At 70.3% G+C, this 55,377-nt stretch carries 55 protein-coding genes (1 of these 55 only partly in view); 28 read left to right on the forward strand and 27 right to left on the reverse strand.

Annotated elements, in window-relative coordinates:
- Positions 1-34: 34 nt before the first annotated feature.
- The 3 genes from ACFVDI_RS08840 to ACFVDI_RS08850 form a co-directional block, all read right to left on the reverse strand.
- On the reverse strand, positions 35-895 hold the full coding sequence (locus ACFVDI_RS08840; protein WP_378903071.1) for a S1 family peptidase: 861 nt from the start codon (positions 893-895) through the stop codon (positions 35-37).
- 238 nt (positions 896-1,133) lie between these two features.
- The gene (locus tag ACFVDI_RS08845; RefSeq protein WP_378903074.1) at positions 1,134-1,931 is read right to left on the reverse strand and encodes a S1 family peptidase; all 798 of its coding nucleotides are present in this window, start codon (positions 1,929-1,931) and stop codon (positions 1,134-1,136) included.
- 269 nt (positions 1,932-2,200) lie between these two features.
- Positions 2,201-3,073, reverse strand: coding sequence for a S1 family peptidase (locus ACFVDI_RS08850; protein WP_378903077.1), 873 nt, complete (start codon positions 3,071-3,073; stop codon positions 2,201-2,203).
- A gap of 385 nt (positions 3,074-3,458) precedes the next feature.
- Between ACFVDI_RS08850 and ACFVDI_RS08855 the strand changes: the two genes are divergently transcribed.
- The gene (locus ACFVDI_RS08855) at positions 3,459-4,364 is read left to right on the forward strand and encodes a hypothetical protein (RefSeq protein WP_378903080.1); all 906 of its coding nucleotides are present in this window, start codon (positions 3,459-3,461) and stop codon (positions 4,362-4,364) included.
- A 7-nt stretch (positions 4,365-4,371) separates the two neighbouring features.
- On the opposite strand, the gene ACFVDI_RS08860 is transcribed toward ACFVDI_RS08855, so the two are convergent.
- The gene (locus ACFVDI_RS08860; protein WP_378903083.1) at positions 4,372-5,187 is read right to left on the reverse strand and encodes a hypothetical protein; all 816 of its coding nucleotides are present in this window, start codon (positions 5,185-5,187) and stop codon (positions 4,372-4,374) included.
- Between the two features lie 53 nt (positions 5,188-5,240).
- A complete protein-coding gene (locus tag ACFVDI_RS08865; RefSeq protein ID WP_378903086.1) occupies positions 5,241-6,014 on the reverse strand; it encodes an IclR family transcriptional regulator in 774 nt (257 codons plus the stop codon).
- 136 nt (positions 6,015-6,150) lie between these two features.
- Between ACFVDI_RS08865 and ACFVDI_RS08870 the strand changes: the two genes are divergently transcribed.
- Positions 6,151-6,981, forward strand: a complete 831-nt coding sequence (locus ACFVDI_RS08870) for a fumarylacetoacetate hydrolase family protein (RefSeq protein WP_378903089.1) — start codon at positions 6,151-6,153, stop codon at positions 6,979-6,981.
- Between the two features lie 5 nt (positions 6,982-6,986).
- Positions 6,987-7,670 carry a maleylpyruvate isomerase family mycothiol-dependent enzyme gene (locus ACFVDI_RS08875; RefSeq protein ID WP_378903092.1) on the forward strand — a complete coding sequence of 228 codons (684 nt, stop codon included), beginning with the start codon at positions 6,987-6,989 and terminating at the stop codon, positions 7,668-7,670.
- A gap of 144 nt (positions 7,671-7,814) precedes the next feature.
- On the opposite strand, the gene sigJ is transcribed toward ACFVDI_RS08875, so the two are convergent.
- Positions 7,815-8,696: an RNA polymerase sigma factor SigJ gene (gene sigJ / locus ACFVDI_RS08880; protein ID WP_378903095.1), complete on the reverse strand. Its 882-nt coding sequence runs from the start codon at positions 8,694-8,696 to the stop codon at positions 7,815-7,817.
- Between the two features lie 139 nt (positions 8,697-8,835).
- Here sigJ and ACFVDI_RS08885 point away from each other — a divergent pair, with 139 nt between their 5' ends.
- Positions 8,836-9,288, forward strand: coding sequence for a carboxymuconolactone decarboxylase family protein (locus ACFVDI_RS08885; RefSeq protein ID WP_357336044.1), 453 nt, complete (start codon positions 8,836-8,838; stop codon positions 9,286-9,288).
- A gap of 52 nt (positions 9,289-9,340) precedes the next feature.
- Here ACFVDI_RS08885 and ACFVDI_RS08890 read toward each other — a convergent pair whose 3' ends face one another.
- Positions 9,341-9,919 (reverse strand): TetR/AcrR family transcriptional regulator, encoded by a 579-nt coding sequence (locus ACFVDI_RS08890; protein WP_378903098.1) that lies wholly within the window; start codon positions 9,917-9,919, stop codon positions 9,341-9,343.
- A gap of 104 nt (positions 9,920-10,023) precedes the next feature.
- Here ACFVDI_RS08890 and ACFVDI_RS08895 point away from each other — a divergent pair, with 104 nt between their 5' ends.
- On the forward strand, positions 10,024-11,235 hold the full coding sequence (locus tag ACFVDI_RS08895; protein WP_378903101.1) for an MFS transporter: 1,212 nt from the start codon (positions 10,024-10,026) through the stop codon (positions 11,233-11,235).
- Positions 11,236-11,292: 57 nt separating this feature from the next.
- Complete coding sequence (locus tag ACFVDI_RS08900) at positions 11,293-11,712, forward strand: Ohr family peroxiredoxin (protein WP_378903104.1); 420 nt, start codon at positions 11,293-11,295, stop codon at positions 11,710-11,712.
- Between the two features lie 70 nt (positions 11,713-11,782).
- Here the strand turns inward: ACFVDI_RS08900 and ACFVDI_RS08905 are convergent, their stop codons facing one another.
- Positions 11,783-11,965, reverse strand: coding sequence for a hypothetical protein (locus ACFVDI_RS08905; RefSeq protein WP_328528289.1), 183 nt, complete (start codon positions 11,963-11,965; stop codon positions 11,783-11,785).
- A 201-nt stretch (positions 11,966-12,166) separates the two neighbouring features.
- Between ACFVDI_RS08905 and ACFVDI_RS08910 the strand changes: the two genes are divergently transcribed.
- Positions 12,167-12,952, forward strand: coding sequence for a hypothetical protein (locus ACFVDI_RS08910; protein ID WP_378903107.1), 786 nt, complete (start codon positions 12,167-12,169; stop codon positions 12,950-12,952).
- Positions 12,953-12,979: 27 nt separating this feature from the next.
- Here ACFVDI_RS08910 and ACFVDI_RS08915 read toward each other — a convergent pair whose 3' ends face one another.
- Complete coding sequence (locus tag ACFVDI_RS08915; RefSeq protein WP_378903110.1) at positions 12,980-14,644, reverse strand: calcium-binding protein; 1,665 nt, start codon at positions 14,642-14,644, stop codon at positions 12,980-12,982.
- Between the two features lie 198 nt (positions 14,645-14,842).
- Between ACFVDI_RS08915 and ACFVDI_RS08920 the strand changes: the two genes are divergently transcribed.
- Positions 14,843-15,745 carry an endonuclease/exonuclease/phosphatase family protein gene (locus ACFVDI_RS08920; RefSeq protein WP_378903113.1) on the forward strand — a complete coding sequence of 301 codons (903 nt, stop codon included), beginning with the start codon at positions 14,843-14,845 and terminating at the stop codon, positions 15,743-15,745.
- Positions 15,746-15,773: 28 nt separating this feature from the next.
- Here the strand turns inward: ACFVDI_RS08920 and ACFVDI_RS08925 are convergent, their stop codons facing one another.
- Positions 15,774-16,997 carry an alanine racemase gene (locus tag ACFVDI_RS08925; protein ID WP_378903116.1) on the reverse strand — a complete coding sequence of 408 codons (1,224 nt, stop codon included), beginning with the start codon at positions 16,995-16,997 and terminating at the stop codon, positions 15,774-15,776.
- A gap of 124 nt (positions 16,998-17,121) precedes the next feature.
- On the opposite strand from ACFVDI_RS08925, the gene ACFVDI_RS08930 reads away from it, so the two are divergent.
- Positions 17,122-17,700, forward strand: coding sequence for a TetR/AcrR family transcriptional regulator (locus ACFVDI_RS08930; RefSeq protein ID WP_378903348.1), 579 nt, complete (start codon positions 17,122-17,124; stop codon positions 17,698-17,700).
- Between the two features lie 9 nt (positions 17,701-17,709).
- Here ACFVDI_RS08930 and ACFVDI_RS08935 read toward each other — a convergent pair whose 3' ends face one another.
- From ACFVDI_RS08935 to ACFVDI_RS08950, 4 genes are all read right to left on the reverse strand, one after another.
- A complete protein-coding gene (locus ACFVDI_RS08935; protein ID WP_378903119.1) occupies positions 17,710-18,930 on the reverse strand; it encodes an amino acid deaminase/aldolase in 1,221 nt (406 codons plus the stop codon).
- Between the two features lie 88 nt (positions 18,931-19,018).
- Positions 19,019-19,606: a TetR/AcrR family transcriptional regulator gene (locus ACFVDI_RS08940; protein WP_378903122.1), complete on the reverse strand. Its 588-nt coding sequence runs from the start codon at positions 19,604-19,606 to the stop codon at positions 19,019-19,021.
- An 18-nt stretch (positions 19,607-19,624) separates the two neighbouring features.
- Complete coding sequence (locus ACFVDI_RS08945) at positions 19,625-20,305, reverse strand: ABC transporter ATP-binding protein (protein WP_378903125.1); 681 nt, start codon at positions 20,303-20,305, stop codon at positions 19,625-19,627.
- Positions 20,302-21,366 (reverse strand): ABC transporter permease, encoded by a 1,065-nt coding sequence (locus ACFVDI_RS08950; RefSeq protein ID WP_378903128.1) that lies wholly within the window; start codon positions 21,364-21,366, stop codon positions 20,302-20,304. The genes ACFVDI_RS08945 and ACFVDI_RS08950 overlap by 4 nt, the downstream gene beginning before the upstream one ends.
- A gap of 181 nt (positions 21,367-21,547) precedes the next feature.
- Here ACFVDI_RS08950 and ACFVDI_RS08955 point away from each other — a divergent pair, with 181 nt between their 5' ends.
- Both ACFVDI_RS08955 and ACFVDI_RS08960 read left to right on the forward strand, forming a co-directional pair.
- A complete protein-coding gene (locus tag ACFVDI_RS08955; RefSeq protein WP_378903131.1) occupies positions 21,548-22,855 on the forward strand; it encodes a D-arabinono-1,4-lactone oxidase in 1,308 nt (435 codons plus the stop codon).
- Between the two features lie 146 nt (positions 22,856-23,001).
- Positions 23,002-25,047, forward strand: a complete 2,046-nt coding sequence (locus ACFVDI_RS08960) for an acyltransferase family protein (RefSeq protein ID WP_378903134.1) — start codon at positions 23,002-23,004, stop codon at positions 25,045-25,047.
- Between the two features lie 10 nt (positions 25,048-25,057).
- On the opposite strand, the gene ACFVDI_RS08965 is transcribed toward ACFVDI_RS08960, so the two are convergent.
- The 3 genes from ACFVDI_RS08965 to ACFVDI_RS08975 all read right to left on the reverse strand — a co-directional run bounded on the left by ACFVDI_RS08965 (position 25,058) and on the right by ACFVDI_RS08975 (position 28,316).
- Positions 25,058-26,353, reverse strand: coding sequence for an MFS transporter (locus tag ACFVDI_RS08965; protein WP_378903137.1), 1,296 nt, complete (start codon positions 26,351-26,353; stop codon positions 25,058-25,060).
- Between the two features lie 173 nt (positions 26,354-26,526).
- A complete protein-coding gene (locus ACFVDI_RS08970; RefSeq protein ID WP_378903141.1) occupies positions 26,527-27,450 on the reverse strand; it encodes a serine hydrolase in 924 nt (307 codons plus the stop codon).
- The gene (locus tag ACFVDI_RS08975; protein WP_378903144.1) at positions 27,447-28,316 is read right to left on the reverse strand and encodes a LysR family transcriptional regulator; all 870 of its coding nucleotides are present in this window, start codon (positions 28,314-28,316) and stop codon (positions 27,447-27,449) included. Before ACFVDI_RS08975 ends, ACFVDI_RS08970 begins: the two co-directional genes overlap by 4 nt.
- Before the next feature lie 107 nt (positions 28,317-28,423).
- Here ACFVDI_RS08975 and bla point away from each other — a divergent pair, with 107 nt between their 5' ends.
- On the forward strand, positions 28,424-29,302 hold the full coding sequence (gene bla / locus ACFVDI_RS08980; protein WP_378903147.1) for a class A beta-lactamase: 879 nt from the start codon (positions 28,424-28,426) through the stop codon (positions 29,300-29,302).
- 115 nt (positions 29,303-29,417) lie between these two features.
- Here bla and ACFVDI_RS08985 read toward each other — a convergent pair whose 3' ends face one another.
- Positions 29,418-30,299: an SDR family oxidoreductase gene (locus ACFVDI_RS08985; RefSeq protein ID WP_378903150.1), complete on the reverse strand. Its 882-nt coding sequence runs from the start codon at positions 30,297-30,299 to the stop codon at positions 29,418-29,420.
- Between the two features lie 111 nt (positions 30,300-30,410).
- Here ACFVDI_RS08985 and ACFVDI_RS08990 point away from each other — a divergent pair, with 111 nt between their 5' ends.
- The 5 genes from ACFVDI_RS08990 to yidC are packed head-to-tail and all read left to right on the forward strand — an operon-like array spanning position 30,411 to position 33,999.
- On the forward strand, positions 30,411-31,154 hold the full coding sequence (locus ACFVDI_RS08990; protein WP_378903153.1) for an enoyl-CoA hydratase family protein: 744 nt from the start codon (positions 30,411-30,413) through the stop codon (positions 31,152-31,154).
- Complete coding sequence (locus ACFVDI_RS08995; protein ID WP_378903156.1) at positions 31,151-32,221, forward strand: NAD(P)H-dependent flavin oxidoreductase; 1,071 nt, start codon at positions 31,151-31,153, stop codon at positions 32,219-32,221. Before ACFVDI_RS08990 ends, ACFVDI_RS08995 begins: the two co-directional genes overlap by 4 nt.
- Before the next feature lie 16 nt (positions 32,222-32,237).
- On the forward strand, positions 32,238-32,807 hold the full coding sequence (locus ACFVDI_RS09000; protein WP_378903159.1) for a GNAT family N-acetyltransferase: 570 nt from the start codon (positions 32,238-32,240) through the stop codon (positions 32,805-32,807).
- A gap of 35 nt (positions 32,808-32,842) precedes the next feature.
- Positions 32,843-33,130, forward strand: coding sequence for a hypothetical protein (locus ACFVDI_RS09005; protein ID WP_378903162.1), 288 nt, complete (start codon positions 32,843-32,845; stop codon positions 33,128-33,130).
- Between the two features lie 56 nt (positions 33,131-33,186).
- Positions 33,187-33,999: a membrane protein insertase YidC gene (gene yidC / locus ACFVDI_RS09010; RefSeq protein WP_378903165.1), complete on the forward strand. Its 813-nt coding sequence runs from the start codon at positions 33,187-33,189 to the stop codon at positions 33,997-33,999.
- A gap of 22 nt (positions 34,000-34,021) precedes the next feature.
- On the opposite strand, the gene ACFVDI_RS09015 is transcribed toward yidC, so the two are convergent.
- The 3 genes from ACFVDI_RS09015 to ACFVDI_RS09025 are packed head-to-tail and all read right to left on the reverse strand — an operon-like array spanning position 34,022 to position 37,155.
- Positions 34,022-35,170, reverse strand: coding sequence for an acetyl-CoA C-acetyltransferase (locus ACFVDI_RS09015; protein WP_378903168.1), 1,149 nt, complete (start codon positions 35,168-35,170; stop codon positions 34,022-34,024).
- A 15-nt stretch (positions 35,171-35,185) separates the two neighbouring features.
- Positions 35,186-35,980: an SDR family oxidoreductase gene (locus ACFVDI_RS09020; protein ID WP_378903171.1), complete on the reverse strand. Its 795-nt coding sequence runs from the start codon at positions 35,978-35,980 to the stop codon at positions 35,186-35,188.
- Positions 35,977-37,155: an acyl-CoA dehydrogenase family protein gene (locus tag ACFVDI_RS09025; RefSeq protein WP_378903174.1), complete on the reverse strand. Its 1,179-nt coding sequence runs from the start codon at positions 37,153-37,155 to the stop codon at positions 35,977-35,979. The genes ACFVDI_RS09020 and ACFVDI_RS09025 overlap by 4 nt, the downstream gene beginning before the upstream one ends.
- 47 nt (positions 37,156-37,202) lie before the next feature.
- On the opposite strand from ACFVDI_RS09025, the gene ACFVDI_RS09030 reads away from it, so the two are divergent.
- The 6 genes from ACFVDI_RS09030 to ACFVDI_RS09055 are packed head-to-tail and all read left to right on the forward strand — an operon-like array spanning position 37,203 to position 42,786.
- Entirely contained in the window at positions 37,203-38,033 is an 831-nt protein-coding gene (locus tag ACFVDI_RS09030) for an enoyl-CoA hydratase (RefSeq protein WP_378903177.1), read from the forward strand.
- Entirely contained in the window at positions 38,030-39,220 is a 1,191-nt protein-coding gene (locus ACFVDI_RS09035; RefSeq protein ID WP_378903180.1) for an acyl-CoA dehydrogenase family protein, read from the forward strand. The genes ACFVDI_RS09030 and ACFVDI_RS09035 overlap by 4 nt, the downstream gene beginning before the upstream one ends.
- Positions 39,217-40,266: an acyl-CoA dehydrogenase family protein gene (locus ACFVDI_RS09040; RefSeq protein ID WP_378903183.1), complete on the forward strand. Its 1,050-nt coding sequence runs from the start codon at positions 39,217-39,219 to the stop codon at positions 40,264-40,266. The genes ACFVDI_RS09035 and ACFVDI_RS09040 overlap by 4 nt, the downstream gene beginning before the upstream one ends.
- Complete coding sequence (locus ACFVDI_RS09045; protein ID WP_378903186.1) at positions 40,263-41,219, forward strand: acyl-CoA dehydrogenase family protein; 957 nt, start codon at positions 40,263-40,265, stop codon at positions 41,217-41,219. Before ACFVDI_RS09040 ends, ACFVDI_RS09045 begins: the two co-directional genes overlap by 4 nt.
- On the forward strand, positions 41,216-42,040 hold the full coding sequence (locus ACFVDI_RS09050; RefSeq protein WP_378903189.1) for a CoA transferase subunit A: 825 nt from the start codon (positions 41,216-41,218) through the stop codon (positions 42,038-42,040). Before ACFVDI_RS09045 ends, ACFVDI_RS09050 begins: the two co-directional genes overlap by 4 nt.
- The gene (locus ACFVDI_RS09055; protein ID WP_378903192.1) at positions 42,037-42,786 is read left to right on the forward strand and encodes a CoA-transferase subunit beta; all 750 of its coding nucleotides are present in this window, start codon (positions 42,037-42,039) and stop codon (positions 42,784-42,786) included. The genes ACFVDI_RS09050 and ACFVDI_RS09055 overlap by 4 nt, the downstream gene beginning before the upstream one ends.
- Positions 42,787-42,851: 65 nt before the next feature.
- Here ACFVDI_RS09055 and ACFVDI_RS09060 read toward each other — a convergent pair whose 3' ends face one another.
- Entirely contained in the window at positions 42,852-43,469 is a 618-nt protein-coding gene (locus tag ACFVDI_RS09060; RefSeq protein ID WP_378903194.1) for a TetR/AcrR family transcriptional regulator, read from the reverse strand.
- Positions 43,470-43,515: 46 nt separating this feature from the next.
- Between ACFVDI_RS09060 and ACFVDI_RS09065 the strand changes: the two genes are divergently transcribed.
- Positions 43,516-45,051 carry an AMP-binding protein gene (locus ACFVDI_RS09065; RefSeq protein ID WP_378903196.1) on the forward strand — a complete coding sequence of 512 codons (1,536 nt, stop codon included), beginning with the start codon at positions 43,516-43,518 and terminating at the stop codon, positions 45,049-45,051.
- 70 nt (positions 45,052-45,121) lie between these two features.
- Positions 45,122-47,950, forward strand: coding sequence for an FG-GAP-like repeat-containing protein (locus ACFVDI_RS09070; protein WP_378903198.1), 2,829 nt, complete (start codon positions 45,122-45,124; stop codon positions 47,948-47,950).
- 52 nt (positions 47,951-48,002) lie between these two features.
- On the opposite strand, the gene ACFVDI_RS09075 is transcribed toward ACFVDI_RS09070, so the two are convergent.
- Entirely contained in the window at positions 48,003-49,595 is a 1,593-nt protein-coding gene (locus ACFVDI_RS09075) for a cation:proton antiporter (protein ID WP_378903200.1), read from the reverse strand.
- An 83-nt stretch (positions 49,596-49,678) separates the two neighbouring features.
- On the opposite strand from ACFVDI_RS09075, the gene ACFVDI_RS09080 reads away from it, so the two are divergent.
- A complete protein-coding gene (locus tag ACFVDI_RS09080) occupies positions 49,679-49,939 on the forward strand; it encodes a ribbon-helix-helix protein, CopG family (RefSeq protein ID WP_378903203.1) in 261 nt (86 codons plus the stop codon).
- A complete protein-coding gene (locus ACFVDI_RS09085; protein WP_378903206.1) occupies positions 49,936-50,187 on the forward strand; it encodes a type II toxin-antitoxin system RelE/ParE family toxin in 252 nt (83 codons plus the stop codon). The genes ACFVDI_RS09080 and ACFVDI_RS09085 overlap by 4 nt, the downstream gene beginning before the upstream one ends.
- A 63-nt stretch (positions 50,188-50,250) precedes the next feature.
- Here ACFVDI_RS09085 and ACFVDI_RS09090 read toward each other — a convergent pair whose 3' ends face one another.
- The 3 genes from ACFVDI_RS09090 to ACFVDI_RS09100 all read right to left on the reverse strand — a co-directional run bounded on the left by ACFVDI_RS09090 (position 50,251) and on the right by ACFVDI_RS09100 (position 53,212).
- A complete protein-coding gene (locus ACFVDI_RS09090; RefSeq protein WP_378903209.1) occupies positions 50,251-51,465 on the reverse strand; it encodes an acetyl-CoA C-acetyltransferase in 1,215 nt (404 codons plus the stop codon).
- Positions 51,466-51,474: 9 nt separating this feature from the next.
- Complete coding sequence (locus ACFVDI_RS09095) at positions 51,475-52,242, reverse strand: SDR family oxidoreductase (RefSeq protein WP_378903211.1); 768 nt, start codon at positions 52,240-52,242, stop codon at positions 51,475-51,477.
- Between the two features lie 82 nt (positions 52,243-52,324).
- The gene (locus tag ACFVDI_RS09100; RefSeq protein ID WP_378903214.1) at positions 52,325-53,212 is read right to left on the reverse strand and encodes a hypothetical protein; all 888 of its coding nucleotides are present in this window, start codon (positions 53,210-53,212) and stop codon (positions 52,325-52,327) included.
- Between the two features lie 217 nt (positions 53,213-53,429).
- On the opposite strand from ACFVDI_RS09100, the gene ACFVDI_RS09105 reads away from it, so the two are divergent.
- The gene (locus ACFVDI_RS09105; protein ID WP_378903217.1) at positions 53,430-54,122 is read left to right on the forward strand and encodes a nitroreductase; all 693 of its coding nucleotides are present in this window, start codon (positions 53,430-53,432) and stop codon (positions 54,120-54,122) included.
- Between the two features lie 111 nt (positions 54,123-54,233).
- Here ACFVDI_RS09105 and ACFVDI_RS09110 read toward each other — a convergent pair whose 3' ends face one another.
- On the reverse strand, positions 54,234-55,377 hold the 3' portion of the coding sequence (locus ACFVDI_RS09110) for a YhgE/Pip family protein (protein ID WP_378903220.1). It continues 950 nt past the right edge of the window; only the last 1,144 of its 2,094 coding nucleotides appear in the window; its start codon lies beyond the right edge, outside the window; it ends in the stop codon at positions 54,234-54,236.

Consider the following 55,377-nt stretch of genomic DNA (forward strand, 5'->3'; position numbering starts at 1 on the left):
GGCCCCGTGAGCGGGGCTCGACCAGCGGAGTGGATCAGTAGACGGTCACGCCGTAGGCGTTGACGGCCTCGCGAACGGGCTGGAAGAAGGTCGTTCCGCCGGTGGTGCAGTTGCCGGAACCGCCCGAGGTGATGCCGAGCGCCTTCGTGCCGTCGTAGAGCGCGCCGCCGGAGTCACCGGGCTCGGCGCACACGTTGGTCTGGATCATGCCGCGGACGGTGCCGGAGCCCTGGTAGCGGACGGTGACGTTGAGCGCCTGGACGACGCCGCTGTGTACGCCGGTGGTCGAGCCGTCCCGGGTCACCCTCTCCCCCACGTACGCATCCGCGACCGTGAAGCCACCGGGATGTGAGAGCGAGGGGTTGTCGTAGCGGACCAGCGCGTAGTCGTTGCCCGGGAAGCTCGAGGCGACCGTCGGGCCGATCAGGGTGGACTGACCCGAGTTGGCGTACCAGGTCGGAACCACGTCACCGCAGTGACCGGCGGTGATGAAGTAGTAGCTGCTGCCGCTCTGCACGTTGAACCCCAACGAGCAGCGGTAGCCCGAGCCGTAGATCGCGTCGCCGGCGGAGAGCAGCGTCGTGAACGTGCCCTCGGCGCGCTTGACCGTGAGCGCCTCGGCGTTGGCACCGGCGGCCTTGGTGACCTTGGCGAGCTCCCCCTTCGAGACGGTGGAGTCGGCCGTGACGACCACCTTGCCGGTGGCCTCGTCGGTGTACCAGGCGATGCCGGACACGCCTGACTTGTCGACGGCGGAGTTGAGGGAAGCCAGTGCCTTCGGGCCGAGCTTCTTGTCAGCTGGTGCGGCGGAAGCCGGCATGACGGCAGCGGTGGCTGCCAGGCCAAGGCCGGCCACGACTGCGGCCAGGCGGGTGCGGGACGTGGTGAAACTCATGTGTTCCTCCTACGAAACGACCAGGAACCCGCGTGGTTGCGGGCGCCAGGAGTGCCCGAACACCGCGATGCGCCCGAGCACGACCTCCTGGGAGTATGTCGGCGGCTCAACCGGTCGACCATGCGGAGAAAGAAAATTTCACCGGTCACCACGAAATCATTACCAAAAAGGGCGAAGTGGTCTGGACCACTTCGCCCTGTTCGGCCTCACGACACCCCCGTAGCGGGGGCATCGACCATCAGTAGATGTTGATGTCGTAGGCGCGGACGGCTTCGCGGACGGGCTGGTAGAAGGTGGTCCCGCCCGAGGAGCAGTCGCCGGTGCCACCCGAGGTGATCCCGAGGGCGGTCGAACCGGCGTAGAGCGGGCCACCGGAGTCTCCCGACTCCGCGCAGATGTCGGTCTGGATCATGCCGCGAACCGTGCCGGAGCCGCGGTAGCGGACCGAGACGTCGAGCGCCTCGACACGGCCGGAGTGGACCCCGGTGGACGAGCCGTCGCGGGTGACGCTCTGGCCGACCCGCGCGTCGCCGACGGTGTAGCCGCCCGCGTGGGTGAGCGAGGTGTTCGCGTAGCGCACCAGCGCGTAGTCGTTGCCCGGGAAGCTCGCCTTGACCGTCGGTCCGATCCGAGTCGTCTCGCCGGAGTTCGTGTACCACGTGTCGACATCGTCGGCACAGTGACCGGCGGTGAGGAAGTAGTGGTTGCCGCCGCTGCGCACGTTGAAGCCCACCGAGCACCGGTAGCCCGAGCCGTAGATCGCGTCGCCGGCGCCGACGAACGGCTTGAACTCACCCTTGGCACGCTTGAGGGTGATCGCGTCGGCATCGACCCCGACAGCATCGGTCAGCCTGCTCAACGCGGATGCGGGGACGGTGGAGTCGGCCGTGACGACCACCTTGCCGGTGGCCTCGTCGGTGTACCACGCGATGCCGGAGAGCGCCGATCGGTTGACGGCCGAGTCCACCGCGGAGTGGACGGCCGCGAGCGCCCTCGCGCTGAGCCTCTGCTCCGGTGGGGCGGCGCCTGCCGGCATGGCCGCGGCGCTAGCCGCCAGACCTAGACCGGCTGCTGCTGCCAGCAGGCGGTTACGTGACCTGGTGAACCTCATACATTCCTCCACCGCAGTGTGCCCGAACACGACCACAGTGAGTATGGCGTTGTAGATGCCTCATCGGCCAGTCGTTGGCAAAAAACTTTCGTTGTTCGACGAAATTTCGTACGCCGCGGGGCAAAGTGGACCAAACCACCCCACCCCGCGGCGTACCTGTTCTGGATCAGCCGTGCGGGATCAGCCGTGCCCGATCAGTAGATCGTGGCGCCGTACGCGCTGAGCGCCTCGGTCACCGGCTGGAAGAAGGTCGTGCCGCCGGTGGTGCAGTTGCCGGAGCCACCGGAGGTCAGACCCAGCGCGGTCGAACCGGAGTAGAGCGCGCCGCCGGAGTCGCCGGGCTCGGCGCACACGTTGGTCTGGATCAGACCGCTGACGGTGCCCTCGGCGTAACGGACGCTCGCGTTGACCGCCGTCACGGTGCCGGTGTGGACGCCGGTGGTCGAGCCGTCGCGGGTGACGCTCTGGCCGACCCGGGCGGTGCCCGCGGTGAAGCCGCCGGTCTTGGAGATGGACGTGGCGTGGCGGACGATGCCGTAGTCGTTGCCGGGGAAGCTCGAGCCCGCGGTCGGGCCGAGCAGCGTGGTGTTCGACGAGTTGGCGTACCAGGTCGAGACCGCGTTGGTGCAGTGACCCGCGGTCAGGAAGTAGTCGGCGCCGCCGACCTTGACGTTGAAGCCGAGCGAACAACGCGAGCCGCCGCCGTAGATGGCGTCACCGGGACCGATGAGCGGGGTGAACTCGCCCTTGGTGTGCTTGACGGTCACCGCCTCGTCGCCCTGGCTCGTCTTCTCCGCGGCTGCCTCCTTGACCTCGGCGATCTCAGCCGCGGAAACGGTCTCGTCGACGGTGACGACGATCTTGTTGGTGGCCGGGTCGGTGTACCACGACGAGCCGACCGGGGCGGACTCGGCGACGGCCGCCCTGACCGATGCGACCTCTGCCTTGCTGAACTCGGCGTCCGCGGCGGCTGCCGGGACGGCGACGGCAGCGGAGGCCGCGAGACCCACACCCGCGGCGAGCGCGGCGACGGTGCGGGGACGGAAAGTGGTGCGTTCGAACCTCATACGTCTCCTCCTGGGGGAAAGACCCGCTTGTCGCGGGCTTCCGCCCCCGGAACCACGGGTTTCGCGGCTTACCGGGAACGGGTAACTGAGTTTCGTGTTCTTTCCTTTCCCTCGCAGCACATTCGATTCCCCAAGAATCTGCATTGCAAAGACTGGTTCTTCGGATTCCTGCAATGCAGCAACACGCGATTCCCGAAGGGTTTTCGGCGCACAGCCTCCCGAAGAGGATGGGGCGAGCATGGCCAAGTTGTAGGTGCCCGGGTCCCGGGCCGCGTACGGTGGGTATCCATGTTCATCTCGCCGCTCGAACGGTGAATCGGGCCGGAATTCGTCCGTCTTCGAAACCTTCGGCGTGGCGACCGTCGATAGATGGTAGACAAACCCCATGCCGTATCCGCCGCCCCCAGGCTCCCCCGGTTCGGGCGCGCCTGACGAGGAGCCGCAGAATCAGCCTGCCCCGTTCGACTACAACGAGCGCCTGATCGGGCTCTCCGAGGATCTCGGCGGCGACCGGCCGGCGTTCAACGCCCGCAAGGAGCGCGCCGGACGCGGCGGCCCGCTGCGGCAGCTCCTGACCATCGCCGTCTCGCTCGGCCTCGTGGTCGTGTGCGGGGTGGTCGTCTACGCCCTCTTCACCCGCGGCGACGACGCGGCCACGACCGCCGGTGCGCCGACGGGGAGCGACACGCCTTCGGCAGGCAAGGCACCGACCGGCTCGGCGAGCGCTGGTGGCGGCAGGTCCGACGTCGGCGGCGAGTCCAGCCGCGGACCCGGCTGGCCCGGGACCGACTCCCCGGCCGAGCCCAGCGACGGCGCCGGCTCGCGGTCGACCATCGGCCCCGAGCGGCTCTCCAAGGCCGACGTGCCCCGCCCCTGGGAGTTCACCTACGGCGAGGTGACGCTGAAGGCCCGCTACCTGAGCGGCAAGGACTACTCCGGCTGCAAGGCGACGCTCAAGCGCGCGATCCGCGATCTCGGCTGCGACTACGCCGTCCGGGTCTCCTACAAGGCTCAGCAGGGCAACCTGCGGATGACCCACTTCATCTACGACTTCACCACCGTCGAGGCCGCGGGCAAGGCCGCCGCGCGGATCGAGCCGCGGCACGTGATCCCGCCCACCGAAGCCTCCCTGCCCGGCTACACCCAGGGCTGGTTCAAGGTCAAGGACTACGGCAAGTACGTCGTCTACACCATGGTCACGGCCAACGACGGCATCACCGTGGCCAGGGGCAAGGAGTACACCTCCTACGGCAACACCGACCTCGGCGCGGAGATCCTCTTCCGGATGTGACCCCGCCTCAGGGGGTCGTCTGGTCGGTTGCCTCCGAGGAGGCTCCTGCCGTGGGTGACGGCTCGCTCGAGGTACCGGCGCTCTCGCTCGGCTGCCCCGACGGCGTCGCGCTCGACCCGACCGAGGTGGACGGCTCGGCGCTCGGCTCCTCCGTCGCGGTCGACTCCGACTCCTGAGGCTCCTCCGACGGCTCGGGGGTGGTGCTCGCGGACTCCTCCGGAGTCACGGTGGCACTGCTCGACGGGTCCTTGCCCGGCGTTTCGTCGCGGGCGTCCGATCCGCCTCCGGTCACGCGCGAGATCGTCGTGCCACCGTCACCATTGCCCACGATCGAGCTGACACTGCGCCCGGCCAGGAGCTCGAAGACCGTGATCACGGCGACCACGACGACGAACATCGCCAGCGAGAGCAGCGCGATCCGCTTCCAGGGCAGGGCCTCGAGACGCTCCAGCCACGACGGCACCGGCTCGGCGTCGGTGACCTCGGCGGCCTCGGCGGCGGCGGTCCCGCCGTCCGTCCCGGCCGCGGGCTCCGAAGCAGCCTCGTTCCGTGCTCCGGCCAGCCCCGCCGACCGCCACCGGGCGATGGCCTGGACACTGGTCACCTTCTGGTGGGTCTTGGCGAGCCACTGCGAGTAGAGGTTGGAGCCGACGGTGGCCGCGACGCTACCGATCGCCGCTCCGATCAGGGTGCCCACGGCTCCGAGCGTGGAGAGCAGCAGCGCGGAGGTGACGGCGGCAAGGGCGCCCGCGGTGGTGGCCAGCCAGTCGATACCGGCCGGCTTCGATGCTTCGGTGTCGATGGAGGGGGGAGTATTGCTCATCGACCTCCAGGTTAACTCGCGAAACTACGCTACCGGGGCCAAGTTGACGCAGATCACCCTTGACTCAGGTCACGCTCCAGGGCCGCCGCGCCGGACTTCAGGGTCGCGACGATGCTCGGCAGCGCCTCCTTGTCGTAGCGGACGCTGGGCATGGAGATGGACATCCCGGCGACGACGTCGCCACCGGCGCCACGGACGGGCACCCCGACGGCGACCACACCCCGCTCGGAGCGGCCGTCGTTGAAGGCGAAGCCGTTGCGGCGTACGCGCTCCAGCTCGACGCGCAGGGCGTCGAGGTCCGGGCGATCGGCCAGGTGGTCGGCGTACCTCTCCCGGCTGTAGAGCGAGGCGAGCTCGTCCTCGGAGATCTGGGCCAGCAGCAGGAGGCCCGCGGTGGTGCGGTGGGCAGGGAAGACCATGCCCTCGCGGGAGCCGACCTTGAGTGACTGCGGCGACTCGACCGAGGCGATGAACCGGCAGGTGTCGCCCGCGCGCACGGCGACGTTGGCGGACTCGCCGAGCAGGTCGACCAGGCGCTGCAGGTGCGGCAACGCCACCTGGCGGAGCCGAGAGGCGGTCGAGCGCGAGTGGGCGGCCAGCTCCAGCACCGGTCCGGCCCGGTAGACCTTGTCCTCGTCCTGGACCGCGAAGTCGCGGTAGACCAGCATCGCGAGCAGGCGGTGGGCGGTGGAGCGAGCGACGTCGAGCCGAGCCGCTGCCTCCGAGACGGTCAAGCGGCCTTCGAGCTGGAGGATCGTCGCCAGCTTGAGCGCATGGTCGACGCTCGTGATCGCATACGGGGGCCGGGTCTTGAGCGGCTTGTCCATCCCACCTCTTCCTGATCACACCAAACCTGGCATCTATCGCTCGCCTCCGCAGGAGATTGCCCGACCTTGGGACGGCGCTGTGACAATGGCCACGTCCTCGAAGCCCTCCACCTCGACAAGTGAGGAACACCAGACGATGAAGCTCGCCACCATCCGTACGGCCACGGGAACCCGCGCGGTCAGGCTCGACGGGGACCAGCACGTGGACCTGGGCTACGCCTCCGTGGGCGACCTCCTCGCCGAGGAGGACTGGGACTCCCGGGCGGCCTCGACCGACTCGACGACCTATCCGGCCGAGGGCGCCGACTTCGCGCCGGTGGTGCCCCAGCCCAGCAAGGTCGTCTGCGTCGGGCTCAACTACCGCAGCCACATCGAGGAGATGGGCCGCGACCTGCCCGAGTACCCGGTCCTGTTCGCCAAGTTCGCCGACACCCTGACCGGCGCGAACGACGCGGTGACCAAGCCCGCAGAGACCGAGCAGCTCGACTGGGAGTGCGAGCTGACGATCGTGATCGGTTCCACCGTGCGGCACGCGGACGAGGAGCAGGCCGCCGCAGCGATCGCCGGCTTCACCGCCGCCAACGACTACTCGGTCCGCGACTGGCAGTTCCGCACCCGCGAGTGGCTGCAGGGCAAGATGTGGGAGGCCACCACACCGGTCGGCCCCTACGTCGTCACTCCTGACGAGCTGCCCGGCGGCGTACGTCCGCAGCTGGACACGAGGCTGACCGTCGACGGCGTCGAGAAGCAGCGCGCGAACACCTCCGACCTGGTCTTCGACCCGGTCGACCTGGTGCGCTACATCTCCACGATCACCACGCTGCGCCCTGGCGACCTGATCCTCACCGGCACCGACGGCGGGGTCGGGCACGCCCGCTCGCTGCAGGAGTTCCTGTGGGGCGGCGAGACCGTCGAGATCACCGTCGAGGGCATCGGCACCCTCACCAACACGATCGTGAAGGGCTGACCGCGATGAGCATCCTGATCGGCACCACCCCGACGCGTACGTTCGACGACTCCCGTCGCTGGGCCAGGGAGGGCACGGCCCTGCTGACCGGTGCCATCGACGGCCTTTCTGCCGCCGACCCTTCGACAAGCTCAGGACATCGCCTCGAGGCTGACTCGCAGCTTCCGGGCTGGACCCGCAAGCACCTCGTCGGCCACGTCGCCGCCAACGCCGATGCCCTCGGCAACCTGATCTCCTGGGCGGAGACCGGCGTGGAGAAGCGGATGTACGCCTCCACCGAGCAGCGCAACGCCGACATCGAGGCGGCGGCGACGCGTCCGGCCGAGGAGCTCCGGGAGTGGTATCTCCGCAGCGCCCGCGAGCTCGACGCGGCCATGGACCGGCTGACCGCCGAGCAGTGGGAGCACGAGGTGATCACCGCACAGCTCGTCACCCGCCCGGCCCGCGACGTGCCGTGGATGCGCGCCCGGGAGGTCTTCATCCACGCTGTCGACCTCGGCGTCGGGATCACCTTCGCCGACCTTCCCGACGACTTCCTGCTCGTCCTCGCCGGCGAGATCCGTACGAAGCGGGGGCTCTCCGACGATGACCTGCGCGGTGTCTCGGGCACGCTGCCCGAGGTCGCCGCCTGGCTCGCCGGGCGACCGCACGGCCTCGTCGACGCACCGGAGCTCGGGCCGTGGTTGTGATCTGCTGTGGGGGGGGTAGTCCAGGGAGTTTCTGTCTATTACTAGCGAGTGGACCGACGGAAACTCCCTGGACTACCACCTCATCCGCGTGTCGGCCGACCCCGAGGGACGCTGTCCGGCGGTGCGCGGGCTCGAGGTCAGCGTTCAGCCCCAGCGGGCCAGCTTGTCCGGGTTGAGGACGATCCAGACGTCGGTGACCCGGCCACCGGCGACCCGGAGGTTGGCCACGCCTCGGTGAGCGCCGTCCTCGATGAGCGTGAATCCGAGGCCGTCGGCGGTGGCCTCGGTGCGGATCCTCCAGGTCGGCCGCTTCGTGAGCACACCGAGCAGGAACCGGGCGACCTTCTCCGGCCCTTCGATCGGGTTGCGGGCCGCACTGACCCGGCCACCGCCGTCGGAGCGGAGCGTGACCGACGGGTCCAGCAGCGTCACCAGCCGGCCGAGGTCTCCGCCGGCGGTGGCCGAGACGAAGGCGCGGACGACGTCGTCGTGCTCAGGAAGCGGCGCGACGTCGTCGCGCTGCTGGGCGACCCGGCGTCGTGCCGAGGCGGCGAGCTGCCGCACCGCGGCCGGGGAGCGTCCGACCACCTCGGCGACGTCGCCGAACGGGACGGCGAAGATGTCGTGGAGCACGAATGCCACCCGCTCGGCGGGGGTCATCGCGTCGAGCACGACCAGCAGCGCGGTGCTCACCGTGTCGTCCAGGGTCGCGCGGTCGGCCGGATCCTCCGGCGAGGCGAGGAAGCCCGGCCGGACCGGCTCGGGCAGCCAGGGCCCGACGTACCTCTCCCGGCGGGCTCTTGCCGACTTGAGTACGTCGAGGCAGATCCGGCTGGTGACGCGGCTCAGCCAGCCTGAGGGGTTGTCGATAGCCGCCCGCTCGTCGTCGGAGAGGCGATACCAGCGCAGGTAGGTCTCCTGGACCGCGTCCTCGGCCTCCTCGAGCGTCCCGAGCAGTCGGTAGGCGAGCGCGATCAGGCGACGGCGCTCGATCATCACCTCGCCCAGGTCGTCCATGTCAGGCATCGTGGCATCTCCTCCGGGTTCACCCAGTGTGACGAGCCGAACAGTGCGAATGTGAGGCCGTGACCTCACATTCGTCTCGGACGCCTCGTCAAGCAGTGTGAATGCCCGCGCTGTGGCGGGCCAGACCCGAAGGACCCCGATGCTCGCCAACGTCAACGTGACCAAGCTGTTCCCGGCTGCGTACAAGGCCCAGATGGCGGTGGAGGAGGCGGTCGAGGAGGCCATCACCGTCGCCGGCGTCGACCGGCTCACCGTCGACCTCGTCAAGCTCCGTGCCTCGCAGATCAACGGCTGCGCGTTCTGCCTACGGATGCACACCCAGGACGCACTCAAGAACGGCGAGACCACCGACCGCCTCGCCCTCGTCGCCGCCTGGTGGGAGTCGCAGTACTTCACCCCTGAGGAGCAGGCCGCCCTCACCATCGCCGAGCAGATCACCCGCATCGGCGACCTGCACACCGCCGCCGCCCCCAAGGTGGATGTCGAGAGCATCCTCGACGCCAAGCAGATCGCCGCACTCACCTGGGTCGCGATCGCCATCAACGCCTGGAACCGCATCGCGATCTCCAGCCACTACCCCGTCGCCCCCTGACGAGCGACGAGATCGGGCCCGGACGCGGTGGCGTCCGGGCCCGATGTGTATCTCAGGCGTCACAGGTACGCGGGGACGACTCCAACACCGTCCGGGCGAGCTCCCTGGCCAGCCGGACGGCTTCCGGGTGTGAGTCGAGCTGGGCGTTGGCCACGGCTCCGTCATAGAGCAGCCGCAGCCGGTCGGCGACCGCGGCCGGGTCGTCGTAGCCGGCCTCGACCGCCAGCGAGAGCAGCATCTCCCGCAGCCAGCCGCGGAAGGCCTTCAGCGCGGCCAGCTCCGCGCTGCCTGCCGCTGCCTCGACGCTCGCGTTGGCGAACGGACAGCCCCGATAGGTCGGAAGATGCGCCACCTCGTCGAGAGCGTCGAAGGTCGCGAGGAGCTTCTCGACCGGATCGGACACGGCATCCTGATGGTGCTCCGTGCGCTCGCGTCGGCGCTGATGGCGCCCTTCGAGGTAGGCAGCGACCAGCGCGTCCTTGCCTGAGAAGTTGTAGAACAACGACCCCTTCGCGACGCCGGCCTCCTCGATGATCCTGTCGATGCCGACCGCGTGCACGCCCTCTGCGTAGAACAGACGGTCGGCCGTCTCCAGCAGACGCTGCCGTGCGGATGGCCTCTTCGTGCTCATGGAAGAAGAATATCAGACAAGTCTGTCTAAACGGCTTGACTTGCTTGGACAGATCTGTCTAAATGTATCCATGAAGTTAGACCGATCTGTCTAAGGAGCCTCTGATGTCACGCACCCTCAGCCCTACGGCGGCATTCGCCGGGCTCGCCGCGATCTTCGCGGCCTTCTTCTTCGCGGCCGGCGCCCCGACGCCGCTGCTGGCCGTGCGCCAGCAGGAGTGGGGGTTCTCGGCCGGCACCCTGACCTTCGCCTTCTCGGTCTACGCCCTCGGCCTGCTCGTTGCGCTCCTGGTCGGTGGCTCCCTGTCCGACCATCTCGGCCGCCAGCCGGTCCTCATCACGGCCCTGGCCGGGGAGCTGATCTCGATGGTCGCCTTCCTCGCCGCCCCCGACATCGGCTGGGTCATCGTCGCCCGTGCGATCCAGGGTCTGGCGACCGGCCTCGCCACGAGCGCTTTCAGCGCAGCGATCGTCGAGCACGCGCCCGCCCAGATGAAGATGCTCGCCGGCGGGCTCGCAGCGGCCTCGGTCGCCGGCGGTCTCGCCCTCGGCGCGCTCGCGACCGGTGCCGCGGTGCAGCTCGTCCCCGAGGCCAACACCCTGGTGTTCGGCACGCTCTCCGTGGTGATGGTGCTGGCGATGGTCTTCGTCGTGCTCACCAGCGAGACCTCCGACCCGCGACCGGGCGCCTGGCAGTCGTTGACACCCCGGATCAGCGTGCCCGGCAACATCCGGACCGAGTTCTTGGCCGGGATTCCCGTCCACGTCGCAGCCTGGATGACCCCGGCTTTCTTCCTCGGACTCTCACCGTCGGTGCTGCGTCTCCAGTTCGGACTGGATGGCGGTCTGGTGACCGGGTTCACCGCCTTCCTCGGACCGTTCGTCGCAGCGATCGCCAGCTTCTACTTCGCCCGGCATCCCGCCCGCCGGAGCACGATCGCGGGAAAGGTGCTCGTGCTCATCGGCATGGTCGTCGTGGTCGCCGGCGTCCTCACGACGTCGCTCCCGATCCTCTGGCTCGGGGCCGTCCTCGGGGGGCTCGGGTTCGGCGGGGCCTTCGGAGGCCAGCTCCGCCTCGTCGTCCCACACATCCGGCCCCAGGAACGAGCCGGCGTCTTCGCCGGGATCTACACCGTCGCGTACCTCTCCTTCGGCGTTCCCGTGATCATCGCCGGCCAGCTCGCTCAGCGATGGGGCCTGATCCCGACCTTCGAGCTGTACGCCGGAGTCCTCATCGCCGTCGCCGCGCTCGCGATCGTCGTCCAGGCCGGCCTCGGCCGCCGCGCGTCCACCCGGACCGCAGCCGTAGGAGCCTGAGCGACCCACATACCTCCCTGGCGACCGCCAGGGATCGGAAGAGAAAGAGAACCATCGATGACCAGCAAGAGCTACACGGCCGTCGTCACCACGGTCGGCGAGGGCCGCAACGGAGGCCGGAGCACCACCCCCGACGGCAACCTCGACGTCCTGCACGCCTACCCCGTCGAGCTGGGCGGCAACGGCGCCGGCACCAACCCGGAGCAGCTCCTGGGCGCCGGATGGTCCGCGTGCTTCCGCGGTGCACTCGGCAAGGCCGCCGCCGACCGTCAGATCCGGCTCGGTGACACCGAGGTCACCGCCGAGATCACCGTGACCGCAGACGACGGGGACCACAACCTGAGCGCGGTCCTCCGGGCTTCGGCGACCGGCGTCGACCACGTCACGCTGCGGGCGCTCATGGAGGTCGCGCACACCCTGTGCCCGTACTCGAAAGCCACCGCCGGCAACATCCCGGTGGAGCTGATCGCGGCTTAGACCGAGTGGTCCGGGGCGTTCTGGTCCACTACCTGCGGGTAGAAGGACGGGAACGTCCCGGACCGTCTTCTCAGCGGCTGCTGTCGCGGCCGAGCAGGTAGCCGACCGCCAGCGCGACGACCGCCAGGGCCACCGGATAGCTCCGCAAGAAGCCCCCGATGACCACGTCGGCCATGAACCCGAGCAGCTCGAGGACCACCCAGATGGCCACCACGGCCCCGGCGACGACGAGGACCTTCCACCTGGTCTCCATCTATTGGCCCACGTAGTCGGAGGCGTACGTGGTCGGGCGAGGAGACATGGGGGATCCTTTGTGCGGAGCGCGAGGGGCCGAGAGAGCGCCCACCCGTTGACGCATCGCAGAAAGTAGCAGCGGCGGCGGGGACGTAGGAGAGAATTGCGGAACCGCGGGGGAACGCTTCTCCCACGGATTCTTCACTCGGGCAGGGGACCGATGACGACACCGACACCACCACCGCCGCCGGACGGGTACGGGGCGATGCCACCTGCGCCGAATCTCCAGCCCGGGCCGCCGCAGGCCGGCTGGCCGCCGAACGAAAGTCCGCTCGGCACGGGAGGGCCACCTCCGCCGCAGAAGCCTCACAACCCGTGGCCGATCGTCATCGGGCTCGGGGCGATCGCGGGCGTGCTGATCATCGGCGTGATCATCACCGCGGCGATCGTCATCCTCCGAGGTGAGGAGGACCCGACCGGAGGGCCGGGGCCGGTAACGGTCACCGCGACCCCGACCACGTCGCCGGATCCGTCCTCCGCTGCCCCCGCTCCGGGCGGGCTGGCCGCGGACCTCTTCGAGGGTGACTGGAGGTTCAAGCTCGGCGACGTGAGCATGACCGCGACGTACGTGGCCTCCCAGGACTACCCCGACTGCGGGCCGATCGCGTCGGCTGCCCTGGACCGGAAGGGCTGCCGCTACGCCGCGATGGGGATCCACGACGCCGAGGGCGGCAAGCTGCGGATGCTCCGGGTCATCTACGTCTTCGACAGCGAGGCGAAGGCGACGGCGGCCGCGGAGTCGGTCGAGGAGACCGACATCGATCTGCCCACCGGGAGCCTCATCGAGGACGACGTGGTCGGGAAATGGGTCGCCAAGGACTCCTCCAAGGCGGTCGTCGTCGGCTTCGTGACCGCGCGGAAGGGGGTGTCGGAGACGACCGTCGACGACTACCTCCACTACGGCACCGCCGACATCGCGGGCGCTCTGATCTTCATGGACCTGTAGGCGCCACGCGACGTCACACGCGGAACGTCACTGAACCGTCCGGTCGGTGCCTGGACCGCCAGCGAGATAGTCCGTGCCCGATCCTCCGTAGAGGCGGTCGGCGCCATCGTTGCCATAGATCCGGTCGTTGCCGGCTTCGCCGTAGAGCACGTCGTTGCCGCCGGCCCCGTAGATCTGGTCGCTGCCGGCGCCACCCCAGATCGCGTTGGCGCCGGAACCGCCCTTGAGTACGTCGGCCCTCGAGGTGCCGCTGAGCCGCTCGACCCCACGCAACGCGTCGCGTCCGGCTCCGGTGGACTGCGGCGCCGTCGTCGCCAGCGAGACCGTGACGCGGGTGGGGCTGTCGTAGTAGGAGACCCGGTCGACGCCGCTGCCGGCGTCGACGACGTCGCTGCCTCCTCGGGGAACGACCACGTCGTTGCCCGCGCCGGCGTAGATCGTGTTGTTGCCGTTGTTCCCGTAGAGGGTGTCGGAGTAGCTGCTGCCGGTGAGGTTCTCGAACTCCGTGATGGTCTTGTAGCCCGCCCCGACGGTGTTCTGCTGGGAGGTCGCCAGCAGCGAGACCTTGACCGGCTTGGCGATGTTCGAGAAAGCGATCCGGTCGGTGCCGGTGCCACCGCGTACGCGGTCGACCCCCGTCCCCGGCAGGACGACGTCGTTGCCGCTGTCAGTGCCGATGTTGTCGTTGCCGGCGCCGCCGTCGACGAGGTCGTTGCCGCCGCCACCGAAGAGCCCATCCATACCGGTGCCGCCGACGAGGGTGTCGTGGCCGTCGAGCGACGTCAGCGAGTCGTTGCCCGTGCCGCCGTCGAGCCTGTCGTTACCGGCGCCGCCGCTGAGCATGTCGTTGCCGCCGTCGCCCCGCATCACGTTGGGCCCGTCGCTGCCGTGGAGGTAGTCGTCACCTTCACCACCGGTCATCGTGCTCCCGGAACCGTCGGGCGCCCACAGCTCGTCGCCACCGATGCCGCCGTGCATGGTGTCTCTGCCACGACCGCCACGAAGAACGTCAGCACCGTCGCCACCCTCGAGGACGTTGTCGCCCTCGGTGTACGACTCGTCGAGGCTGTCGTTCCCCGCACCGCCGATCGAGCGGTCGTCGCCATCTCCACCGTCGACCTGGTCGTCGTCGGCGCCGCCGTCGAGGCGGTCGTTGCCGCCACTCCCGACCAGGTCGTCGAGACCCGGACCTCCGAGGAGCTGGTCGGCACCTTCCCCACCGAGGAGGTCGTCGTTCCCCGCGCCGCCATCGATGAGGTCCGCCCCGTTGCCACCCTGGAGATGGTCGACACCATCTCCACCGACGATCGTCTTCGGGTCGGACCCTCCAGCCATGATGCTGTCGTCGCCGGCACCGCCGTCGAGCAGATCCCTGCCGTGTTCACCACCGAGGCTGTCTCGACCGCCCTCGCCGTACGCTCGATCGTCACCTTCGGCGTCGATGATCCAGTCGTCTCCCGAGCCGGCGCAGATGACATCGTTCCCCTCCCAAGCGACGATGGTCTCAGCGGCGTCGGTGCCCAGGATGACGTCGTCGCCGGAGGTTGCCGACTCACCGGCAGCCAGGTCGACCGTGACCGCGAGCCCCTGACAGGTGCCGTCCGCCGCGGCGGGACTCGCCGACAGGGCGAGGGCGGCGGCGGGGGCGATGAGAAGGCCACTGACTGCGTACGTTGCCAGGCGATGACGCATGGGGGACTCCCGTCCGAGTAGGTGGATTCGCACACCTCCCGAAAGGCGCAAAGCGCGAAGGTAGCAACGTTCTGCGCATTCCGCACCGCCAATTCGGCGTCGCGCGCTCACCGGGTTACCTGGTCGTTCATCTGGGGTTTCGCGGTATTCGAACGCGTTTGGCCGTGCGCACACTGCCCGCCCATACCGTCAGTAGGCGTGTCCCCCACACTGATCTCCTCGGGTCCAGGTCGGGCAGCGTTGTTGCGCGCCGTCGTGCCCGCGGTCGCGTTGTGCGGCGTCCTCGGCGCCGCTCTGAGCTTCGTGGTCCCGACGACGGCGGCCGCCGGCCCGACCGTCGAGGTCACCCGGGCGGCACCGGTTCAGCCGGGCTTCCAGCGTTTCGCCTGGCTCAACGCCTGGGCCGACCACCACACCGCTCCCGGAGGTGCTGCCGCCGGGCGGCTCGACGGCGTGCCTCGGATGCGGATCGTCGTGGGGCACCTGCGGCGTACGGCTGTCGACTTCGGTGTCCTGGCCGAGGTGGAGGCGCCGCAGCGGGAGGCCTTCGAGTCCTTCGGACGGGAGTTCGCCCTGGTCTCGACGCCCGATGCCACCGACGACGCGGTCTTCTACCGCCGATCGGCGTTCCGGCTGGTCAGCAAGGACACGGTTGCCATGTACTACCGCCACGGCGCCCCCGTCAGCGCGCCCGTGGTGGTGCTGGAGGAGCGCTCCTCGGGTCAGCGCGTCGGGGTGCTTCCCGTACACTTCCCGGCGAGCATCCCCTCGGCCCCTCGTCAGAAGAGGTGGCGCGACCTCAACGCCGGGATCGTCAAGGACGTGGTCGCGCGCGCCGAGGTGCCGATGGTCGTCGCCGGTGACTTCAACCAGCGCAACGACATCCTGTGCGACCTGACCTCACCCGGGACCGGTCTGGTGAGCCCGCTCGGGAAGCACGAGGGCTGCGCCACGGGCCGCCGGGCGCCGATCGACCAGGCGTTCCTCAGCCCGTCGCTGCGTCCGGACCGCTACCAGGTCTACTCCGGTCCGTCGGCCCGCCGGGCCACCGACCATGGCGCGTTCTACCAGGTCAGGGTGCGGCTGTCCGGCCTCGCCTGACGCCTCGGCGGGTGCCTCGGCGGTCGCCTCAGAAGTACGTCCGGACCAGATCGGTCACGGTGTAGTCGAGGTCGACGACGGGGATCAGCCGCCACTTGTCGAACGCCGTGCACGGGTGCGAGATCCCGAAGCTGACCAGGTCGCCCGGCCGCAGGCCGGCGTCGGTGTGCAGGAAGGCGTGCTGGTCGCCCAGCTTCTCGACAGTGCCCTCCAGCTCCTCGGCACCGGCGGAGCCGTCGCGCCGTACCGTGAGCGGGATCGGCAGGCCGTTGTCGTAGGGCACGTCCCGCCGGCCCATACCCACGATGACCAGCCCGTCCTCGGGGGCCGAGACGACCTGGGCCCACACCTCGATGGCCGGGTCCAGACTCCCCGCGATGCGGTTGTAGGGCGTCGTGGCAGCGTAGAGGCCGTGGTCGTGGGTGAGGTAGGTCCCGCTGCGCAGCACCTTGCGAGGCGTCATCCCCTCGGGCCAGCCCGCGGACCAGCGCTCGGCGAGGAGGTCGAAGAACGCGCTCCCACCTGCGGAGACGATCGCATCGGCGCCGACGAGGCCCTCGGTGAACAAGGTCGAGGCGAGCTCCTCGAGCCGGTCGAAGTAGTCCCCGACCTCCTCGGTCGTCTCCAGTCCGCCCTCGTAGCCGGCCACACCTGCCAGGAGCACGCCGGGAGTCGAGTCCACCACCCGGGCGAGCTCGACGGCCTCCTTGACGGAGCGGCAGCCGGTGCGACCGCCGGGGAAGCCGAGGTCGATCAGCACCGCGAGCGGCCGGTCCTCGACGCCTACCAGGGCCGACGCCTCGGCCGCCGCCTCGACGCCCTCGATCGAGTCGACCCAGTGCAGGTGGAGGAACTCGGGGTCGGCCGCACGCTCGGAGGCCACCCAGCTCAGCGCGCTGTGGTCGAGGATCTCGTTGGCGACCAGGACGCGGCGTACGCCGGCGTGGCGGGCGACCAGCGCCTGGCTGGGCGAGGCGACCGTGATCGCCCAGGCGCCGGCGTCGAGCTGCCGCCGGTAGAGCGACGGCGCCATCGTGGTCTTACCGTGCGGGGCGAGCAGCAGTCCGTGCTCCTCTGCGAACCCCGCAAGGGTCGCGATGTTGTGCTCCAGCGCGTTCTTCCTGAGCACCATCACCGGCCAGGTGAACGAACCGTCGAAGAGGTTGCGGCCGGAGGTTGCGTACGCGGTGAGATCGACGGCCTCCCCCGGTTCCATGAAGCCCTTGTCCGCCCAGGTCACATGATCGTCCATCGGGACCGAACCTACCGACGGCCCGTCGGCCGGACACCGGGTTTCGAGAAAACTTGGAAATCTCCAGGGAGTCCCGGCGTCGCCTATCGTGACGCCCATGGCCAAGCGTGCCGCTCAGAGGGCGATGACTCGCCAGCTCTTGCTGGATGCAGCGATGGATCGGTTCGTCACGAGCGGCTACGCGGCCACGACGATCGATGAGATCGCCTCGGCGGCAGGCACCACCCGGGTGACTTTCTATGCCTACTTCCCCTCGAAGTCCGAGGTCATCAAGGCCTTGGTCGCCGAGCGTCTCGAGGACGAGCTGATCCAGCTCCGCTCCCCACAGGGCAGCTCGCTCGGCGGCCTCGCCGATGCGGTGGCGGCGGGCACCCGCGAGCAGCTCGGTGCCTGGATCCGGCAGGCCATGGCCCGGTGGCCGGGGGTGCGTCCGATCGTCACGATCGCCCGGGCCGCCCAGGCCGTCGATCCGGATCTCAGCCACATCGTCGACGCCTGGACGGACGAGACGATCGAGGACGTCGGCATGGGTCTGGACAGGGCGGACCGGTTCGACGCCGACAGCAGACGGCTGCGCGGCGCACTGGCGGTCGGTCAGCTCGACTATCTGTTCCAGCGCTGGACGGACGGGTTCTGGGGTGTCGAGCACGACCGCATGTGCGAGCTGGTCACCGAGAGCTGGTTCCAGCTGCTGGGCGAGTGACCCGGCAGGTCACAGGAAGGTCTGGCCCTCGCCGCGGTAGGTCGGTGCGACGGTGATGATCGAGTCGCCCTCGATCAGGTGGAGGGTGTCGAGCCGCTCGCAGACCTCGCCGGCCTTGGCATGGCGGAACCAGACCTTGTCGCCGATCGCGAGCTCGTCGGCGGCATGCCCGCGCAGCGGGGTCTGGACCTCCCCGGCGCCTTCGGTGCCGACGTACTCCAGGCCGAAGGGGTAGGTGGGGCTCGGGACCCGGTCGAGTCCCGGCGGGCCCGAGGCGATCCAGCCGCCACCGGCGACGGTGACGATGCCGGGCGCGGGACGGCGCACCACGCTCAGCCCGAAGTAGGCCGCCGGGTGAGGGGTGAAGCCGTCGTAGCGGTCGAAGAGGGTCGGGCCGTAGAGCCCGGACCCGGCCGCGATCTCGGTGACCGACGTGTCGGCCCTCGTGGACTCGATCGAGCCGGTGCCGCCGCCGTTGACGAACTCCAGATCGGTCAGAGAGCGTACGGCCGCGACGATCTTCCCGCGGCGCTCGGTGATCTCGGCGATGGAGGCCTTCTTCATCCGCCGGATCACGGGCACGGGCGGGTTGCCGCCGAGCGGGCGGTCGACGGTGCCGGCGACCTGGCCCTCGTAGGCCATCAGCCCGACCAGCTGGAAGTCAGGGTCCTCGGCGATGATCCGGGCCAGCGCTACGGCGTCCTCCGGGGTGCGGACCGGCGAGCGGCGGGCGCCGAGCCAGATGCGGCGCGCGACGACCAGTGCGGCGTCGAGATCGATGGCCACGCGTAAGGGGGCGGCCGGGGTGCCGATGGCGGCCTTGACCAGCGCCAACCCCTCGGCGCTGTCAACCATCAGCGTGATCCGGGCGAGCTTCTCCTCGTCCTTCGCGAGCGCGGCGAGCGCGGCCCGGTCGACGGTCGGGTAGCCGATCACGATGTCGTAGTGCGTCTCGGCCAGCCACAGCGCCTCGGGCAGCGTGAAGGCCAGGATCCCCTCGTATCCCTCCCGGGCCAGCACACGGTCGATCAGCGCCCGGCAGCGTACGGACTTGCTGGCGACTCGGATCGGGGTGCCGGCGGCTCGGCGCACGAGGTCGTCGGCGTTGGCGTCGAACGCCTCCAGGTCCACCGCCCCGACGGGTCCGTCGAGAGCGGCGGTCGCACGATCGAGCCGTTCGTGCTGCTGGGCCGAGAGATGGTGGGAGCGTTGAATAGAGGGCTTGACCACGACCCAAGTGTCTATGCCGCGCGCGGCGCCCGCGTCAACGGCAGATGACGAACTGTGCCGCCGGGCGGGCTGGCGTCGACGCCCGTGCTCAGATGAGACCTAGGTAGTCGCCGAGCATCCGCCGGAGGATCGCCAGCGCCTCGTCCTTGCTCAGTGGATCCTCCGCCGGCGTTCCGACACCGCGCGCCACCCGCACCAAGGCGCTCTCGATCGCCTCGGCCATCGCGGCGGGACGCGGTTCGCCGTGATCGGCGAGGGCAGCGACCAGTGGCTTCTGCAGGTCGGCGTGGAACGCCTCCATCGGCTCCTTGAGCATGCGCGGATCGGCGACCTCGGTCAGCGCGCTGGCGACGTCCTGCTCGGAGGAGGAGAACAGGTCGATGTTGGCGCAGACGTAGGCCCAGACCTTCTCCCCCGGCGTACCTGCTGATTCGACCCGGTCATGGACCTGACCCGCCCACTCCGGAAGGACGTCGTCGACGATCGCTGCCAGGAGCTCGGCGTTGGACGAGAAGTAGCGGTAGATGCTGGAACGGGCCATGCCGGCGCGCTCGGCGGTCGCGGCGAGGGTGGGTGCCGTCCGGGTCTCGCCGAGGATGGCCCGGGCACTGTCGAGCACGGCACGCAACTGCTGTTCGCGATGCGCTGCCACGGTCGGGGCGGTGATCCGGGGCACGGGCCATCCTCTCATCGGTCAGCAGGGTGCGGGCGCCCCCAGCCTGCCATCGATCATCTCGTGTACGCGATGGCAGTGGTGCAGCACCTCGTGATCATGGGTCACCATGATGGTCGCGACCCCCTGCGCCTTGGTCTCCGCGGCCAGCAACGCCACCACGTCCTGGCTGCGCTGTCGGTCCAGCGCCGCGGTCGGCTCGTCGACCAGCAGCACCTGCGGCCGGGTGACCAGGGCCCGAGCGATGCCGAGGCGCTGACGCTCACCGCCGGAGAGCTGGTGCGGACGGCGCTTGGCCTTGTGCGACATCCCGACCTCCTCGAGGAGCTCCATGGGCACCCGGGGGTCGCTGACCTTGCCGAAGGTGAGCGGCAGCCGGAGCTGGTCGACCGCCTTGAGGGCGGGGACCAGGTTGCTCGCCTGGAAGACGAACCCGATGCGGGTACGCCGAAGCTCGGTGAGCCGCCTGTCCGAGAGCCCGGAGAGGTCGGTGCCACCGACGGCGACGGTGCCCGAGGTGGGCCGGATGAGCCCGCCCGCGGCGGCGAGGAGACTGGACTTGCCGGCACCGGACGGCCCTACGATCGCCACGATCTCGCCCGGCGCGACCCGAAGGTCGACGTTGTCGAGGGCGGTGATCGTCTCGTCGCCGTCGCTGTGCCGCAGACTGACCTGGTCGAGGACGAGTGTGTGGTCGGTCATCGGTTCTCTCCCAGAGCGGTCAGCGGGTCGACCCGGACGATGAGTACGACGGCTGCGGCCGCGCCGAGCACACCGAGCGCGAGCAGCGAACCGGTGGCGGCCGCGATCGGCCCGGCCTCGAGGGCGAACGGCATCGGGGTCGTGGCGATGCCGGCGCCCATCGCCACGCCCAGCGCGACGCCCACGGCCGCCGAGACGACGAGCAGGATCACCGACTGGACCAGACTGTCGCGCAGGAGGTACCTCGTGCTCGCCCCGATCGCCCGCATCACCGAGATCTCGTTCTTGCGCTGGATGGTGAGGACGGTGAAGAAGGCTCCGACGACGAGAGCCGAGATCGCGTAGAGGAAGCCCTGGATCAGGCTCAGGGTCGAGGTCTCCGCGGTGTATCCGGGCGAGGCTCCGAACGACTCTTCCGCGGTCATCGAGGTGGTGCCGGCCGCCTTGTCCCCGGCGGCGAGGTCGACGCCGTCACCCACCACGGCGACGGCGGTGATCTCGTCGTAGACCCGGTCGGGCACCTGGTCGCCCTCACGGACACCGGCGCGGATCTCCTGCCAGGTGCGCAGCGGAAGATAGCCCACGTCGACGTGGCCGAAAGTGTGCTGATCGGCCATGACACCGACAACCCGGACCTCGGTGCCGGTCTGCTCGACGGTGACCACATCACCGACCTCGACCCCGTCCTCGGCGGCGGTGGCGCTGACGACGATCTCGTCGGGAGCCCCGGTCAGCGCGGTCCCCTCGGCGACCTCGGGAGCCAGGAAGGAGTCGAGCTCGATGCCGAAGAGAGCCAGGTCGATGTCGACGTCGCGGCTGGTCCGGCCGTTGACGAGGGTGTTTCCGAACGGGGCCGCTTCCTCGACACCGTCCCGCTCGGCCCAGACGTCGACCGCCTCGCTGCTGATGACGCTGCGCGAGAAGGCGGAGTCCTTCCCGATGTCCTCCTGAACGGCGAACGAGGTGGTCTTCATCCGCTGAAGACCGGAGACACCGTCGTTGACGAGGCCGACGGAGAGGCCGCTGAGCAGGACCATCAGGACCGCGATGAGCGCAACCACCGCTCCCATGATGGCGAACCGACCGCGCGCGAACACGATCTCACGCAGAGCTAAGAACACGGGTGACCCCCGACTTTTGGCGACAACATGTCGCGATGATAGCGACATGTTGTCGCCAAAATCCATACGCCGTCGCTCGACGCCGTTGACCGTCGGCTGCGGAGCCGACATCCTTGCCCGCGTGAGTCAGTGGCAGAACTGGGCGGGCAACCAGCACGCGGGATCGGTCGAGGTCGCCGTGCCACGCGACGAGGCAGAGCTCGCAGCGGTCGTGGTCGCTGCGACCGAGGCCGGCCGGAAGGTCAAGCCGATCGGCGCGGGCCACTCCTTCACCGCGATCGGCTCGCCGGTGGACGTCCAGGTCAGCCTCGACCGGATCTCCGGGATCGTGCGGGCCGACTCGACCACCGGGCTCGTGACGGTCCGCGGCGGCACCCGCCTCAAGGTGCTCAACCGTGCGCTCGAGGCGCTCGGGCTCTCGATGACCAACCTCGGCGACATCGAGGAGCAGTCGATCTCCGGCGCGATCTCGACCGGCACCCACGGCACGGGAGCCCGCTTCGGCGGCCTGGCGACCCAGGTACGCGGCCTCCGGCTGCTCCTCGCCGACGGCTCCGTCCTCTCGTGCTCACCGACGGAGAATCCCGAGGTCTTCGACCACGCTCGCGTGGGGCTCGGTGCGCTCGGGATCATCGTCGAGGTCACGCTGCAGACCGAGCCGCTGTTCGCGCTGAACGCGCGCGAGGGCAACGGCGAGCTCGCCGACGTGATGAGCGCCTTCGAGGAGCACGCCTCGGGCACCGACCACTTCGAGTTCTACTGGTTCCCGCACACCACCCGGGTGCTGACCAAGCAAAACACCCGGCTCCCGCTGCCGGAGACGCCGCTGGCACCGGTGGGCCGGGTCCGAGGCTGGTTCGACGACGAGCTGCTCTCCAACACCGCGTTCGGCGCGACTGTCGGGCTCGGGCTCCGCGTCCCCGGCCTGGTCAAGCCGCTGGCTCGGTTCGCCGCCTCCGCCCTCTCGCCGCGCGAGTTCACCGACATCTCCTACCGGGTCTTCACCTCGCAGCGGAAGGTGCGGTTCGTGGAGAGCGAGTACGCCGTCCCGCGGGCTGCCGGCATGGGGGTCCTCGCCTCGCTGCAGCGTGCCGTCGAGGCGTCCTCGTGGAACATCTCCTTCCCGGTCGAGGTGCGGGTCGCGGGCGCCGACGACATCCCGCTGTCGACCGGGTTCGAGCGCGAGAATGTCTACATCGCCATCCACACCGCCCCGACGTCGCCGTGGCGTGCGGAGTACTTCGCGGCCTTCGAGCGGATCGCCGGTGAGGCCGGCGGCCGCCCGCACTGGGGCAAGATGCACACGCTCTCCGCCGCCGACCTGGCCGAACGGTATCCGCGGTTCGGCGACTTCGTCGCGCTGCGCGACAAGCTCGACCCGTCGCGCACGTTGGGCAACGCCCACCTCGAGCAGGTCCTCGGCTCCTGACCGCCGAGCCGGCGCATCTTCACCGAAACCCTGCCGAGTCGGCCCGTCATGACGAGCCGACTCGGCGTCGTTCTTGGTCAGGATGCGCCGACTCGGCTTCATCTGGGCGTCTCCCGGGGGTCACCGGGCCGACCTAGCCTGACCCGATGCCAGAGCCCAGCCGCCCCCAGCGGATCGCCGAGATACACGGGCTGCGGGGGCTCGCGCTGGCGCTCGTGGTGGTCTTCCACCTCTTCGGCAACGGCCGCGTCTCCGGCGGTGTCGACGTCTTCCTGGCGCTCACCGGGTTCCTGGTGACCCGGTCGCTGGTCCGCCGGGTCGCGGCCTCCGAGCTGCGGCTGGCCGACCACTACGGACGTACGTTCCTCCGGCTCTCGGCCCCCACCCTGGTCGTGCTCGCGGGGACAGCGGTGCTGATGGTCGCGGTCATGCCTCGGGCGATGTGGGGCTCGACGCTGCGGGAGATCGCTGCGTCGGCGGCGTACGTCCTGAACTGGGAGATGATCCGGACGCAGCTCGCCTACGGGGCGGCCGGGCCGAGCGCGAGCCCGCTGCAGCACTTCTGGTCACTGGCGGTGCAGGGGCAGTTCCTGCTGGTCTGGCCGGTGGTCGTGGTGCTGGTCGGGTGGCTGGCGCGGGGTCGGTTGCGGCTCGTGCTGGCGCTCGTCGTGGCGGTGGGGGCGGTCGTCTCGTTCGTCTTCGCGTGGCGGCTCGGGATCTCCGACCAGCAGGTGGCGTACTTCCACACCGGGGCTCGCTTCTGGGAGCTCGGGGTGGGGGCCCTCCTCGCGCTCGGGCTCGACCATTTGCGTCCGCCGGACGCAATGCGCCCGGCGATCACCTGGCTCGGGCTGCTGCTGGTCGCGAGCTCGGGGTTCGTGCTCGACGGCGCGGCGCTCTTCCCCGGTCCGTGGGCACTGTGGCCGGTCGGCGGGGCGCTGTTGGTCGTGATCGGCTCCGGGTCGGCGGCGCGATGGGGGCCGCAGCGACTCCTCGCGGTGAGACCGCTGCGGTTCGTCGCGGACATCTCCTTCCCCCTCTATCTGTGGCACTGGCCGCTGCTCGTGGCCTGGCTGAGCTGGACGTACGCCACCCGGATCACCCTTCCCGCCGCCGTGGTCGTGCTCTCGGCCTCGGTGGCGCTGGCCTGGCTCACCCACCGCTACGTCGAGGTGCCGGTCACGCGCGCAGGGCGGTCCTTCGCCGGGCTCCGGCGGCTCGCGACCGTCCCGGTGGTGCTCGCGCTCGTCGCGGCCGGGACGCTCACCGGCGCCGCCGAGGTGGAGCGCCAGGACGCCGCGGCGAGGCAGGCGGCGATCGAGGCGGCGAAGAGGTACGCCGGCTGCATCGGTGCCGCCACCCTGGACCCGGCAACCACCGGCTGCGAGGCTCCGGGCCGGCTGCTCGACGCCAGTCTCGGCTACCAGGCGCCCGACGGGTCGGACTGCTGGTCCAACAAGGAGCGGCCGGTGCGGTTCAAGGTGTGCACGCTCGGGCCTTCACGGGGCTATTCGCGCCGGCTCCTGGCGATCGGCGACTCGCACAACCACCAGCTCGTCCCCGCCTATCGCGAGATCGCCGAGCGTCGCGGCTGGCGCATCGACGTCGCCAGCCGTGCCGGCTGCCACTGGAACGCCCGGGACCGCGTGGGGTCACCGCGGACGACCGTCGACCTGTGCCAGGAGTGGAAGTCGCAGCTCGCCGCCCATCTGGAGGCGGAGCCGGGGATCGACGCGTACGTCGTCATCCACTCCAGCCAGATCGCGGTCGAGGCTCGCGACGGCGAGACGCCCGGCGAGGCCCTCAGCAAGGGTCTCGCCGAGGCCTGGGCGAGCCGGCCCGACCCGGCGGTGCCGGTCATCGCGATCCGGGACAGCCCGATCTTCGAGGGCAGCACCACCCGGTTCGCGCGCGTCGTCCAGCCGTGCATCGACGACGCCGGACTCGACGCCGAGTCGACCTGTGCGCGCGACCGGGACGAGGCCGTACGCGACGACGGCACCGCCGGCGCCACCCGGCTCACGCCCAACGCCCATCGCATCGACCTCACCGACTACTTCTGCGAGGCCGAGACCTGCTCCCCTGTCGTCGGCAGCCTGCAGGTCTATCAGGACGGGTTCCACATCTCGCCGCTCTATGCCGCGACCCTCGCGCCCTATCTCGGCGACCGGATCGCGGCGATCCTGCACTGATCCGGCCGGGCTAGGCGACCGCCGGCTCGGGCTCCTCCTCGCGGGGGAAGTGGGTCTCCTTGAAACGTACGGCCAGGATGACCGACGGGCGCATCGCGGCCGCGGCAGCGACGATGATGGCGCCGATGACGATCCAGCCCGCACCGCTGTAGAACTCGGGGTGCCAGCCCATCGCGAGGAAGGTGAACAGGGCCGGCGCCCAGGCGCCGCCGAGCTGGCGGCCGATGCCGGCGACGCCTTCGTACTCACCTCGTCTGGCCGGGTCCATGAGCTCTGCCTGGAAGGCCCAGCCGGCGGAGCCGATGGCCAGCTCGGCGCCGGTCACGGCCACGTGGCCGACCCAGACCAGGAAGATGGTGAGGATGCCGCGGGTGTCGTGTGTGACCAGCGTGATCGCGCAGGCGGCGACGAAGAACGCGCTGCTCCACCAGACGCGCCGCAGCGCGTCGCGGACGCTGTGGACGCCCTTCGAGGTGTAGGCCGGGAGGATGATGCACAGCACCGTGTTGGTCGCGAAGAGCCAGGCCAGCAGCCAGCGCGGCGAGTCGGTGTATTCGACCAGCCACAGCGGGATCACGGTGTGCAGCAGCACCTGGTTGGACCACAGCGTGCCGGTGAAGGTCGTCACCAGGAGCCAGCCGACGTTGCGCAGCGCGCCCGGACCGGGCAGCTTCTCGACGACCTCGCCGGCCGCGCGGCGCTCCTCGTGCGGCGCCTTCGGCAGCCGGGTGATCCAGACCGAGTTGGCGATCCCGATCGCCAGCGCGAAGAACGGCACGCCCCACTTCAGCACCGTGTCGGTGTCCAGCGCGAGCGCGACACCGGCGATCAGGGCGCCGATGGTGAAGCCGAGGTTGAGGCTGGAGTACATGAACGCCTGCGTCTCGACCCGCTCCCTGTCGGGGAGGACGTCGAGGACGTACGCATTGCGGCCGGCGCCGCCGGCGTTGTTGACCACCTCGAAGACGACGATGACGGCGAGGTAGGCCCAGAAGCCGTGGATGAACGGCATCGTCGCGAACATCAGCGCGCTGATCAGGGCGCTGATGGACCAGATCCGCTTCGGGCCGATGACGTCGGCCAGCCGGCCCATCGGGTAGGCGGTGAGGAAGCTCGCGATCCCGGCGACCGTCAGTCCCACACCGATCTGGGCCGGGCTCAGGCCCACGAACGCGACCAGGTAGAACGCGGCCGCGGTGTTGAACGTCCCGTCCCCCGCCGCGAAGAGCAGCGACTGCGTCGCCAGACGCTTCGACAACGGCGTCGGCGGGATCAGGTTGTTCAGAAAACCGGGCAATACGGGCACCCGCATATTCCATCACCGCTACCGGACGGGAAGCATCCGGTTTATCGCCGAGAGGGCGGCCCGTCGGGCGAGACGTCAGGCGCGTCGGCCGAAGCGTCAGGCGCGTCGGCCGAGACGTCAGGCGCGTCGGCCGAGACGTCAGGCGCGTCGGCCGACGTACGTGACGCCTCGGCTCAGGGGCGGCGAGACGCGAGGGCGTCGACGGCGTCTCGGGCGGTGGCGGCGATGGCGAGGTCGACGTCGTTCTGGATGCGCGCAGTGCGGTCGGAGTCGGTGAGTACGGCGATGGCGACCCGGCCGCCGGGGTGGGTGACGACGGCGATCTCGTGCCGCAGGGTGAGGAACCCGCCGGTCTTGCCGGCGAGGTGGATGTCGTCGGCGAGCAGGTCCGCGGCGATCCGGTGGGTGAAGACCTGCTTGCCCATCAGGCGTCGCACCATCTCGGTCGCCTCGGGCTTGGCGATCTCGTCCCGCCAGACGCGCTCGAGCAGGTCGACGCAGGCGCGCGGAGAGCCGATCGTGGCGCGCTCGACGTCGAGCGAGTCGATGACATGCCGTCCGCCCGGCCGCCGTCCCTCGACCGCGAGCTGGGTGGCGAGGCCGAAGTCGGGGCCGGCGACGCGGGTGGCGTAGTCGTACATCGGCTGCATCCGGTGCCGCACGCGCAGCCCCTCGACACCCCATTCGGCGAGCTGTTCGTCGACCTCCCGCGGCGCGACGAGGCCGAAGAGAGCATCGGCGGCGGCGTTGTCGCTGAGGCCGAGCATCATCAGCATCAGGTCGGCGACGGAACAGGTCGCGTCGTGGGTGAAGGCGGAGATGCCGTACGGCCCGTAGCTCCGCTCCGCCGCGGGCAGCGTCACCATCGTGGCGCCGTCGATCTCGCCGCGGGCGATCCGGTCCGCGACGACCAGGGCCAGCGGCACCTTGGCCACCGAGGCCAGCGGCATCGGCCGGTCGACGCCGACCCCGACCTCGATGCCGGTGTCGATGTCTCGGGCCAGGAGGGCGGCCCGGACGTGGAGGTCCCGGAAGCGCTCGGCGGCGACCTCGGCGAGATCGATCAGACCTCGGTCGCTGCCGACCAGCGGGCTCACTCGGCACCTGCTTCGGCGACGCCGATGCTCGCACCGATCAGGGCGAGCGCCTGTTCCCGCACCGGGCCGGCGGCCAGCGGTCCGGGCACCGGCGGCTGCTCCACCAGCCGGTGACCGCGGCGTACCGGGTCGGCGAAGGGCGACCAGCTCAGCCCGTACGTCACCGCCTCGTGCCGCGCGCAGATCAGAGTGCCGCGTCGCGCCAGGGTCTCGGCCACCGCGAGCGAGTGCGGCGCGCGGCGCAGGGTGGCCGGTCCGATGCCCGCCCGGTCCGCCTGTCGTCGCAGGCGGCCGTCGGGTTCGTCCAGGTCCCGCGGGAGGGCCAGCACCTGCGTACGTCCTCGTCCTCCGGCTCGACGGGGTCGGAGTGCGCTGAGGGACACCGGCCCAGGTGTGGCGCCGGGAGCGGTCGCGGCGCCGAGCGGCGTGACCCAGGTGGCCACGTCGGGATCGCACGCCTCGACCGTCCAGGCCGCCGACTCGGTGGTCTCGTCGGCCGAGGTCGCGAGGCGTACGTCGACGGCCGCCCCCTCCAGCAGCGCGACCAACCGGGCCAGCGGCGCTGGGTCGCAGCCGGACGGCACGGCGACCGCGAAGGGCTCCCGATCCTGGCGGCGGATGCTCTGCAGCAGATGGTCGGCCTGGTCGATCAGGTGCCGGGCCCGCGGCAGCAGCGCCGCACCGGCCGGGGTGAGCGCGATCTGGCGCCGGCTGCGGTCGAGGAGCTCCACCCCGAGTTCCCGCTCGAGCGCACGCAGGCGACGACTGAGGAGCGGCTGGTCCACGCCGAGCTCCAGGGCGGCCTCGGAGACGCTCATCTCGTCGGCGACCGCGGTGAAGCCGCGCAGGTGAAGCAGTAGGTCCACGCGTACAGGATGGCTGATCGCCTCCACCTCGTCCCATGTCGGCGATGCATACGTCCATGCGTGATCGTCCTTGGACGCCGTCGCGACGGCGGGGTCACGATGCCTGCATGACTCACCCGATCCTCAGCCGCCGCACCCTCCTGGGCGGAGCCGCGACAGCGGCCGCCGTCGCCGCGACCGGAGCCGGCAGCTCCGTGGCGTACGCCGCCGACAGCCCTTCGATCGCCGCCCTGGAGCAGAAGCACCAGCGTCACCTCGGCGTCTGGGCGAAGAACATGCGCACCGGACGCGTCATCGAGCACCGTGCCGACGAGCGCTTCCCGATGCTGTCGACCTTCAAGACGCTGCTCGTGGCGGCGATCCTGCGCGACCTGCCGGCACGTACGCTCCAGCAGCGTCTGACCTGGGACGCGACCGATGTCGTCGTGAACTCACCCGTCACCTCGCTCACGGTTCGCAACGGACTCACCGTCGCGCAGCTCGCCGAGGCGACGATGACGCGGTCCGACAACACCGCGGCCAACGAGCTGCTCCACCTGATCGGTGGCCCCTCCGGGGTCACCCGGTTTGCCCGCTCGCTCGGCGACACCGTCAGCCGGCTCGACCGCTGGGAGCCCGACCTCAACAGCGCGATCCCGGGCGACCCGCGCGACACCACCTCACCGCGCGCCGTCGCCGGCACCTACACGAAGCTGGTGCTCGGCGACGCCCTCGGCGGTGCGGGCCGGGATCAGCTGCTCACCTGGATGCTCGCCAACCAGTCGACCGTCACCCGGTTCGGTGCCGGTGTCCCGGCCGGCTGGCGGCTCGCCGACAAGACCGGCGGTGGCGACTATGCGACGCGCAACGACGTCGGCGTCACCTGGACCCCCGACGGCGCCCCGATCGTCATCGCCGCCCTCACCCGCTCCGACGACCCCGCCGCTACGCCGCTCGACGTCCCGCTCGCGGACATCGCGGCGACTGTGTGTGGGGAGCTCGGCTGACGGGCCGCGCGAGCTGTAACACGTCGTTCGTAGGTCTTCTCGCCCTATCAGGACGACCGGATAGTCCTACGAACGACGTGTTACACGTGCGGCGGTCGGCCCGAACCCAGCCCTCTCAGGCCCCGTAGACCGGCTCCGGCTCAGGCGCCTGCGCGAGCAGCTTGCGCAGGGCCGGCCCGACGTCGGCGGCGTCCCAGCGAGCCCCGGCGTCGGCGGAGGGGCCGTGGGCCCAGCCGTTCTCGACGGTGATCTGCGGGCCGTCGATCTCGATGACCCGGCCAGTGATGTCGCGAGCGTCCTCGGAGGCGAGCCAGGCGACAACCGGGGAGTTGTCCTCGGGCAGTGCCATCGCGGACGTGTCGAAGGCGCCCTCGGTCATCCGGGTCTTGGCCACCGGCGCGATCGCGTTCACGGTGACGCCGTAGCGAGCCATCTCGGCGGCGGCGACGAGGGTGAGCCCGGCGATCCCGGCCTTGGCGGCGGAGTAGGTGCCCTGTCCGATCGAGCCCTGGAGGCCGGCGCCGGAGGAGGTGTTGACGACCCGGGCCTCCCGCTGACGCCCGGCCTTCGACTCCGCCCGCCAGTACGCACCGGCGTGCCGCAGCGTGGCGAAGTGGCCCTTCAGGTGCACCCGGATGACCGCGTCCCACTCCTCCTCGGAGGTGTTGACGAGCATCCGGTCGCGTACGAAACCTGCGTTGTTGACGAGGATGTCCAGCCCACCGTACGTCTCGACCGCCTGTCGCACCATCGCCTCGGCAGCCGCGAAGTCCGCCACGTCAGCGGCGTTGGCAACCGCCTCCCCACCTGCAGAGACGATCTCGGCGACGACCTGGTCGGCGGGCGACTCGCCGGTGCCCTCCCCCGCCAGCGAGACCCCGAAGTCGTTGACGACCACCTTCGCGCCGTGGCGGGCGAGCTCGAGCGCATGCGCCCGGCCGATCCCCCGCCCCGCTCCGGTGACGATCGCGATCCGGCCGTCCAACAGTCCGGTCATTGAGTGCTCCCTGCGTCGATGCGTACGTCGTCCTTGCCAGCTTGAACCAAGCAACTGCTAGGCTACCAAGCAATCGCTAGGTTAGGCAGTGCACATTCAAGGACGGACGCCATGGGCATCTCCACCGAGATCACCGACGAGCAGATCGCCGTCGTCACGATGAACCACCCGCCGGTGAACGCGCTGCCGGTGAAGGGCTGGTTCGAGGTCGCCGACGCGGTCACGACCGCCGCCGAGAGCGGCGCCCGGGTCGTGATCCTGCGCGCCGAGGGCAAGGGCTTCAACGCGGGCGTGGACATCAAGGAGATGCAGCAGATCGAAGGGTTCGAGGGCATCCTCGGCGCCAACCGCGGCTGCTACGCCGCCTTCAAGGCGATCTACGAGTGCCCGGTCCCGGTCATCGCCGCGGTCAACGGCTTCTGCCTCGGCGGCGGCGTCGGGCTGGTCGGCAACGCGGACACGATCGTGGCCAGCGACGACGCCTTCTTCGGGGTACCCGAGGTCGATCGCGGAGCCCTCGGAGCCGCCACCCACCTGAGCCGGTTGGTGCCGCAGCACATGCTGCGTACCCTCTACTTCACCGCGCAGACCATCACCTCCCAGCGCCTCCACGAGCTGGGGTCCGTCCACGCGGTCGTCCCGCGTGCGGATCTCGACGACAAGGCCCTCGAGATCGCCAGACAGATCGCGCAGAAGGACCCGCAGGTCATCCGCGCCGCCAAGGCCGCGCTCAACGGCATCGACCCGGTCGACGTGAACGCCTCCTACCGCTTCGAGCAGGGCTTCACCTACGAGCTCAACCTCGCCGGCGTCGCCGACGAGCGCCGCGACGCCTTCGTGAAGGACGGCCGATGACCACCGCGCCCACGTTCCGCACAAAGCTCACCGAGCTGACCGGCGTCGACCACCCGATCGTGCAGACCGGCATGGGCTGGGTCGCCGGCCCACGCCTGGTCTCGGCCACCGCCAACGCGGGCGCCCTCGGCATCCTGGCCTCGGCCACGATGACCCTCGACGAGCTCGAGAAGGCGATCGTCGAGGTCAAGGGGCGCACCGAGAAGCCGTTCGGCGTCAACCTGCGCGCCGACGCCTCGGACGCCCCCGCCCGCTGCCGGCTGCTCATCGACCACGGCGTGAAGGTCGCGAGCTTCGCCCTCGCACCCAAACCCGAGCTGATCAGCAGGCTCAAGGAGCACGACATCGTCGTGATGCCGTCGATCGGGGCGGCCAAGCACGCCAAGAAGGTGGCGAGCTGGGGCGCCGACATGGTGATGATCCAGGGCGGCGAGGGCGGCGGCCACACCGGTGCCGTTCCGACCACCCTGCTCCTGCCGAGCGTCCTCGACGCCGTCGACATCCCCGTCGTCGCCGCGGGAGGGTTCTTCGACGGTCGCGGCCTCGCCGCGGCGATGGCCTACGGCGCGGCGGGCATCGGCATGGGCACGCGCTTCCTGCTCACCGCCGACTCCGCGGTCCCCGAGGACGTACGGAAGCGCTACCTGACCTTCGGCCTCGACGGGACCGTCGTCACCACGAAGGCCGACGGCATGCCGCACCGGCTGCTACGCACGGAGTTCATCGACACCCTCGAGAAGGAGGGCATCACCGCCAAGCTCGTTCGCACGCTCAAACGCACCCGGCAGTTCAAGGAGATGTCCGGACTGCCCTGGCGGACGCTCGTCAAGGACGGCCGCAACATGGTGCACGGCGGCGACCGCACCTGGGCCGAGGTCGTCCTGGCCGCCAACACACCGATGCTCCTCCGCGCCGGGCTCGTCGAGGGCGACACGAACGCAGGGATGCTCTCCAGCGGCCAGGTCGTCGGCCTCCTCGACGACCTCCCCACCTGCGAGGAGCTCGTCGACCGGATCATCGCCGGCGCCGCCGACCGCCTGAAACATCTGGACGCGACCCGCGCCTGAGCAGCACGCTTACGCCATGGTGATCGAGGCCCGCCCGGCAGAAATTTTCGAGGACGTACGCACCCTGGTCGGCCCCAAACGTGCCGACGCCAGCGTGTGCTGGTGCCTGAGCTACCGGATCCCGTCGACGGTCAACAACAAGATGCGCGGTCAGGAGCGCGGGGAGTTCGTGCGCAACCTGCTGGCCGACGGTCCGCTGGGCGTGCTCGCCTACGACGGCGACGAGCCGGTCGGCTGGGCGGCCGTCGCCCCGCGTGCGGACACCACCTTCGCCCGCAACCGGAAGATCCCCCACGTCGACGACCTGCCGGTGTGGTCGGTGTGGTGCATCCGGGTCCGGCCGGGCCACCGCGGCCAGGGCATCTCCCACACGCTCATCGAGGGTGCGGTCGAGTTCGCGCGCGACCGCGGCGCCCCCGCCATCGAGGCCTACCCGCTCGACAACCAGGGCGCGAAGGTCGACCTGACGATGGCGTACGCCGGGCTCCGCAAAAACTTCGAGGCGGCGGGCTTCACCTGGGCCGCCGACACGACCTCGGTCCTCGCGGGTCACCCACGCGTGCTGATGCGCCGTGACCTGACCTGACGACGCGGTTGACCACGATCGCTAGACTGACCTGCGTGAACACCGAGACGAGCCGCGTACGCATCGCGCTCGTCGCACTTTTCACGCTGATGCTCCCGGCGCTGATGAGCGTCGACCCCGAGCAGGCTCTGCTCACCATCGCCGTCTCGACCGCGCTCGCGGCCGTCGCGGTCGGATCGCTCCACGGCGTCAGCGCGTTCGCCCTGGTCAGGGCCCGTTCGTCGGTCCCTCCGGACGTCTCCGACGGACCGCACCATCTCGCTGCCCGGGTCACCGACCCGGTCTGCTCCCCGCGCCGCCCGCGCGCTCCTGAGCAGGTCTGACTCCTCGCCCACCGGCGAGCCCTCAGGCCTACCCACTCACCCTCAGGAGCACACCCATGTCCGTTCTCGCCCCGTTGTCGCACGCCCTCGCCGCCGTCCTCGCCGGCGCCCACCACGTCCTGGCCTCCGTCGGCCCCAACGTCAGCTGGCTGCTGGCCATCGCCGCCGTCGTGGTGCTGGTCAGGCTCGTCCTCCTGCCGCTGGCGATCCGCGGCGTACGCCACGCGCACGCCTCCGCCCGGGCCCGACCGCAGCTCCAGGCGCTGACGAAGAAGTACCAGAAGCAGGCCGCCAAGGGCAGCCCGAGCCAGGCCGACATGATGGCGATGATGGAGGAGCGCCGGAAGATCAACGAGGAGCACGGCGTACCCCGCTTCGCCATCCTCGCCGCCTTCGCCCAGCTGCCGATCTTCCTGGCGCTCTACCACCTGCTCTCCGACGTCAGCCGGAGCAACGCGGTCGGCGCGATGAACGCCTCGCTGGTCGACTCGCTGGGTGCCGCGACCTTCCTCGGCACACCGCTGACCGGCCACGGCTACCTCTCCGGCGACACCAGCCACCTGGTGATCACCCTCGGTCTCGCCGCGACCGCCGCCGCGGTCAGCTACCTCAGCCAGCGGCTGTGGGTGCTCCCCAACATGGTCCGCGCCGACATGCCCGAGTCGATGCTGCGGATCCAGGAGCTCATGCCCGTCATCTCCGCTGGCGGCATGCTCCTCGCCGGCAGCACCGTCCCGCTCGCCCTGCTCGTCTACTGGGTCGTCAGTGGCCTGTGGACCGCCGGCCAGGCGGCGGTCATCCACCGCTGGTTCCCCACCCCCGGCTCGCCGGCCGCCGAGCGTCGGACGCTCAGGCTGCAGCCAGCCTGACCCGGCTCGGTCAGGCCCATCCTCAGAGCCGCTCGATGATGGTGACGTTGGCCTGCCCGCCGCCCTCGCACATGGTCTGCAGGCCGTAGCGGCCGCCGGTGCGCTCGAGCTCGTTGAGGAGGGTCGTCATCAGCCGGGTTCCGGTGGCGCCGATGGGGTGGCCGAGGGCGATGCCGCCGCCGTTGACGTTGACCTTCTCGTGCGGGACGTCGAGCTCTTTCATCCACGCCAGGACGACGGAGGCGAAGGCCTCGTTGCACTCGAACAGGTCGATGTCATCGACCGTGAGGCCGGTCTTGGCGAGAGCGTGCCGGGTCGCCTCGATCGGGCCGGTGAGCATCCAGACCGGGTCGTCACCGCGGACCGAGAGGTGGTGGATCCGGGCTCGCGGGGTGAGGCCGAAGGTGCGTACGGCCTGGGCGGAGGCGACCAGCAGCGCCGAGGAGGCGTCACAGATCTGCGAGGCGACCGCCGCGGTGATCCGCCCGCCGGGAGCGAGCGGCTCCAGGGAGGCCATCTTCTCGAGGGACGTGTCGCGGGGGCACTGGTCCGTGTCGAGGTCGCCCACCGGCACGATCTCCCGGTCGAACCGCCCCTCCGCGATCGCGGTCTTGGCACGCTGATGGGAGGCCAGCGCGTAGGCCTCCATGTCCTCGCGCGAGATGTCCCACTTCTCCGCGATCATCTCGGCGGAGCGGAACTGCGAGACCTCCTGGTCGCCGTAGCGCTTCACCCAGCCGGGCGACTCGGCGAACGGGGTGGTGTAGCCATACTGCGCCCCCACCAGCATCGCCGCGGAGATCGGGATCGCCGACATGTTCTGCAGCCCGCCGGCGACGACGAGATCCTGCGTTTCCGACATCACTCCCTGCGCCGCGAAGTGCACCGCCTGCTGCGAGGAGCCGCACTGCCGGTCGATGGTGACGCCGGGTACGTGGTCGGGCAGCCCGGCCACCAGCCACGCGGTCCGCGCGACGTCACCGGCCTGGCCGCCGATGGTGTCGCAGCAGCCCATGATCACGTCGTCGACAGCCCCCGGGTCGATCCCGGTGCGGTCGACGAGCGCGGCCAGCGAGTGTGCGCCGAGATCGGCCGGATGGATGCCGGCGAGCGCCCCGCCTCGCTTCCCCACGGGAGTGCGAACCGCGTCGATGATGAATGCCTCAGGCATCAGTGATCCTCTCGATCAGGCGTGCTGGCTGGAGACGGACACGACCTCGCCGGTCATGTAGGACGAGTAGTCGCTGGCCAGGAAGACCATGACGTTGGCGACCTCCCAGGGCTCGGCGGCGCGGCCGAAGGCCTCGCGGCCCTTGAGCTCGACGAGCAGCTCGGGCGAGGTGACCTTCTCCAGGAACGGGTGCATCGCCAGGGACGGCGAGACCGCGTTGACCCGGATGCCGTGCGGGGCGAGGTCTGCGGCGGCCGAGCGGGTCAGCGCCATCACCCCGGCCTTGGCCGCGGCGTAGTGGGCCTGTCCCTCCTGTGCCCGCCAGCCGATCACGGAGGCGTTGTTGACGATCACGCCGCGCTTCCCCGCGGCCACGAACCGCTGCCCGACCGCTCGAATGCACCGGAACGTCCCGGTCAGGGTGATGTCGAGAACCTTCGACCACTGCTCGTCGGTCATCTCCAGCACCGACGCGGTGCCGCCGAGCCCGGCGTTGTTGATCATCACGTCGACGCCACCGAAAGGCTCGGCCGCGTCGAGCAGCGCCTGGACCTGGTCCTCCTGGGTGACGTCGCAGTTCACGGCCGTGATCCGGTCCTCTCCGAACTCCTCGGCCAGGGCGTCGCGCGACTCCTTGAGCCGCCGCTCGTGGGTGTCGGACATGACGACCGCCTTCGCACCCTCCTCGAGCACCTTCCGCACCACCGCCGCCCCGATCCCGGCGCCGGCGGCCGCGGTCACGACGACGACCCGGCCCTCCAGGAGCGAGTGGCCGGGGACGTACGCGGGGGTGGGCTGTTCGGGCTTCATGCACGGGCCTCTCGTGGCAGGCCGAGGACACGCTCGGCGATGATGTTCCGTTGGATCTCGTCCGAGCCGCCGTAGATCGTGTCGGCGCGGGAGAAGAGATAGAGGGACTGCAGCCGGTCGAGGGCGTAGTCCTCGCCGGTGGTCAGTCCGGCGAGGCCGACGACGTCCATCGCCAGCTCGCCGAGCTCGCGGTGCCACCGGGCCCAGAGCAGCTTCGAGACGCTCGCCTCGGGGCCCGAGGAGCCGGAGTCGTACGCCGAGAGCGTCCGCAGCGCGTGCAGCCGGAGCACCTCCAACCCGACATGGGCCTGGGCGAGTCTGGACGATATGGCGGGGTCGTCGATGGTGCCGTTGGAGCGGGCGGCCTCCTCGACCGTCTCCAGCTCGCGGGCGAAGCCGACCTGCTGGCCGATCGTGGAGACGCCCCGCTCGAACCCGAGGGTCGCCATCGCGACCTTCCAGCCGTCGCCGGGCTCGCCGACGACCAGGTCCGCCGCGGTGACCGCCCCGTCGAAGAAGACCTCGTTGAACTCGGAGGTGCCGGTGAGCTGCAGGATCGGCCTCACCTCGACGCCGGGCTGCGCCATCGGCACGAGCAGGTAGGACAGCCCGTGGTGGCGCTCGGAGCCGGGCGTCGTGCGGCACACCACGAAGCACCAGTCGGAGAGGTGGGCGTTCGACGTCCAGACCTTCTGCCCGTCGACGACCCACCGGTCGCCGTCGAGGCGTGCGCGGGTCCGCACGCCGGCCAGGTCGGAGCCGGCACCGGGCTCGGAGTAGCCCTGGCACCAGAGCTCTTCGACAGCCACGATCTTGGGCAGGAACCGCTCCTGCTGGGCCGGGGTGCCGTGCGCGATCAGGGTCGGCCCGAGCAGCTCCTCGCCGAGATGGTTCACGCGGGTCGGGGCATCCGCCCGGGCGTACTCCTCGTGGAAGATCACCTGCTGGAACAGCGGCAGGCCGCGCCCGCCGTGCTCCTCCGGCCAGCCGAGGCACGTCCACCCGTGCGAAGCCAGGTAGCGGTTCCACGCCAGTCGGCCCTCGTACGACTCGTGGTCGCGCCCGTTGCCGCCGGTGCCGCGCAGGGCGGCCCACTCGCCGGCCAGATGATCGGCCAGCCACTCGCGCACCTCGGCACGGAAGGCCTCGTCCTCGGCGGAGTAGGTCAGGTCCATGCCGGACAACCTACCAAACCAAGCACTTGTTTGGTAGCGTCTGCGGCATGAGTGAGGACGTCGTGACGTACGAGACCCACGGGCCCGTAGCGGTGGTGCGGCTGAACCGGCCCGAATACCGCAACGCCCAGAACTCGAAGGTGACCTACGCGCTCGACGAGGCGTTCACCCGAGCCACCAACGACGACGAGATCAAGGTGATCGTGCTCGGTGGCAACGGCAAGCACTTCTGCGCCGGCCATGACATCGGCACCCCGGGCCGTGACATCGACGAGAGCTTCGAGCGCAAGGCCGTGATGTGGTGGGACCACGTCGGCAAGGAGGGCGTCGACTCCCGCTTCGCGCGCGAGTCCGAGGTCTACCTGGGCATGTGCCGCCGCTGGCGCGAGCTGCCGAAGCCGACGATCGCGATGGTGCAGGGCGCCTGCATCGCGGGCGGCCTGATGCTGGCCTGGTCCTGCGACTTCATCGTCGCCTCCGACGACGCGTTCTTCTCCGACCCGGTGGTCAAGATGGGCATCCCGGGCGTCGAGTACTTCGCCCACCCGTGGGTCACCAACCCCCGCGCCGCCAAGGAGATGCTCTTCACCGGCGGCCGCTTCTCGGCCTCGCAGGCGGAGACCTGGGGCATGGTCAACCACGTCGTGCCCCGCGACGACCTCGAGACCGAGACCCTTGCACTCGCGGGACGGATCGCGGAGATGCCACGCCTCGGGCTGGCCCTGGCGAAGAAGGCGGTCAACCAGGCCGAGGACCTGATGGGGATGCGCGCCGGGATGGACTCGGTCTTCGGGCTTCACCACGCCGCGCACGCGCACAACGCCGAGGTCGGCAAGGACTCGCTCGCGGGGATGAACGCGAGGTCCATGAAGTCATGACGACGTTGGAGTTCACCGAGGCCGAGGAGGCCTTCCGGCTCGAGGCCCGTGAGTGGCTCGCCGCCAACAACCCCGGCCGGCTACCGTCGATGGACACCGCCGAGGGTGCCGCGGCGCACCGGGAGTGGGAGCGCACCCTGGCCTCCGGACGGTGGTCGGTGGTCGCCTGGCCGGAGACCTATGGCGGCCGGGACGCGTCGCTGACCGAGTGGGTCATCTTCGAGGAGGAGTACTACCTCTGCGGGGCCCCGACGCGCATCAGCCAGAACGGCATCGCGCTGCTCGCCCCGATCATCTTCGGCCACGGCACCGAGGCCCAGAAGGAGCGCTACCTGCGCGACATGACCGACGGCACCCTGGTCTGGGCGCAGGCGTGGTCCGAGCCGGAGGCCGGTTCCGACCTGGCCTCGCTCCGGGCGACCGCGACGCAGGTCGAGGGCGGCTGGAGGCTCAACGGGCAGAAGACCTGGAGCAGCCGGGCACCGTTCGCCGACCGCGGGTTCGGACTCTTCCGCTCGGATCCTTCCGCGGAGCGGCACCGGGGCCTGACGTACTTCCTCTTTCCGCTCGACGCCGACGGCGTCACGGTCCGGCCGATCGACCAGCTCGACGGTACGCCGGGTTTCGCGGAGATCTTCTTCGACGACGTCTTCGTGCCCGACGAGGACGTGCTCGGCGGGGTCGGCGACGGCTGGAAGGTCGCGATGTCGACGGCGGGCAACGAGCGAGGGCTGTCGCTGCGCTCGCCCGGGCGGTTCTGCGCGGCGGCGGGGCGGCTGGTCGAGCTGTATCGCTCGCATGGTCTCGACAAGCTCGAGGGTCTCGACAGGCTCGAAGGTCTCGACAGGCTCGACCACCTGGGCTCTGCGGTGGTCGACGCCTGGATCGGCGCGGAGGCCTATCGCCTCTACACCTGGGGCACCGTCACCCACGTCGAAGCCGGCGGCTCGGTCGGTGCCGAGGGCTCGATCAACAAGCTGTGGTGGTCCGAGCTCGACCTCTCGCTGCACGAGACCGCGCTCTCGCTGCTCGGCGCGGACGCCGAGCTCGCCGGTCCGTGGGTCGACGACTACCTCTTCTCACTGTCCGGCCCGATCTACGCCGGCACCAACCAGATCCAGCGCAACATCGTCGCCGAGCGCGTGCTCGGCCTGCCGAGGGGTGGCCAGAAGGGTGGGACACAGTGAGATTCGGACGTACGCCGGAGCAGCACGCCTTCTCCCAGGCGCTCGACGACCTCCTCGGTGCTGCCGACGTCCCGTCGGCCGCGCGCGCCTGGGCGGCCGGTGATCACTCGGCGGGGCTGAAGCTATGGCAACGACTCGCCGAGCTCGGCGTCACCGGACTGCTGGTGCCGGAGGAGGTCGGTGGCCTGGGCGCATCATCCGTAGACCTGACCGTCGCCTTCGAACGGCTCGGATTCCACGGCGTCCCTGGCCCATGGATCGAGTCGGTCGCCGTCGCGCCGGTGCTCGTCGCGGGCACTCCGCAGACGGATCTCCTCGGGCGCCTGGCCGCCGGCGAGGCCGTGGTGTCCGTGGCACCACCGCTCGCCTGGCTGGGAACAGAGCTGTCGTTGGCCGTGAAAGAAAAGTTTCTTTCACGGCCGACGCGGGCAGTCGACGCGGACATTGCCGAGCGGACGTACACCTCGGGCACCACCCTCCACCACGCGGTCGTGGGCGCCGAGCGGACATCGGTCGACCCGACTCGGCGGCTCTTCGAGGTCACGCCCGGCGAGGAGATCGCCACGATCGACCCGGCGCCGGCGTTCGACCTCGGCACGCTCGCCTGCGCGGCCCAGCTCCTCGGCGCGGGACTGAGGCTGCTCGGCGACTCGGTCGCGTACGCGAAGCAGCGGACGCAGTTCGGGCGCCCGATCGGTGAGTTCCAGGCGGTCAAGCATCTACTCGCCGACGTACGCGTCGCCCTGGACTTCGCCGCCCCGCTGGTGCACAACGCGGCCGTCGAGCTCGACGCCGGCACCCCGACGGCGGCCCGGGCGGTCTCGGCCGCGAAGGTCGCCGCCGGAGATGCGGCATACCTCGCCTCGCGCACCGCGCTCCAGGCCCACGGTGCGATCGGCTACACCCGCGAGTTCGACCTGAGCCTGTGGATCCTGAAGGTGCGCGCGCTGGTGGGTGCCTGGGGCACCCCTGCCGAGCACCGCGCGCGCATCCTCGAGTCGCTGGTGGTCGAGCCTGTCGAGACCACCCACCGAGGAGAGATATGAGGTTCGCGCTGACCGACGAGCAGTCCGACCTGGTCGCGACGGTGCACACGCTGATCGCCAAGCGCGCGGCGTCGATTGATCTGCGCGCGGCGATCGCGACGCCCGAGGGCTACGACACCGCTCTGTGGCAGACGCTGACCGAGCAGATCGGCGTGTCCGCACTGGCGGTCCCCGAGGCGTACGGCGGCGTCGGCTGCTCCTACATCGAGGCGCATCTCGTCCTCGAAGAGCTCGGCGCCACGCTCACACCGTCGCCGTTCGTCGGCACACTGTTGGCGACCCAGGTCCTGGCCGCCGCCGGGACCCCGGCCGCCGGTGAGCTGCTGGAGCGGATCGCCGCCGGGACCACGGCCGCCGTGGTGGTCCCCGGCCCCGACCTCGTCATCGACGCCGTCGGCGCGGAGATCCTCCTCGTGCTGCGCGGCGACCAGGTCCACGCGGTGGATCCGGCGGCAGCCACGGTCACGCCGACGCCCGCGCTGGACCCGACCTGGAGGTTCGCATCGGTCACGGTCGACGAGGCGGCCGGTGATCCGCTCGGGACGGTCGACCCGGCGTACGTCACCACCGTCGGCGCCACCATGATGACCGCCCTCCAGGCCGGCGCCGCACGCGAGGCGCTGGAGCGTACGGTCGCCTACCTCAAGGAACGCCACCAGTTCGGCCGCCCGCTCGGTTCGTTCCAGGCGCTCAAGCACCGCTGCGCCGACCTGCTGGTCCAGGTCGAGACCGCCCGGACGATGAGCTGGGCAGCGGCCTGGGAGCTGACCCAGCCGATCCCGGATCGACGTCTCATCCATGCCGCCAAGACCTGGTGCTCCGACGCGTTCTCGCAGGTCGCGGCCGAGATGATCCAGCTCCACGGTGGCGTGGCGATCACCTGGGAGCACGACGCCCACCTCTACTTCAAGCGCGCCCACGCCACCGCCCAGCTCTTCCGAGGAGAGACGTGAACAAGACCCCGCTCGACAAGACACTGCCCCTCGCCGAGGTCGCCGGCAAGCTCGAGTCCGGGATGACCATCGGCATCGGCGGCTGGGGCTCGCGCCGCAAGCCGATGGCGCTGGTCAAGGAGATCCTCCGCAGCGACATCACCGACCTGACCGTGGTCGCGTTCGGCGGCCCCGACGTGGGCCTGCTCGCCCGCGCCGGGAAGATCCGCAAGCTGGTCTACGGCTTCGTCAGCCTCGACTCGATCCCGCTCGACCCGAACTTCACCCGCGCCCGCGAGCGCGGCGAGATCCCGGAGACGAGCGAGTACGACGAGGGCATGTTCGTCGCCGGCCTGCGAGCAGGCGCCAACCGGCTCAGCTTCCAGCCCATCCGCGCCGGCCTCGGCAGCGACGTGATGGCGATGAACCCCGACCTCAAGACGGTGAAGTCGCCCTATGACGACGAGGAGTACGTCGCCGTCCCCGGCCTCCGCCTCGACGTCTCGCTCATCCACCTCAACCGCGCCGATGCGGCCGGCAACGGCCAGTACCTCGGCCCCGACCCCTACTTCGACGACCTCTTCGCGATGGCCGCCGACACCACGATCATGTCGGTGGAGCAGATCGTCTCCACCGATGACCTGACCGCCAAGGCCCCGCCACAGACCCTCCTGGTCCCGCGGATCTTCGTCGACCACGTCGTCGCGGCCCCCGGCGGAGCCCACTTCACCAGCTGCGATCCCGACTACGGCCGGGACGAGGAGTTCCAGAAGTCGTACGTGGCCGCGGCCAAGTCCGATTCCGCCGGCGACTGGACCGAGTTCGAGGAGCGCTACCTGTGACCACCCAGACCATCACTCGGGCCGACGTCTGCGTCGCCGCCGTCTCCGACGCCTTCAAGGGCTCCGGCGAGGTGCTCGCTCACGCCGTCGGGATCGTCCCGGCCATCGGCGTACGTCTGGCCAAGGCCACCCACACCCCCGAGCTCGCCCTCAGCGACGGCGAGGCGTTCATGATGGCAGAGGCTCCCCCGCTGCTGAAGACCGCGGCGGCCGGCGGCACCCCGGAGGCCTGGGTGCCGTTCCGCAGCATCTTCGACATCGTCGCCAGCGGCCGCCGGCACTCGATGATGGGCGCCAGCCAGATCGACCGCTACGGCAACCAGAACATCTCCTCGATCGGCGACTGGCGACAGCCGAAGCGCCAGCTGATCGGCGTACGCGGGGCGCCGGGCAACACCGTCAACCACCGTGTCGACTACTGGGTCGCCAAGCACTCCGCCCGGATCTTCGTCGACCGCGTCGACGTCGCCAGCGGCGTCGGCAACGACCGCGCCACCGGCACCGCCGGCCGCTTCCACGACCTCGGCGTCGTCGTCACCAACCTCGCCGTCTTCGGCTACGACGAGTCCGGCCTCATCAAGGTCGACTCGATCCACCCCGGCGTCACCCCCGAGGAGCTCCAGGAGGCCACCGGCTTCCCGATCGACGCCACCGACGCGCCCCTCACCCGCGAGCCCACGCCCGAGGAGCTCGAGATCATCGAGGCGGAAGACCCCAAGGGCCTCCGCTTCAAAGAGGTCCCCTGAGGCCCCGCCCGCCCCGCTGGTCGAGCCGCGAGGCCGCCCGCGGCCGAGCGTGTCGACCAGCGGATTCAGGCGAGGATGCCGGCGTGGAGCAGCTTCAGATACTGCTCCGAGAGCGTCTCGGGGGTGTGCCGCCCGCCGGGGCGATACCAGGAGACCGTGGACCAGACGCCGTCGCGGATGAACCGGTAGGTCAGCGCGGGGTCGAGCGAGGCCTGGAAGACGCCTGAGGCCTGGCCGGCCTCGATGACCTGGATCCACAGCGCCTCGTTGTCGCGGGAGCGCTCGGCGACGAACTCGAAGCCCTCGACGGTCGCCAGGAAGGACGCCTCGTTCTGGTAGAGCGCGACCGCGAGGCGCTCGTTGTGGATCGTCCGGAACGACTCCGCGATCAGCCCGTCCAGGTCTGCCTGAGGGTCGACGCCGGACTCGACGATCTCGGTGAACCGGGCGTTGAGCCCGTCGAGGAAGCCCGACAGCACCTCGGTCAGCATCGCCTCCTTGGAGCGGAAGTGATGGTAGAGCGAGCCCGAGAGGATCCCCGCGGCGTCCGCGATGTCGCGTACGGTCGTCTGGGAGAACCCCTTGGTCGCGAACATCTCGGCCGCCAGCGTGAGCAGCTCGGCCCGCCGCGACGACCCCGACGCCGTCCCCCGCCTTCTCGGCGCAACCCCCGTGTCAGTCATGGACGAAGTCTACCAAACAAGCAGTTGCTCAACTACGCTTGCCCGGGTGACCCCGCGCACGATCCCCGCCCTGCTCGAGAAGGCCAAGCAGACGTACGCCGACCACCCGGCGATCGTCGACGGCCCCACGACGCTCACCTACACCGAGCTCGCCGACGCGGCGGAGAAGGCCGCGCGTGCCTTCCTCGCCAAGGGCGTACGCAGCGGCGACCGCGTAGCGATCTGGGCGCCCAACCGCTGGGAGTTCCCGGTCGCGGTCCTCGGCGCGCAGACCATCGGGGCGGCCGTGGTGCCGCTGAACACGCGCTACCGGGGCCACGAGGCGCGCGAGATCCTGGAGCGGTCCCGCGCGACCGCACTGATCACCGTCAACGGCTTCCTCGGCACCGACTACATCAAGATGCTCCACGACGCCGGCCCGCTCCCAGAGCATCTGCTCACCATCGTCGACCTCGCGAGCGACTGGGACGACTTCCTCGCCGCGAGCGAAGAGACCTCCGACCAGCGTCTCGCGGACGCCACATCGACGGTCACCCCCGACACCCTCGCCGACCTGCTGTTCACCTCCGGCACGACCGGCAGGCCGAAGGGCGTGATGAGCGCCCAGCGCCAGACGATCGGGGTCGCCGACGTGTGGGCGCGCGGCGCCTCGCTCTCCCCCGAGGACCGCTACGCCATCGTCAACCCGTTCTTCCACGGCTTCGGCTACAAGGCGGGCTTCATCGCGGCGTTCACCGCGGGCAGCACGGTCTACCCGATCGCGACCTACGACCCGACGCAGGCGCTGCAGCTGATCCAGGACGAGCGGATCACCGTCCTCCCCGGCGCCCCCACGATCTTCACCACGCTCATCAACCACCCCGACCTCGCGACGTACGACATCTCGAGCCTGCGCTTCGCGATCGCCGGCGCCGCGAGCGTTCCCGAGAGCCTCTTCGCCGACATGCGCGACATCCTCGGGATCGACGAGGTCAAGGGCGCCTACGGCCTCACCGAGTGCATGGTCGCGACCACCACCCGCCCCGGGGAGGACCCGGAACACGTCGCCAAGGTGGTCGGTCCTGCGGTCGAGGGCCTCGAGATCCGCACCGTCACCGCGACCGGTGCGGACGCAGAGCCCGGTGAGGACGGCGAGGTCTGGATCCGCGGCGACAACGTCATGCTCGGTTACTTCGAGAACCCGGAGGCCACCGCCGAGGCGATCGACGCGGAAGGCTGGCTCCACACCGGCGACGTCGGCCACCTCGACGAGCACGGCTGCCTGAAGATCACCGACCGGATCAAGGACATGTTCACCGTCGGCGGCTTCAACGTCTATCCGGCCGAGGTCGAGAACACCCTCGCCGGCCACCCCGGCATCGTCGAAGCCGCGGTCATCGGCATCCCCGACGCCCGCCTGGGTCAGGTGGGGAAGGCCTTCGTCGTCGTACGCGACGCCCTGGACGCCGACACGATCGCGACCTGGCTCGAGGACCGCCTGGCCAACTACAAGCAGCCGCGGGTGTACGTGCTGGTCGACAGCCTTCCGCGCAACGCCAGCGGCAAGGTCCTGAAGACGGACCTTCGCGACTCCTCGATATAGGCAAGACACCCCACCCCGCGGGGGTATAGGTTTCCGGAGCCCGTCTTAACTTTCCCCCACGGAGGCTTCGATGCCCCGACGCGCCAAGATCGCGTCCATCTCCGGCACCACCCTCGTTCTCGGCGTGGCCGCAGTCGCGATCCCGCTGACGCTGAACTCCGCCACCGCCGAGCCGACCACGTCCGGCCCGCTGGCCGCGTTCGAGGCCGCGAACAGGGAGCCGTCCACCCTCCCCGCCGGTCCGGTGGAGTCGCACGTCGAGGAGGTCGCTCTGACGACATCGACCGGCAAAGCGACCGAGCACGCGACGAAGGTCGACAAGCCCCGCACCGACGTCATCAAGAGTGACCCGCAGGACGTCACCGGCTTCGGTGTCGTCGGCCTGACCTGGTCCGGCGAGGTCACCGAGGACGTACGCCCCGAGATCCGCACCCTGAAGGACGGCGTGTGGTCGTCGTGGAGCCCGCTGGTGGTCGACGTCGAGGACCACGGTCCGGACGCCGGCACCGCAGAGGCCAAGGGCGTCCGCCCGGGCACCGACGAGTTCCTGGCCGGGCACGTCGACCAGGTGCAGACCCGGATCATCGTCCCCGACGCCGCCGAGATCCCCGGCGACCTCGAGCTCGCGGTGATCGAGCCGGGCAAGCCCGAGGACACGGTCGAGGAGCTCCCCGAGATCGAGACCGACGAGGACAAGCCCCGGGCAACCAGCACCCACAAGGGCAGCAAGGACTCCGACCTCAACCTGGTCGCGTCCACCTACACCCCGAGCCCGACGATCTACAGCCGCGCGCAGTGGGGCGCCGACGAGACGATCCGCGAGCAGACGGCCCCGAGCTACCGCCAGATCCACGGCGGGTTCGTGCACCACGCGGCGGGCACCAACGACTACACCGAGGCCGACGTCCCCGGCATCATCCGGGGCATCTACACGCTCCACGTGGAAACCCGCGGCTACCGCGACATCGGCTACAACTTCTTCGTCGACAAGTTCGGCCGCATCTGGGAGGGCCGCCACGGCGGTGTCGCGCTGCCGGTCGAGGGCGCCCACACCAGCGGCTACAACTACGACAGCTTCGGTGCTTCGGCGCTCGGCTGCTTCGACACAGTCGAGGCCGGCTGCCCGGACCCCTCCGAGGCATCGACCAGCCAGAACGCGCCCACGGACGCGATGATCCAGGCGTACAGCGCCCTCTACGCGTGGAAGCTCAGCCTCCACGGTGTCACCGCCAACGCCACCAACGTGTCGCTGACCAAGACCGACGGCACCAAGACGGTTTTCCCGCACGCGATCAACGGCCACCGCGACGCCGGCAACACCGTCTGCCCGGGCGTCAACCTCCAAGCCAAGCTCCCCACGATCCGTACGCTCGCCGCCAGCCTCCAGAAGAGCTGGAGCGGCCGCGACCTGGAGTCCCACATCACCGGCACGAGCCACTCCGACTTCGTGGCCCGACGGGCCTCCGACGGCCGGATCTTCACGCTGCGTACGGGCGGGTTCGCCGGGTTCAACTCGACCAGGACGTCCACGACGGTCGGTAGCACCGTGCGCGAGGCCGTGGTCACCCCGGACATCACCGGCGACGGCAAGGCCGACCTGATCCAGGTCCGCAACGACGGCTCGGCCGGCATCCGCAAGGGGCGCGGCGACGGCACCTTCGCGGCGGTCTTCAAGAACCTCGGCAAGAGCACCTTCTCCGGGGTCTCCAAGATCACCGCGACCGGCAACATCGGCGGCACCTCGGCCAACGACCTGGTCGGCAAGAACGCGAAGGGCTATCTGGTGCGCTACACCGGCAACGGTGCCGGCGGGTTCACCCGCGCGGGCACCACGCGCTCGCTGAGCGGCTTCGACAAGCTCGCCGCGACCGGTGACGTCAACCGGGACGGCAAGCGCGACGTGATCGGCCGCAAGTCCGGTGCGCTCTACTACTTCAAGGGCTCCGGCAGCGGTACGTTCGGCTCCCCGGTCAAGCTCGCCACCCAGAGCCCGTCGTGGTCCTCGCTGGTCCAGATCACCGGCTACGGCGACTTCACCGGCGACGGCCGCGGCGACCTGATCGGCCGAGACTCGTCCAGCCGCGGCTGGATCTACCCGGCCTACGGCTCGGGCTTCGGCAAGCCGCTGGGGCCGTACGCGGACATCAACCGCACCGTCATCGGCGCGGTCAACCTCGTCGGCAACAGCCTCCCGGACCTGATGATGAGGTCCGGCTCGACGCTCTACGTCAAGCCGAACAGCGGTCGGGTCAGCCTGGCCGCGCCGGTCGACAGCGGCATCACGCTGACGAGCGCAACTGCACTGATGAACGCGGGCGACTGGAACCGCGACGGCAAGGGCGACTTCCTGGCGAAGATGTCCGACGGTTCCGTGCGCCTCTACCGCGGCTACGGCACGGGCAAGTTCGCCAGCCCCGTCACGATCGCGACCGGTCTCGGCACGGTGAGCGTCATCGACGCCGTCGGCGACATCACCGGCGACGGCTATCCGGACCTGATGGGCCGCACTTCCGACGGCACGATCAAGCTGTGGCCGGGCAAGGGCTCGACCAAGGTCGGCGCCTCGATCGTGATGCGCACCTCAGCAGCCGGCACTCGCCTGGTCGGCGTCGGGCGCTGGAACGGCAGCAACACCCCCGACGTACTCTTCGTCAACGGCACCAGCACCGTCGTCCACGAGAGCAACGGGCCCGGCGGCCTGGTCTCCACGCAGAGCCTGTCGATCAACCTGTCCGGCTATGACGCGGTGCTCGGCGTACGCGACCTGCGGGCCGGCTCGGGCGGCGACCTGATCGTGCGGTCTGGCAGCTACGTGTATGCGCTGGAGCGCAACAGCGCCGGCACCGGCGTGACTCGCACCTACCTGGGTGCGCTGTCGGGCTACAACCTGCTGGGCTGACCCGAGTTTGTGAAACCGAGAGTGGCCCATGGGTCACTCTCGGCTTCACAGCTCACGCGGAGAGCTGGCGCTCCTGGTTGACCCGGAGCGCCTTCGCGGCGAGGTCGGAGCCGGCCGAGGCGTAGAGGTTCAGAACGGCGTGGGCACCACGCTTCTTGAGCTCGTCGCGCTCCTCGGGGCGCAGGGCGATGGCAGCCACGGTGCCGGTGAACCCGAGCTTGCGCAGCAGGTCCATGGCGAGCAGGTTGTCGCCGTGGAAGGGCATCGTCAGGACGACCAGCTCCATGCCGGCGCCCTTCTTGACCCGCTCCCAGAAGTCCTGGTCGGTCGCGTCGGCCTCGACGACGTCGAAGCCCTCCTCCTTGAGCGCCTCGGCCCGCACCGAGTCGTGCTCGACCGCCAGCACGTGGTAGCCCTGGGTGTCGCGCAGCTCCTCGTAGGTCGTCCGTCCCACCCGGCCCATCCCGACCACCAGCGCCTTGGCGTCGCCGAGGTTGATCGGCCGGTCTGCCTCCTGGAGCCGCTCGGGCCTCCGCTCGGGAAGCAGGCGGTTGAGCATGTTGATGAGCCTCGCGGCGTAGGCGTTGAAGACGGCAGCCACGAGGAACGAGAGCGAGGTCGCGACCGCGAGCACGGTCTGCCACTGGGCCGAGGCCAGCCCGGTCGCCGAGGCGATGACGATCACGATCAGCCCGAACTCGGAGTAGTTGGTCAGCGCGAACGAGGCCAGTGTCGCGGTGCGGTAGCGCAACCCCATGAAGGCGAAGATCACGACGTACGCCACGGCCTGCAGCGGCAGCAGGATCTGCAGCACGGACGCCAGCGCCAGATCCTCCAGCGAGGGCACCCCGGTCAGCCCGATGCTCAGGAAGAAGGCGATGAGGAAGAGCTCCTTGGTGCTGAACAGCAGCTTCGCCAGTGCCGGCGCCTTCGCGTGCGACCCGAGGAGTACGCCGACCACCAGTGCCCCGAGGTCGCCCTTGAGCCCCACGGTCTCGAAGAGCCAGTAGCCCGGCACGAGCGCGATCGCGAGGCCGAAGAGCGCGGTCAGCTCGGCGGAGGTGATCCGGTCCCAGATGCGGTGCGCGAGCCACGCGCCCGGCAGGAGCAGCACCAGCGCGAAGACCCACGGCGAGGGCCAGTGGCCCTTGGAGATGGTCAGGAACGCGACCGCCACGATGTCCTGCATGACCAGCACACCGATCGCGATCCGGCCGTAGAGGGTGTTGTTGTCGCGGCGCTCGTCGAGGACCTTGATCGCGAAGACGGTCGACGAGAACGAGAGCACGAAGGCGATCAGCGCCATCTCGCCGAGGTCGGCGTCGGCGAGGAGCGCGAACCCGAGCGGGGCGATGCCGGCCAGCAGCCCGACGCCGATGACGACGCTGAAGCCGAGGTGGGCAAAGGTGCTCAGCCACACGTCGGGCCGGAGCAGCGATCTCACGTCGAGCTTGAGGCCGATGCCGAACAGGAGCAGCGTGACGCCCAGGTCGGCCAGCGTGTGCAGGCCCTCCACCTCGCCGACGCCGGCGGCGTGCAGCCCGAACCCTGCGGCCAGGAAGCCGACCAGGGGTGGGAGTTTCAGGAACATCGCGACCAGCCCCGCTCCGAGTGCGACGAGCAGGTAGAGCGCGGTCAGCGACATGTTCGGATATCCCCCAGGCTGAAACTCGACGTTCCGACCCACGTACGATACCGCGTGATACCACTCCGGGTTACGCTGGGTCCATGGCTATGACTCTGCGACTCAGCGAGGCCGACGACCGGCTGCTGACCGATCGCGCCCGGTCGGAGAACCGGTCCAAGCAGGAGATCGCCCGCGAGGCCATCCGCGCCTACCTCAACGACCATGACCGGCGCATCGAGGATCTCGAGGACGATCTCGCCATCGCGCGCTACTCGCTGCGCCGCGAGCTCGGCGAAGTCCGCTACACCCCACATACCGAGGCCCGCCGCGCCCTCGGTCTCGACCGGCCGCTCGGCGAGTGAGCTATCAAGTCGTCTGGGCCGACGAGGCGTTGCAGTCGGCCGAGGCGTACGTCGACGACGACCCGATCGGCCTGATCCAGGTCTTCGACACCGTCGACTCCCTGGCCGAGACCCCGCGCGACGTCGGCGCGTACGCCTGGGGCAAGGACCGCTACCGCCTCCGCGTCGGCCGCTACCGCATCGTCTACGTGGTCGAGGAGCGCCGGATCACGGTCGCCGTCATCCACCTGGGTCGCCGCAGCGTCTGATCCCCCCGCTGGTCGAGCCGCCGGAGCCGCTAGGCGGAGGCGTGTCGAGGCTCGACCAGCGGCTCAGAGCCGCTCGATGACCAGGGCCATGCCTTGTCCACCCGCGGCACACATCGTCTCCAGACCGTAGCGGCCGCCGGTCTCCTGCAGCCCGTGAAGCAGAGTGGTGGTGAGCCGGGCGCCGGTGGAGCCGAAAGGGTGGCCGAGGGCGATCGCGCCGCCGTTGACGTTGACCCGCTCGGGGTCGAGACCGATCTGGTCGATGCTGGGCAGCACCTGGGCGGCGAAGGCCTCGTTCATCTCCACGAGGTCGATGTCGGACGCCGAGAGCCCGGCGCGGGCGAGCGCCTGGCGGGACGCGTCGACCGGCCCGAGCCCCATGATCTCCGGCGAGAGCCCGGAGACCCCGGTCGAGACGATCCGGGCCAGCGGCGTGATCCCGAGCTCGGCGGCGCGGGTGTCGCTCATGATCACCAGCGCGGCCGCGCCGTCGTTCAGCGGGCAGCAGTTGCCGGCGGTGACGGTGCCGTTCTCCCGGAACACCGGCGCCAGGCCGGCGACCTTCTCGAGGGTCACCCCGGCCCGCGGCCCGTCGTCGGTGGAGACGACCTCACCGGACGGCAGCGTCACCGGCGTGATGTCCCGCTCCCAGAAGCCACGGGCGGCAGCGGCCTCGGCGCGGTTCTGGGAACGTACGCCCCACGCGTCCTGCGCCTCCCGGGTCACGCCGCACAGCTCGGCGACGTTCTCGGCGGTCTCGCCCATCGCCAGGTGGTAGTCGGGCAGCTCGCCGGACTCGCGAGGATCGGCCCAGGCCGTCCCCGCGGCCACCCGGGCGGCACCGCGCTCGCTCGCCTTGAGGAACTCCTCGGCCTTGGTGTCCGGCATCCCGTCGGCCTTGCCGCGCTCGTAGCGGGACACGCACTCGACCCCGGCAGAGATGAACGCGTCCCCCTCTCCCGCGCGGATCGCGTGGAAGGCCATCCGGGTGGTCTGCAACGACGACGCGCAGTAGCGGTGGACGGTGGTGCCGGGCACCGCGTCCAGGCCGAGGCGTACGCCGACGACCCGGCCGATGTTGTAGCCCTGCTCCCCCGCGGGCTGGGCGCATCCCATCATCAGGTCGTCGATCTGCGTCGGGTCCAGCTCGGGGACCGCGGCGAGGGCGCTGCGTACGATCTGCTCGGCCAGCTCGTCGGGCCGCAGGTCCTTCAGCGATCCCTTGAAGGCGCGGCCGATCGGCGAGCGGGCGGCAGAGACGATGACTGCTTCGGGCACGGTTTCTCCTCAGGAGTTGGGGGTGTGCTGGAGGAAGGCGGGCCACTCGCCGCCGCCGTCGACGGACAGGACGGCGCCGGTGATGTGCGCGGCGAGCGGCGAGGCGAGCATCAGACAGGCATCCCCGATCTCCTCGGGGCTCGCGAAGACGCCGCGAGGGATGGTCGCGGCCACCGCGGCCCGCTGCTCCGGGCTGCCGTAGTGGTCCTCCGACCCGGGGGTGGCGACGATCCCGCAGGAGATGGCGTTGACGCGTACGTCCGGGGCCCACTCGACCGCGATCGAGCCGGTCAGGCTCTCGACGGCCGCCTTGGCAGCCCCGTAGATCGCGGTCCCGGGACTGGGCCGCCGTGCCGAGATCGAGCTGATGTTGACGACGGAGCCGCGCGAGGCCTTCAGGGTTTCGTACGCCGCCTGGCAGACGTAGGCGGTGGCCAGGAAGTTGATCGCGGAGATCTTCTCGTGGAAGCGCGGCGAAGCGGTCGCGAAGTCGGCGTAGGGGGCGCCGCCGGCGTTGTTGACGACCACGTCGAGCCGACCGAGCCGTGAGGTGATGGCGGCGATCCAGGCCGCGACCTGCTCCGGGGCCCGCACGTCCACCTGGGAGAAGACCGGTTTGCGCCCGTCGATCACCGGCAGCTCGGCCGGGGCGGTCCGGCCGCAGATCTCGACCTCCGCGCCGGCCTCCAGGAACCGCGCGACGATCCCGGCGCCCACCCCGCGGGCGCCGCCGGTCACCGCGACCACCTTGCCGCTGAAGTCGATCTCAACTGCCATGTGCGGCAGTCTAGAGCGCCTACCAAGCAAATGCTAGGTTGATGGTCGCGGTGACCGGTTCGAGGGCGTCAGAAGCGGTGCGTCAGACGCAGTGCACGTCCACCCAGTAGGTGTGGTCGCCACTCATGTGCTTCTTGACCTGTACCGGAACGGTGACCGAGCCGCTCGCGTCAGGCAGCAAGGTCTGCCCGGCGTGGTGCACGTCTTCGATCTCGCAGCCGGCCTGGTCGCTCACGGTGATCTTGTGCAACCCCGCCTCAGCAGCCTCGACGTGAGCCTCGTGGAACGCGAGAACCGCCGGGTTGTACTCGGAGTACTTCACGTTGTGCGCACCCAGGGTGTCGGTCCAGTGGGCGGCCAGACCGTCGATGAACGGCCCGCCGTGCCGGGAGAACCGGGTGTCGATCTCGACGATCGCCTTGGCCCTGACCTTGAAGTTGTCGGTCTTGCTGTCCGCCGGGACGAAGCCGTGCCGGTTGCCCGGAGCGGTGGGGTCGAGCGCGTCGTACGGCGTCAGCCAGACCTTGTACTCGCCGCCGTTGTTCGGGGTGTCGAGGTAGGGGAACAGCTGCACGGTGATGCCGCCGTCCTCCGCGTCGGTGCCGGTCGCGTGCGCGCAGCCGCCGCTGGGTGCGACGCTGACGAAGCGGCCGCTGTCGTCGACCTGGACCAGGCGGCACTCGACGGCGTCGGTGGAGAGCAGCGTCTTGCCGGACGGGTCGGTCACCTGGAAGGCGTAGATCCCGGCAGGCAGGCCGGCGGCGTCATCGGGCGCGTTGATGCCGGGACCGCCGTTGAGGTAGACGTCCTCCTTGGCGGCGTAGTGGTTGAGATTGACGGGCGCGCCGGAGACGTCGGTGGTGAAGATCGCGCCGGAGAGCTGCAGCAAGGGTGCAGCCGAGGCCGGCATCGACCAGAGCGCCGCCGCGGCGACCCCCGCCGCGACGGCACAGACGAGCTTTCGGATCATGGGTTTCCCCCTCAGATAGGTCGGACCTCGAGTCTTCGACGCGCCGCGGCAAAGGCGCCCGTCCGACCCCCGGGTATCACCCGAACCGGGTAGGCCCCCCGAGTGTGCGATGAGCCACCTTCACGGCACCCACGGGAATACCGGAGAGTCCCTCCGTCTTTGCCCAGGAGTGGATCGAGGTCAACAGCCCTCGGCAGACCTGAGAGGAACCCTTCTTGTGAGCGCTACCGCCGTCGACACCTTCACGGACGTGATCCGAGCCCGCCGCTCCGCGCGGGCCTTCCTGCCCGACCCGGTGCCCACCGACGACATCCGCGGTGTGCTCGAGGACGCCCAGCGCGCCCCGTCGCACAGCAACACCCAGCCCTGGGAGGTGCACGTCTTCTCCGGCGACGCTCGCGACGAGCTCAGCGCCGCGATGCTCAAGGCGTTCGAGGCCGGCCAGATGAGCCCCGACTTCACCACGACGTACGGCGCCGACGACGGCGTGCACGTCCAGCGGTCGCAGCACGCAGGAGCCACCCTCTACGGCGCGATGGGCATCGCCCGCGACGACGCCGACGGACGCACCAAGGCCGTCGCCGAGAACCTCCGTTTCTACGGCGCGCCCCACGTCGCTCTGCTCTTCGTGCCGGAGCTCGGCGATGTCGTACGCGCGGCCAACGACGTCGGCATGTACGCCCAGAACTTCCTGCTCTCCCTCACCGCCCGCGGCTACCACGGTGTCCCGCAGGGTATGCACGGACTGTTCGCCGACACCGTCCGCGCCCACCTCGGCCTCCCGGCCGACCTCAAGCTGCTCTACGGCATCTCCTTCGGCACCGCCGACCCCGAGGCCTCGGTCAACCGCGTCGAGATGGGCCGCGCGCCGCTCGACGAGCACATCGTGCTGCACGACACCTCGCTCTGAGCTGCGCGGGGAGCTGCCAGCCGAGCTGTAACACGTCGTTCGTAGGTCTTCTCGCCCTATCGGAGCGACCGGATAGTCCTACGAACGACGTGTTACACGCGCAGCGCCCGCTCAGCCGGCAGCCGCAGCCGCGCGGATCTCCGCCACAGACGTACGCTGCGCCCGACCCGCCGCGAAGAGACTGACCGCGACCGCGAGCAGGAGCCAGAGGACCAGGCCCCCGACGGGCGCACCGACCGCGGCACCGCTCTGCGCGACCACGACTCCGCGCAGCGCCTCGGCGGCGAGCGGGACGGGCAGGATGCCGGTGAGGGCACCGAACGGCTCGGACGTCGTGGCGACCGGCAGCAGCCCGCCGATCGAGACCAGCTGCAGCGCGAGGAAGCCGAGCGAGATCAGCCACCCTCGGTGCTGTCCGGCGACTGCGACGACGGCCTGGTGGACGGCGACGAACACGGACACGGCGAGCACCGCGATCCCGACCGTGGCGACGGGCTGCGCGAGGTCGGCACCGAGGAGACGGGCAGCGCCCACGAGCAGAAGTGCCTGCACCACCCCGACCACCGCTGCCGGCCAGAGCCCGGCGACAGTGAGCCGCCGCGCACTGAGTGCCTCGCGCAGCCGCCCGGCGGGGAAGGCCGGACGGAGCAGGTAGATCGCGAGCGCTCCGAGCCACAGCGCCAGCGCGATCACCGTCGGCGCCAGCCGGGTCGCCCCCGAGGTCGACGGCGCGGAGGCGACCGAGACCTGCACCGGGTCCGCGACGACGTCGGCCTGCTTCTTCCCCGGGACCGCGATCTGCGAGGCCCCGTCGTCGAGTCCCGAGGCCAACGAGGACGCGCCCTCGTTCAGCGAGGAGGTTCCGGCGGAGAGGTCGTCGGCCCCGGTGGCCAGCGAGGCCGAGCCGTCCTCGAGCTGCTTGGTGCCCGCAGCGAGTCGGGTCGCACCGGAGGCCAGCTCGGTGGCGCCGTCGTTCGCCTCCCCGACACCGGCGGAGAGCTCACGGGCCCCGGCGGCCACCCGCGCGTTGGCGGAAGCGAGCTGAGAGGCTCCGGAGGCGACCTTCCCGGCACCGTCCGCCGCCGACGAGATCCCGCCGGTCAGCTCGGGAGCCGCCTTCGACAGCGCGGAGGCACCCGAGGCGACCTGGTCCGCCCCGGCGGCGAGCTGGTCGGCCCGCGCGCCGCCGGAGCCGACCGCGGCGGCGGTAGCACCGCACAGCTGCGGCTTGGAGGCCGCGAGCAGTGGGTCGCTC

The organism is Nocardioides sp. NPDC057767 (genome assembly GCF_042798275.1).
Taxonomy (GTDB): domain Bacteria; phylum Actinomycetota; class Actinomycetes; order Propionibacteriales; family Nocardioidaceae; genus Nocardioides.

What these genes read in the sequence shown, in the direction of transcription:
- ACFVDI_RS08840 (WP_378903071.1), bottom strand. Translation starts at nt 895, where the DNA reads ATGAGTTTCACCACGTCCCGCACCCGCCTGGCCGCAGTCGTGGCCGGC.
- ACFVDI_RS08845 (WP_378903074.1), bottom strand. Translation starts at nt 1,931, where the DNA reads ATGCCGGCAGGCGCCGCCCCACCGGAGCAGAGGCTCAGCGCGAGGGCG.
- ACFVDI_RS08850 (WP_378903077.1), bottom strand. Translation starts at nt 3,073, where the DNA reads ATGAGGTTCGAACGCACCACTTTCCGTCCCCGCACCGTCGCCGCGCTC.
- ACFVDI_RS08855 (WP_378903080.1), top strand. Translation starts at nt 3,459, where the DNA reads ATGCCGTATCCGCCGCCCCCAGGCTCCCCCGGTTCGGGCGCGCCTGAC.
- ACFVDI_RS08860 (WP_378903083.1), bottom strand. Translation starts at nt 5,187, where the DNA reads ATGAGCAATACTCCCCCCTCCATCGACACCGAAGCATCGAAGCCGGCC.
- ACFVDI_RS08865 (WP_378903086.1), bottom strand. Translation starts at nt 6,014, where the DNA reads ATGGACAAGCCGCTCAAGACCCGGCCCCCGTATGCGATCACGAGCGTC.
- ACFVDI_RS08870 (WP_378903089.1), top strand. Translation starts at nt 6,151, where the DNA reads ATGAAGCTCGCCACCATCCGTACGGCCACGGGAACCCGCGCGGTCAGG.
- ACFVDI_RS08875 (WP_378903092.1), top strand. Translation starts at nt 6,987, where the DNA reads ATGAGCATCCTGATCGGCACCACCCCGACGCGTACGTTCGACGACTCC.
- sigJ (WP_378903095.1), bottom strand. Translation starts at nt 8,696, where the DNA reads ATGCCTGACATGGACGACCTGGGCGAGGTGATGATCGAGCGCCGTCGC.
- ACFVDI_RS08885 (WP_357336044.1), top strand. Translation starts at nt 8,836, where the DNA reads ATGCTCGCCAACGTCAACGTGACCAAGCTGTTCCCGGCTGCGTACAAG.
- ACFVDI_RS08890 (WP_378903098.1), bottom strand. Translation starts at nt 9,919, where the DNA reads ATGAGCACGAAGAGGCCATCCGCACGGCAGCGTCTGCTGGAGACGGCC.
- ACFVDI_RS08895 (WP_378903101.1), top strand. Translation starts at nt 10,024, where the DNA reads ATGTCACGCACCCTCAGCCCTACGGCGGCATTCGCCGGGCTCGCCGCG.
- ACFVDI_RS08900 (WP_378903104.1), top strand. Translation starts at nt 11,293, where the DNA reads ATGACCAGCAAGAGCTACACGGCCGTCGTCACCACGGTCGGCGAGGGC.
- ACFVDI_RS08905 (WP_328528289.1), bottom strand. Translation starts at nt 11,965, where the DNA reads ATGGAGACCAGGTGGAAGGTCCTCGTCGTCGCCGGGGCCGTGGTGGCC.
- ACFVDI_RS08910 (WP_378903107.1), top strand. Translation starts at nt 12,167, where the DNA reads ATGACGACACCGACACCACCACCGCCGCCGGACGGGTACGGGGCGATG.
- ACFVDI_RS08915 (WP_378903110.1), bottom strand. Translation starts at nt 14,644, where the DNA reads ATGCGTCATCGCCTGGCAACGTACGCAGTCAGTGGCCTTCTCATCGCC.
- ACFVDI_RS08925 (WP_378903116.1), bottom strand. Translation starts at nt 16,997, where the DNA reads ATGGACGATCATGTGACCTGGGCGGACAAGGGCTTCATGGAACCGGGG.
- ACFVDI_RS08930 (WP_378903348.1), top strand. Translation starts at nt 17,122, where the DNA reads ATGACTCGCCAGCTCTTGCTGGATGCAGCGATGGATCGGTTCGTCACG.
- ACFVDI_RS08945 (WP_378903125.1), bottom strand. Translation starts at nt 20,305, where the DNA reads ATGACCGACCACACACTCGTCCTCGACCAGGTCAGTCTGCGGCACAGC.
- ACFVDI_RS08960 (WP_378903134.1), top strand. Translation starts at nt 23,002, where the DNA reads ATGCCAGAGCCCAGCCGCCCCCAGCGGATCGCCGAGATACACGGGCTG.
- bla (WP_378903147.1), top strand. Translation starts at nt 28,424, where the DNA reads ATGACTCACCCGATCCTCAGCCGCCGCACCCTCCTGGGCGGAGCCGCG.
- ACFVDI_RS08985 (WP_378903150.1), bottom strand. Translation starts at nt 30,299, where the DNA reads ATGACCGGACTGTTGGACGGCCGGATCGCGATCGTCACCGGAGCGGGG.
- ACFVDI_RS08990 (WP_378903153.1), top strand. Translation starts at nt 30,411, where the DNA reads ATGGGCATCTCCACCGAGATCACCGACGAGCAGATCGCCGTCGTCACG.
- ACFVDI_RS08995 (WP_378903156.1), top strand. Translation starts at nt 31,151, where the DNA reads ATGACCACCGCGCCCACGTTCCGCACAAAGCTCACCGAGCTGACCGGC.
- ACFVDI_RS09000 (WP_378903159.1), top strand. Translation starts at nt 32,238, where the DNA reads ATGGTGATCGAGGCCCGCCCGGCAGAAATTTTCGAGGACGTACGCACC.
- yidC (WP_378903165.1), top strand. Translation starts at nt 33,187, where the DNA reads ATGTCCGTTCTCGCCCCGTTGTCGCACGCCCTCGCCGCCGTCCTCGCC.
- ACFVDI_RS09015 (WP_378903168.1), bottom strand. Translation starts at nt 35,170, where the DNA reads ATGCCTGAGGCATTCATCATCGACGCGGTTCGCACTCCCGTGGGGAAG.
- ACFVDI_RS09020 (WP_378903171.1), bottom strand. Translation starts at nt 35,980, where the DNA reads ATGAAGCCCGAACAGCCCACCCCCGCGTACGTCCCCGGCCACTCGCTC.
- ACFVDI_RS09025 (WP_378903174.1), bottom strand. Translation starts at nt 37,155, where the DNA reads ATGGACCTGACCTACTCCGCCGAGGACGAGGCCTTCCGTGCCGAGGTG.
- ACFVDI_RS09030 (WP_378903177.1), top strand. Translation starts at nt 37,203, where the DNA reads ATGAGTGAGGACGTCGTGACGTACGAGACCCACGGGCCCGTAGCGGTG.
- ACFVDI_RS09035 (WP_378903180.1), top strand. Translation starts at nt 38,030, where the DNA reads ATGACGACGTTGGAGTTCACCGAGGCCGAGGAGGCCTTCCGGCTCGAG.
- ACFVDI_RS09045 (WP_378903186.1), top strand. Translation starts at nt 40,263, where the DNA reads ATGAGGTTCGCGCTGACCGACGAGCAGTCCGACCTGGTCGCGACGGTG.
- ACFVDI_RS09060 (WP_378903194.1), bottom strand. Translation starts at nt 43,469, where the DNA reads ATGACTGACACGGGGGTTGCGCCGAGAAGGCGGGGGACGGCGTCGGGG.
- ACFVDI_RS09070 (WP_378903198.1), top strand. Translation starts at nt 45,122, where the DNA reads ATGCCCCGACGCGCCAAGATCGCGTCCATCTCCGGCACCACCCTCGTT.
- ACFVDI_RS09075 (WP_378903200.1), bottom strand. Translation starts at nt 49,595, where the DNA reads ATGTCGCTGACCGCGCTCTACCTGCTCGTCGCACTCGGAGCGGGGCTG.
- ACFVDI_RS09080 (WP_378903203.1), top strand. Translation starts at nt 49,679, where the DNA reads ATGGCTATGACTCTGCGACTCAGCGAGGCCGACGACCGGCTGCTGACC.
- ACFVDI_RS09095 (WP_378903211.1), bottom strand. Translation starts at nt 52,242, where the DNA reads ATGGCAGTTGAGATCGACTTCAGCGGCAAGGTGGTCGCGGTGACCGGC.
- ACFVDI_RS09100 (WP_378903214.1), bottom strand. Translation starts at nt 53,212, where the DNA reads ATGATCCGAAAGCTCGTCTGTGCCGTCGCGGCGGGGGTCGCCGCGGCG.